This window comes from Pectobacterium parmentieri (assembly GCF_001742145.1).
Lineage (GTDB): Bacteria > Pseudomonadota > Gammaproteobacteria > Enterobacterales > Enterobacteriaceae > Pectobacterium > Pectobacterium parmentieri.
This window is the reverse complement of record NZ_CP015749.1, coordinates 3,860,959-3,918,629: the sequence shown is the minus strand read 5'-3', so window position 1 is coordinate 3,918,629 and position 57,671 is coordinate 3,860,959. Positions and strand designations below refer to the sequence as shown.

General features: G+C 50.0%; 53 protein-coding genes and 7 pseudogenes (2 of these 60 only partly in view). 35 read left to right on the top strand and 25 right to left on the bottom strand.

Features of this window, described 5'->3' with window-relative positions:
- From A8F97_RS17780 to A8F97_RS17770, 3 genes are all read left to right on the top strand, one after another.
- On the top strand, window positions 1-993 hold the 3' portion of the coding sequence (locus A8F97_RS17780) for a sn-glycerol-3-phosphate import ATP-binding protein UgpC (RefSeq protein ID WP_033072354.1). 81 nt of this gene lie to the left of the window's left edge; 993 of the gene's 1,074 nt are visible here — the last part of the coding sequence; its start codon lies beyond the left edge, outside the window; it ends in the stop codon at window positions 991-993.
- Window positions 993-1,742, top strand: a complete 750-nt coding sequence (gene ugpQ / locus A8F97_RS17775; RefSeq protein ID WP_033072353.1) for a glycerophosphodiester phosphodiesterase — start codon at window positions 993-995, stop codon at window positions 1,740-1,742. The genes A8F97_RS17780 and ugpQ overlap by 1 nt, the downstream gene beginning before the upstream one ends.
- 193 nt (window positions 1,743-1,935) lie before the next feature.
- Window positions 1,936-2,892 (top strand): AEC family transporter, encoded by a 957-nt coding sequence (locus A8F97_RS17770; RefSeq protein WP_012821968.1) that lies wholly within the window; start codon window positions 1,936-1,938, stop codon window positions 2,890-2,892.
- Between the two features lie 13 nt (window positions 2,893-2,905).
- On the opposite strand, the gene A8F97_RS17765 is transcribed toward A8F97_RS17770, so the two are convergent.
- The gene (locus tag A8F97_RS17765) at window positions 2,906-3,202 is read right to left on the bottom strand and encodes a hypothetical protein (protein WP_025919976.1); all 297 of its coding nucleotides are present in this window, start codon (window positions 3,200-3,202) and stop codon (window positions 2,906-2,908) included.
- A 319-nt stretch (window positions 3,203-3,521) separates the two neighbouring features.
- Here A8F97_RS17765 and A8F97_RS17760 point away from each other — a divergent pair, with 319 nt between their 5' ends.
- A complete protein-coding gene (locus A8F97_RS17760) occupies window positions 3,522-3,986 on the top strand; it encodes a tRNA (cytidine(34)-2'-O)-methyltransferase (protein WP_012821970.1) in 465 nt (154 codons plus the stop codon).
- Between the two features lie 31 nt (window positions 3,987-4,017).
- Here the strand turns inward: A8F97_RS17760 and A8F97_RS17755 are convergent, their stop codons facing one another.
- The 4 genes from A8F97_RS17755 to cpxR form a co-directional block, all read right to left on the bottom strand.
- On the bottom strand, window positions 4,018-4,827 hold the full coding sequence (locus tag A8F97_RS17755) for a DUF3142 domain-containing protein (protein WP_012821971.1): 810 nt from the start codon (window positions 4,825-4,827) through the stop codon (window positions 4,018-4,020).
- Window positions 4,797-6,971, bottom strand: a complete 2,175-nt coding sequence (locus A8F97_RS17750) for a PA5441 family protein (RefSeq protein ID WP_012821972.1) — start codon at window positions 6,969-6,971, stop codon at window positions 4,797-4,799. The genes A8F97_RS17755 and A8F97_RS17750 overlap by 31 nt, the downstream gene beginning before the upstream one ends.
- A gap of 164 nt (window positions 6,972-7,135) precedes the next feature.
- Window positions 7,136-8,506 carry an envelope stress sensor histidine kinase CpxA gene (gene cpxA / locus A8F97_RS17745; RefSeq protein ID WP_012821973.1) on the bottom strand — a complete coding sequence of 457 codons (1,371 nt, stop codon included), beginning with the start codon at window positions 8,504-8,506 and terminating at the stop codon, window positions 7,136-7,138.
- On the bottom strand, window positions 8,503-9,201 hold the full coding sequence (cpxR, locus tag A8F97_RS17740; RefSeq protein ID WP_005976473.1) for an envelope stress response regulator transcription factor CpxR: 699 nt from the start codon (window positions 9,199-9,201) through the stop codon (window positions 8,503-8,505). Before cpxR ends, cpxA begins: the two co-directional genes overlap by 4 nt.
- A gap of 153 nt (window positions 9,202-9,354) precedes the next feature.
- On the opposite strand from cpxR, the gene cpxP reads away from it, so the two are divergent.
- From cpxP to A8F97_RS17660, 18 genes and pseudogenes are all read left to right on the top strand, one after another.
- On the top strand, window positions 9,355-9,879 hold the full coding sequence (gene cpxP / locus A8F97_RS17735; protein WP_033072352.1) for a cell-envelope stress modulator CpxP: 525 nt from the start codon (window positions 9,355-9,357) through the stop codon (window positions 9,877-9,879).
- A 662-nt stretch (window positions 9,880-10,541) separates the two neighbouring features.
- The gene (locus tag A8F97_RS17730; protein ID WP_033072351.1) at window positions 10,542-14,291 is read left to right on the top strand and encodes a DUF4132 domain-containing protein; all 3,750 of its coding nucleotides are present in this window, start codon (window positions 10,542-10,544) and stop codon (window positions 14,289-14,291) included.
- Between the two features lie 69 nt (window positions 14,292-14,360).
- Complete coding sequence (locus A8F97_RS17725; protein ID WP_033072350.1) at window positions 14,361-15,470, top strand: ATP-binding protein; 1,110 nt, start codon at window positions 14,361-14,363, stop codon at window positions 15,468-15,470.
- Between the two features lie 181 nt (window positions 15,471-15,651).
- A complete protein-coding gene (locus tag A8F97_RS17720; RefSeq protein ID WP_033072349.1) occupies window positions 15,652-18,213 on the top strand; it encodes a DUF5682 family protein in 2,562 nt (853 codons plus the stop codon).
- Entirely contained in the window at window positions 18,213-19,352 is a 1,140-nt protein-coding gene (locus A8F97_RS17715; protein WP_033072348.1) for a VWA domain-containing protein, read from the top strand. The genes A8F97_RS17720 and A8F97_RS17715 overlap by 1 nt, the downstream gene beginning before the upstream one ends.
- Window positions 19,349-21,421, top strand: a complete 2,073-nt coding sequence (locus tag A8F97_RS17710) for an SWIM zinc finger family protein (RefSeq protein WP_033072510.1) — start codon at window positions 19,349-19,351, stop codon at window positions 21,419-21,421. Before A8F97_RS17715 ends, A8F97_RS17710 begins: the two co-directional genes overlap by 4 nt.
- A 293-nt stretch (window positions 21,422-21,714) precedes the next feature.
- Complete coding sequence (locus tag A8F97_RS17705) at window positions 21,715-22,902, top strand: sugar transporter (RefSeq protein ID WP_012821980.1); 1,188 nt, start codon at window positions 21,715-21,717, stop codon at window positions 22,900-22,902.
- 43 nt (window positions 22,903-22,945) lie between these two features.
- Window positions 22,946-23,848 carry a CDF family cation-efflux transporter FieF gene (fieF, locus tag A8F97_RS17700; RefSeq protein WP_012821981.1) on the top strand — a complete coding sequence of 301 codons (903 nt, stop codon included), beginning with the start codon at window positions 22,946-22,948 and terminating at the stop codon, window positions 23,846-23,848.
- A gap of 207 nt (window positions 23,849-24,055) precedes the next feature.
- Window positions 24,056-25,018 carry a 6-phosphofructokinase gene (pfkA, locus tag A8F97_RS17695; RefSeq protein ID WP_012821982.1) on the top strand — a complete coding sequence of 321 codons (963 nt, stop codon included), beginning with the start codon at window positions 24,056-24,058 and terminating at the stop codon, window positions 25,016-25,018.
- 450 nt (window positions 25,019-25,468) lie between these two features.
- A complete protein-coding gene (locus A8F97_RS17690; RefSeq protein ID WP_069704190.1) occupies window positions 25,469-27,301 on the top strand; it encodes a type VI secretion system Vgr family protein in 1,833 nt (610 codons plus the stop codon).
- A gap of 23 nt (window positions 27,302-27,324) precedes the next feature.
- Window positions 27,325-27,609 (top strand): annotated as a pseudogene (locus A8F97_RS24805) (type VI secretion system PAAR protein); the annotation flags it as partial.
- A 241-nt stretch (window positions 27,610-27,850) separates the two neighbouring features.
- Window positions 27,851-28,741, top strand: coding sequence for a DUF6402 family protein (locus A8F97_RS17680; protein WP_033072345.1), 891 nt, complete (start codon window positions 27,851-27,853; stop codon window positions 28,739-28,741).
- Complete coding sequence (locus tag A8F97_RS17675; protein WP_014701463.1) at window positions 28,738-29,163, top strand: DUF6201 family protein; 426 nt, start codon at window positions 28,738-28,740, stop codon at window positions 29,161-29,163. The genes A8F97_RS17680 and A8F97_RS17675 overlap by 4 nt, the downstream gene beginning before the upstream one ends.
- A gap of 17 nt (window positions 29,164-29,180) precedes the next feature.
- Window positions 29,181-31,573 (top strand): annotated as a pseudogene (locus tag A8F97_RS17670) (RHS repeat-associated core domain-containing protein); the annotation flags it as partial.
- Window positions 31,574-31,907: 334 nt separating this feature from the next.
- Window positions 31,908-32,576, top strand: a complete 669-nt coding sequence (locus A8F97_RS17665) for a hypothetical protein (RefSeq protein WP_033072344.1) — start codon at window positions 31,908-31,910, stop codon at window positions 32,574-32,576.
- A gap of 104 nt (window positions 32,577-32,680) precedes the next feature.
- A pseudogene (locus tag A8F97_RS25260) lies at window positions 32,681-33,101 on the top strand (RHS repeat-associated core domain-containing protein); the annotation flags it as partial.
- Window positions 33,095-33,493 (top strand): DNA/RNA non-specific endonuclease, encoded by a 399-nt coding sequence (locus A8F97_RS25255; RefSeq protein WP_198338686.1) that lies wholly within the window; start codon window positions 33,095-33,097, stop codon window positions 33,491-33,493. The pseudogene A8F97_RS25260 and the gene A8F97_RS25255, both read left to right, overlap by 7 nt.
- Before the next feature lie 3 nt (window positions 33,494-33,496).
- The gene (locus A8F97_RS17660) at window positions 33,497-34,027 is read left to right on the top strand and encodes an SMI1/KNR4 family protein (protein ID WP_012821988.1); all 531 of its coding nucleotides are present in this window, start codon (window positions 33,497-33,499) and stop codon (window positions 34,025-34,027) included.
- Window positions 34,028-34,082: 55 nt separating this feature from the next.
- Here the strand turns inward: A8F97_RS17660 and A8F97_RS25250 are convergent.
- Window positions 34,083-34,217, bottom strand: a pseudogene (locus tag A8F97_RS25250) (SymE family type I addiction module toxin); the annotation flags it as partial.
- 764 nt (window positions 34,218-34,981) lie between these two features.
- Here A8F97_RS25250 and A8F97_RS17650 point away from each other — a divergent pair.
- Window positions 34,982-35,413: a hypothetical protein gene (locus tag A8F97_RS17650; RefSeq protein WP_069704189.1), complete on the top strand. Its 432-nt coding sequence runs from the start codon at window positions 34,982-34,984 to the stop codon at window positions 35,411-35,413.
- A 67-nt stretch (window positions 35,414-35,480) separates the two neighbouring features.
- Here the strand turns inward: A8F97_RS17650 and A8F97_RS25245 are convergent, their stop codons facing one another.
- Complete coding sequence (locus A8F97_RS25245) at window positions 35,481-35,570, bottom strand: SymE family type I addiction module toxin (protein WP_230856877.1); 90 nt, start codon at window positions 35,568-35,570, stop codon at window positions 35,481-35,483.
- Window positions 35,571-35,938: 368 nt separating this feature from the next.
- Between A8F97_RS25245 and A8F97_RS23540 the strand changes: the two genes are divergently transcribed.
- Complete coding sequence (locus tag A8F97_RS23540; RefSeq protein ID WP_198339826.1) at window positions 35,939-36,286, top strand: ParB/RepB/Spo0J family partition protein; 348 nt, start codon at window positions 35,939-35,941, stop codon at window positions 36,284-36,286.
- An 11-nt stretch (window positions 36,287-36,297) separates the two neighbouring features.
- Entirely contained in the window at window positions 36,298-36,741 is a 444-nt protein-coding gene (locus A8F97_RS17645) for a hypothetical protein (protein ID WP_012821991.1), read from the top strand.
- A 140-nt stretch (window positions 36,742-36,881) separates the two neighbouring features.
- Here A8F97_RS17645 and A8F97_RS24785 read toward each other — a convergent pair.
- A pseudogene (locus tag A8F97_RS24785) lies at window positions 36,882-37,116 on the bottom strand (SymE family type I addiction module toxin); the annotation flags it as partial.
- On the opposite strand from A8F97_RS24785, the gene A8F97_RS24780 reads away from it, so the two are divergent.
- Window positions 37,067-37,345 carry a hypothetical protein gene (locus tag A8F97_RS24780; protein WP_154665136.1) on the top strand — a complete coding sequence of 93 codons (279 nt, stop codon included), beginning with the start codon at window positions 37,067-37,069 and terminating at the stop codon, window positions 37,343-37,345. The pseudogene A8F97_RS24785 and the gene A8F97_RS24780 sit on opposite strands and share 50 nt — an antisense overlap.
- Window positions 37,346-37,353: 8 nt before the next feature.
- Entirely contained in the window at window positions 37,354-37,797 is a 444-nt protein-coding gene (locus A8F97_RS17640) for a DUF6386 family protein (RefSeq protein ID WP_025920371.1), read from the top strand.
- A gap of 65 nt (window positions 37,798-37,862) precedes the next feature.
- Here the strand turns inward: A8F97_RS17640 and A8F97_RS25240 are convergent.
- A pseudogene (locus A8F97_RS25240) lies at window positions 37,863-38,106 on the bottom strand (SymE family type I addiction module toxin).
- Between the two features lie 144 nt (window positions 38,107-38,250).
- Here A8F97_RS25240 and A8F97_RS17635 point away from each other — a divergent pair.
- The 4 genes and pseudogenes from A8F97_RS17635 to A8F97_RS17620 all read left to right on the top strand — a co-directional run bounded on the left by A8F97_RS17635 (window position 38,251) and on the right by A8F97_RS17620 (window position 39,935).
- Entirely contained in the window at window positions 38,251-38,568 is a 318-nt protein-coding gene (locus tag A8F97_RS17635) for a DUF6402 family protein (RefSeq protein ID WP_050512693.1), read from the top strand.
- 7 nt (window positions 38,569-38,575) lie between these two features.
- Entirely contained in the window at window positions 38,576-39,001 is a 426-nt protein-coding gene (locus A8F97_RS17630) for a DUF6201 family protein (protein WP_033072343.1), read from the top strand.
- 97 nt (window positions 39,002-39,098) lie between these two features.
- Window positions 39,099-39,287 (top strand): annotated as a pseudogene (locus A8F97_RS25235) (RHS repeat-associated core domain-containing protein); the annotation flags it as partial.
- Window positions 39,288-39,572: 285 nt separating this feature from the next.
- On the top strand, window positions 39,573-39,935 hold the full coding sequence (locus tag A8F97_RS17620; RefSeq protein WP_012821995.1) for an SMI1/KNR4 family protein: 363 nt from the start codon (window positions 39,573-39,575) through the stop codon (window positions 39,933-39,935).
- Between the two features lie 56 nt (window positions 39,936-39,991).
- On the opposite strand, the gene A8F97_RS17615 is transcribed toward A8F97_RS17620, so the two are convergent.
- The 4 genes from A8F97_RS17615 to A8F97_RS17600 all read right to left on the bottom strand — a co-directional run bounded on the left by A8F97_RS17615 (window position 39,992) and on the right by A8F97_RS17600 (window position 42,049).
- Complete coding sequence (locus A8F97_RS17615) at window positions 39,992-40,345, bottom strand: DUF7716 domain-containing protein (protein ID WP_033072342.1); 354 nt, start codon at window positions 40,343-40,345, stop codon at window positions 39,992-39,994.
- 493 nt (window positions 40,346-40,838) lie between these two features.
- Window positions 40,839-41,408: a hypothetical protein gene (locus A8F97_RS17610; RefSeq protein ID WP_025920375.1), complete on the bottom strand. Its 570-nt coding sequence runs from the start codon at window positions 41,406-41,408 to the stop codon at window positions 40,839-40,841.
- A gap of 99 nt (window positions 41,409-41,507) precedes the next feature.
- The gene (locus A8F97_RS17605) at window positions 41,508-41,765 is read right to left on the bottom strand and encodes a hypothetical protein (protein ID WP_033072341.1); all 258 of its coding nucleotides are present in this window, start codon (window positions 41,763-41,765) and stop codon (window positions 41,508-41,510) included.
- A 104-nt stretch (window positions 41,766-41,869) separates the two neighbouring features.
- Window positions 41,870-42,049 (bottom strand): hypothetical protein, encoded by a 180-nt coding sequence (locus tag A8F97_RS17600; RefSeq protein ID WP_033072340.1) that lies wholly within the window; start codon window positions 42,047-42,049, stop codon window positions 41,870-41,872.
- A 299-nt stretch (window positions 42,050-42,348) separates the two neighbouring features.
- On the opposite strand from A8F97_RS17600, the gene aguB reads away from it, so the two are divergent.
- Both aguB and aguA read left to right on the top strand, forming a co-directional pair.
- Window positions 42,349-43,233, top strand: a complete 885-nt coding sequence (gene aguB, locus A8F97_RS17595) for an N-carbamoylputrescine amidase (protein ID WP_012821999.1) — start codon at window positions 42,349-42,351, stop codon at window positions 43,231-43,233.
- Window positions 43,234-43,236: 3 nt separating this feature from the next.
- Complete coding sequence (gene aguA / locus A8F97_RS17590; protein ID WP_033072339.1) at window positions 43,237-44,340, top strand: agmatine deiminase; 1,104 nt, start codon at window positions 43,237-43,239, stop codon at window positions 44,338-44,340.
- A gap of 138 nt (window positions 44,341-44,478) precedes the next feature.
- Here aguA and tpiA read toward each other — a convergent pair whose 3' ends face one another.
- Together tpiA and A8F97_RS17580 are read right to left on the bottom strand one after the other, a co-directional pair.
- On the bottom strand, window positions 44,479-45,246 hold the full coding sequence (tpiA, locus tag A8F97_RS17585) for a triose-phosphate isomerase (RefSeq protein WP_033072338.1): 768 nt from the start codon (window positions 45,244-45,246) through the stop codon (window positions 44,479-44,481).
- A 138-nt stretch (window positions 45,247-45,384) separates the two neighbouring features.
- Window positions 45,385-45,984, bottom strand: coding sequence for a YiiQ family protein (locus A8F97_RS17580; protein ID WP_025920377.1), 600 nt, complete (start codon window positions 45,982-45,984; stop codon window positions 45,385-45,387).
- 256 nt (window positions 45,985-46,240) lie between these two features.
- Between A8F97_RS17580 and A8F97_RS17575 the strand changes: the two genes are divergently transcribed.
- The gene (locus tag A8F97_RS17575; RefSeq protein ID WP_012822003.1) at window positions 46,241-46,663 is read left to right on the top strand and encodes a DUF805 domain-containing protein; all 423 of its coding nucleotides are present in this window, start codon (window positions 46,241-46,243) and stop codon (window positions 46,661-46,663) included.
- A gap of 19 nt (window positions 46,664-46,682) precedes the next feature.
- On the opposite strand, the gene fpr is transcribed toward A8F97_RS17575, so the two are convergent.
- The 4 genes from fpr to A8F97_RS17555 form a co-directional block, all read right to left on the bottom strand.
- Window positions 46,683-47,429 carry a ferredoxin--NADP(+) reductase gene (gene fpr, locus A8F97_RS17570; protein WP_033072337.1) on the bottom strand — a complete coding sequence of 249 codons (747 nt, stop codon included), beginning with the start codon at window positions 47,427-47,429 and terminating at the stop codon, window positions 46,683-46,685.
- A gap of 305 nt (window positions 47,430-47,734) precedes the next feature.
- Window positions 47,735-48,745 (bottom strand): class II fructose-bisphosphatase, encoded by a 1,011-nt coding sequence (gene glpX / locus A8F97_RS17565; protein WP_033072336.1) that lies wholly within the window; start codon window positions 48,743-48,745, stop codon window positions 47,735-47,737.
- Window positions 48,746-48,869: 124 nt separating this feature from the next.
- Window positions 48,870-50,381 carry a glycerol kinase GlpK gene (gene glpK / locus A8F97_RS17560; RefSeq protein WP_012822006.1) on the bottom strand — a complete coding sequence of 504 codons (1,512 nt, stop codon included), beginning with the start codon at window positions 50,379-50,381 and terminating at the stop codon, window positions 48,870-48,872.
- Window positions 50,382-50,434: 53 nt separating this feature from the next.
- Window positions 50,435-51,274, bottom strand: coding sequence for an MIP/aquaporin family protein (locus tag A8F97_RS17555; RefSeq protein ID WP_014698472.1), 840 nt, complete (start codon window positions 51,272-51,274; stop codon window positions 50,435-50,437).
- 549 nt (window positions 51,275-51,823) lie between these two features.
- Here A8F97_RS17555 and zapB point away from each other — a divergent pair.
- Window positions 51,824-52,063: a septal ring assembly protein ZapB gene (gene zapB / locus A8F97_RS17550; RefSeq protein WP_005973326.1), complete on the top strand. Its 240-nt coding sequence runs from the start codon at window positions 51,824-51,826 to the stop codon at window positions 52,061-52,063.
- Between the two features lie 107 nt (window positions 52,064-52,170).
- Here zapB and rraA read toward each other — a convergent pair whose 3' ends face one another.
- From rraA to cytR, 6 genes are all read right to left on the bottom strand, one after another.
- Window positions 52,171-52,656: a ribonuclease E activity regulator RraA gene (gene rraA / locus A8F97_RS17545; protein ID WP_005973328.1), complete on the bottom strand. Its 486-nt coding sequence runs from the start codon at window positions 52,654-52,656 to the stop codon at window positions 52,171-52,173.
- A 119-nt stretch (window positions 52,657-52,775) separates the two neighbouring features.
- A complete protein-coding gene (locus A8F97_RS17540) occupies window positions 52,776-53,693 on the bottom strand; it encodes a 1,4-dihydroxy-2-naphthoate polyprenyltransferase (RefSeq protein WP_012822008.1) in 918 nt (305 codons plus the stop codon).
- A gap of 145 nt (window positions 53,694-53,838) precedes the next feature.
- The gene (gene hslU / locus A8F97_RS17535; protein ID WP_005973332.1) at window positions 53,839-55,170 is read right to left on the bottom strand and encodes an HslU--HslV peptidase ATPase subunit; all 1,332 of its coding nucleotides are present in this window, start codon (window positions 55,168-55,170) and stop codon (window positions 53,839-53,841) included.
- A 9-nt stretch (window positions 55,171-55,179) separates the two neighbouring features.
- A complete protein-coding gene (gene hslV / locus A8F97_RS17530; protein ID WP_005973334.1) occupies window positions 55,180-55,710 on the bottom strand; it encodes an ATP-dependent protease subunit HslV in 531 nt (176 codons plus the stop codon).
- 83 nt (window positions 55,711-55,793) lie between these two features.
- Entirely contained in the window at window positions 55,794-56,669 is an 876-nt protein-coding gene (gene ftsN / locus A8F97_RS17525) for a cell division protein FtsN (protein WP_025920379.1), read from the bottom strand.
- A gap of 88 nt (window positions 56,670-56,757) precedes the next feature.
- A protein-coding gene (gene cytR / locus A8F97_RS17520; protein ID WP_012822011.1) for a DNA-binding transcriptional regulator CytR crosses the window boundary here: on the bottom strand, window positions 56,758-57,671 show its 3' portion. 130 nt of this gene lie beyond the right edge of the window; only the last 914 of its 1,044 coding nucleotides appear in the window; its start codon lies off the right edge, out of view; it ends in the stop codon at window positions 56,758-56,760.

Below are 57,671 nucleotides of genomic sequence, written 5' to 3'. Positions count from 1 at the left end.
GCGGACGGCGAATTCGTGGTGATGGTGGGGCCGTCGGGCTGTGGTAAATCGACGCTGCTGCGCATGGTAGCAGGCCTCGAACGCACCACCAGCGGCGATATCTACATTGATAACCAGCGGGTCACCGATCTGGAACCAAAAGATCGCGGTATTGCGATGGTGTTCCAGAACTATGCGCTTTATCCGCACATGAATGTGTTCGACAACATGGCTTACGGCCTGAAAATTCGTGGCTTCGGCAAGACGCAGATCCGCGAGCGCGTAGAAGATGCGGCACGCATTCTGGAACTGATGCCGCTGTTGCAACGCAAGCCGCGTGAGTTATCCGGTGGCCAGCGTCAGCGCGTGGCAATGGGGCGGGCGATTGTGCGTGAACCCGCGGTGTTCCTGTTTGACGAGCCGTTGTCGAATCTGGATGCCAAACTGCGCGTACAGATGCGGCTGGAATTGCAACAACTGCATCAGCGCCTGAAAACCACCAGCCTGTATGTCACGCACGATCAGGTTGAGGCGATGACGTTGGCGCAGCGCGTCATTGTGATGAATAAAGGTATCGCTGAACAAATCGGCGCACCGGCTGATATTTATCGTCGTCCCGCATCGCTGTTTGTGGCCAGCTTTATTGGCTCACCGGCCATGAACCTGTGGTCGGGCCGCATTAGTGATGATGGCTGCCGCTTTGAAATCGGCGAAGACATCGCGCTGGCGCTGCCTGAACCGAAGCCGCAATGGCGCGGTAAGGCATTGACGCTGGGGGTACGACCAGAGCATATTCAACTGGCGACACGTGAAACCGGTGGTATCCCGTTACAGATTTCAACACTCGAACTGCTGGGTGCGGACAATTTAGCGCACGGTAAGTGGGGCGGGCAAAACGTGATTGCACGACTCTCTTATGAACACTGTCCCGCCATCGGCTCGACGCTCTGGCTGCATTTGCCGACGTCATCATGGCACCTGTTTGATTCGCAAAGCGGATTACGGATGGAATAATGGAAACAATCTGGCCTTACCCGACAATTGTCGCCCATCGCGGCGGCGGTTCACTGGCACCGGAAAACACGCTGGCGGCGATTGATGTCGGCGCTAGCCTCGGTCACAAGATGATCGAGTTTGACGCCAAGCTGTCGCAGGACGGCCAGATTTTCCTTTTACACGATGACACGCTTGAGCGCACCAGTAACGGCTGGGGTATTGCTGGAGAACTGCCGTGGGACAAACTGGTCGGGCTGGATGTCGGCGGCTGGTACGGTCATAAATTTGTCGGCGAGCGTCTGCCGCTGTTATCAGAAGTGGCAAAACGCTGCGTGCAGTACGGCATGGCGGCCAATATCGAGATTAAACCCACCACCGGATATGAAACCGAAACCGGGCGGGTGATTGCGCTGGCGGCTCGTCAGCTATGGGCCGATCATCCCGCCGCGCCGCTGCTGTCATCATTCTCTATCGACGCCCTGGAAGCAGCACAGCAGGCTGCACCAGAACTGCCGCGTGGATTGTTGCTGGATGAGTGGGAAGAAGAGTGGTTGGCGTTAACACTGCGTCTGGGGTGTGTGTCCATCCACCTGAATCACACACTGCTGACGGCGGAACGTGTCGCGGATCTGAAAGCGGCGGGCTTGCGCATTCTGGTTTATACCGTTAACCAAACCGATCGCGCGCAAACTTTGCTGGATTGGGGCGTTGACTGTATCTGTACTGACCGGATAGATTTAATTGGGGCTAACTTCGCGACCGGCTGAGGTCTGCCTTATACCCGTCATACTTCAAGCTGCTTGTGCGTTGGCTGCCTTTGCTCACCCCAGTCACTTACCTGAGTAAGCTCCTGGGGATTCTCGCAGTTGCCGCCTTCACGCAACTCGAATTATTTAGGGTATATCTCCGTAATAACGGATCCCCTTTCTGACTTGGTGCCGGTAATAAGGAAGTGGCGTCATGCCCGCATTTATTGTTTCGCTTTGGCACCAGATTTTTCTGTCGTTACCCCTCTTTGTTCTGATCGCGCTCGGTTATAGCCTGATTCGCTACGGTAAATGGCCGACCACCGTGACCGACGGCATGACGCGCTTTGTCTTCTCCGTCGCCATGCCCGCGATGCTGTTCCGTCTGATGTCGGATTTCTCCAAACGTCCGGTGGTGGATGCTCGACTGCTGATCGCTTTTTTCGGCGGCTGTCTGCTGGTGTTTGTCCTTGGTCGCATAGTGGCGCGCAAAGTTTTTCATCTCGATGGCGTCTCCGGCTCGCTGTTTGCGCTGAGCGGCATCTTCTCCAACAACGTGATGCTGGGGTTGCCGATTGCCACGCTGATGCTGGGCGAAGAAGCAATCCCGTCCGTGGCGCTGGTGGTGGTGTTTAACGGGCTTATTTTGTGGACGTTGGTGACGGTGTCGGTGGAATGGGCGCGTAACGGCGCGTTGTCGCTACAGGGCTTTACCAAAACCGCGCTGGGCGTGCTGAAGAACCCGCTGATTATCGGCATCCTGTCCGGGACGGTATTCAGCCTGACGGGTTTGCCGCTGCCGTCGTATGTCGATCAGCCGCTTGCCATGCTGGGGCAGATTGCCGCGCCGCTGTCGCTGGTGGCGCTGGGGATGGGGCTGGCGGAATACCGCGTGCGTGACGGTTGGCAGATTAGTACCGCGATTTGTACCATCAAGCTGCTGGTCCAGCCGCTGGTGATCTGGGGGATTGCTGTCGCGCTGGGCCTGCCGGAGATGGAGACGCGGGCGGTCGTGTTGCTGGGGTCGATGGCGGTGGGCGTCAATGTCTATCTGATGTCACGTCAGTTTGATGTACTGGGCGGCCCGGTGGCATCAAGCCTGCTGCTATCAACGGCGATGGCGGCCTTAACCACGCCGTTGATTCTGACGCTGATGGGCGTGCGGTTATAAGGCTACCGTCGCATCAGGGGGTCTGCCGAATGGGCGGTGGCGGTGTGGTTCTCTGTGACCGCTGTAAATCTTTCTGTAGCTGCTGCTGGCGCTGTTGCTGCAATTGCTGGTTACGCTGCTGGAGTTGCTGATTCAGCCGTTGCTGCTGCAATTGTTGGCTCTGCTGCATGCTTTGCTGTAGCTGTTTCTGGCTGCTGATGCCATTTTCAAACTGCTGCTGAGGCGTGGGCGCTTGCGTTGCGTTGGCGCTCGCCAGAAGCGGCAGGCAGAACAGGGCAGCACAGACCAATGCCGTCTTAGGGTGTTTCATTAAACCTCCACACAAGCCTTCGGCCTGTAGATAAGCCATTTGCGGAACGAAAAGGACCACTTTTGTCCGTGAGTTCAAGTGTAATCGCTGCGGATGGAAACGTCGTGTAAAGTAAGATGATGCTGATGACTTAAGCTCATTTTTAGGAGAAATACGAGGATGCGGTTCCCGTAGGGATACCACGCTTCGTGCATCTCGGTTCTTAAGCGATCGACATGGGTGCAGTATCATCCGCATTCCTGTGCGCACAGGTTTTGGGTCACCCCGTTGGAATGCGTTATACTGCGGCGGAATTTTTCTTCGTGGCTGACGTTATCTCATGTTCCATATCGCGCTCTATGAACCGCAAATTGCACCAAACACCGGCAATATCATCCGATTAGCGGCCAACAACGGCTGTACGCTTCATTTGATTGAACCGCTGGGGTTTGATTTTGAAGAGAAGAAACTGCGCCGTGCAGGGCTGGATTACCACGATCTGGCGAAGGTCAGCCGCCATAAGAACTATCAGGATTTTCTGGCTGCGATTCCCGGCCAGCGCATTTTCGCCTGTACTACCAAAGGTAGCCGTCCCTATGACCAGCCGACGTATCAGCCGGGCGATGTACTGCTGTTTGGATCGGAAACATCAGGGTTGCCCGATGCGATTCGCAACGGCTTCGAGTCGGATTTCCGTATCCGCATTCCCATGCAGTCCGATAGCCGCAGCCTGAATCTGTCCAATGCCGTGGCAATCATTAGCTATGAAGCCTGGCGGCAGAATGGTTTCGGCGGGTGCCTGTAGTTATATGTAGCCACAATGTAGCTACATATAGTCACTCAGTCTTACTGCTGCGCGGTGGTGATTTCTTCGCTAGTGGGTTCACCAGAAAGACCACTTCCCCGCGATAATACGGTGAAGTGGCAAGGCGCTGCTGCCACTGTTTTTCCCACTTGCCGTTTTGTACCAGCCCTAGCCGGAACGGCAGGGTCAGCTTCATCAGCGCGGGCAGGTACTCGGCGTAGTTGGTAATGGTGTTGCGTCCCTGATAGGTTTGCACTACCACTTCATCCAGCTTGCCCTGTAAGCGATTCAGTGCGGAGACATCCCCCGTTTTCGACCAGTCGAGCAGCCCCGTGATACTGAGCTGACAATCTTCGGGTAAACGCTCGCGTAATTGTGTTAAGAACGCGACATAGCCCGCAAGTTGATAGCTTTTCGCGTCAAAATCTATCTGAATTCCGACAACCTGATTATCGTGGCGTTGCCACTTTTCCCGTAATGTTAGCATCCGGTTCAGGTGGCGATCGGACAACTCCAGCGTGGTCATACGGAAAGCCAGCCAGACGCGGTTAACGCGCAGTTGGCTGGGCGGAATTCCCTGACGCAGGAAAACGACGTTGCCCTGACGGCGGGCGACCTCTCCCTGATGCAGATACAGCGTCTGTGCCTGATGCAGAATTGGTTGTGGCCGCACGGCGGCCCATAGCCAAAAATCCTGATAACGCGTCGCGTCGACGGTGGCGTTCGCCGCGTTGACGGTTGAAGGTGCAGCGTTAATGGGGGCGGCCTGCGTACAAAACGAGAGTAGGCAGGCCAGCACGATTGACGGCGTTACCAGTAATAATCGAGCTTGTCTGCCCACACGCTGCCTTTGTATTTGGTTTTCAGTTGAGTAAACCAGGCTTTGCGGGTTGCCTTGCTGATTTCCTGTGGGCCACAGTCGTTATAGCCACTCGGCGCATAGCAGTAGACCGCGCGATACAGGGCGTAGGTTTTGTCTTCCGGTGGCGCTTTCGGATCGGCGATCACCTTCATATAACCATCCAGACGGTTATATTCGGCACCGACGAATTGCGTTGGCGCGTTGGTGAGTCCGCTCAACATACTGCCTTCACCCCAATCGAAGCCCACACTGTTATTAGTACGCAGGAAGAATTCGCCGAGGCAGTTAGTCGCACGGGCGTCATTGGGGCGCTGGTTCAGCGTTGCGACTACGCTATCCAGTGCCGAGCATTGATAGTCTTCCTCGGTGTCGCTGCCGTCCCAATCAAAGGCCGTTAAATCTTCCTGATTCCAGCTTTGATTTTCGCTGCTGACCAGCGGTGCGATGTCTTTTCGCAACTGAACATCTTTGAGATAGCTGGCGTAATCACCGTGGGTTAGTGATTTGGTTAACAGCGTATGCAGCGCGATAGCCCGCTCTTCATGGCTCTGCTGTGGGCCTGTTTGCTGACGGAGCAAATCGGCGTTGGCGCTAATCTTCAGCACGGCGGAACGGAAACGCAGGTTTTTCACCGGGCTATCGGCAGCAAAGACGCGCTCCGGGTGGCCCGCTTTAACCAGCGTTTCTGCCAGCGCTAATTGCAGGAACTGATTTTGGGTATACCCCATTTTTTGCGTTAACAGTTGACGCCAGTGTGCTTCCGCCTGATCCCAGCGTTCCAGACGCACCAGCGCTCGGCCGCGTAATACTTGCAGGCTGAAACGCACAGTATCAGTGAGATCGTTCGCTTGTGTCATGGGAACGCTGTTAACTACGGCTGCGTAATCTTTTTGAGTATAAAACAACTGGGCGGCCTGAAGGTAGCTGAACGCTTCCTGCATATTACCTTGCTCAAACAGCGGTTTCTGCGTAGCCAACTCGTCGGCGGATAAGGTGGGTAATGCCAGCCAGCCTTCGTCTGAACGCAAGCGTTTGAGATCTTGCACCATCGTCAACGGCGCGCTGCCTGGTGCGCTGGTGAACTGCCTATTTTCCAGCAGCTTGTTGTCGATCTCATCGCTCAATTCAAGAAGGGTTTCGATATCGGCGGTGTTGTCCAGCTCATGTTGGTACGTTTTCGCTAAGGCATCCATATCGTTCATGATCCAGTAAGCGCGGCGATATAGCCCGTTAGCGGAATCGATGTATTGCCCCTCTGGATACTGTTTCAGATAATCATCAATACGCTTAACGGCCAGTTGCGCCGTGTCTTTATCGGCTTTACTGGCGTCGAACATGTTGTACTCATCTAACGCGTTTTCCATGGCTTTATTAATTGCCACGCGAATCAACATGTAGCGCGAGGTTTCCGCTACCCACGGCTGTGACGAAGACGTTAACGCCTGAAAGCCGTTTTCTGCCTCATCAAAGTGGCCCTGATAAAACGCCAGTGCCGCAAACAGATATTGCATGAGCGCGCCAGCATGTCCTTCGTCCGGCAGGCTGACAAGACCCTCGTTCAGCGCCTCTTTGGTATACAGTGGGTTGAGGATATTCACTCGCTGATGTGCCAGCAGCGTGCGCTGTTCCCCGGTGAGCTGTTTGTCTGCCAGCAGGACGTCAAAAAACGCTTCCAATGTGGAGAGCGCATTGGAAATATGCCGTCCTTCATTGTCGTCAGGTGAAAACGTGGAGACGGTGCCCTGAACGGACAAAGGAAGATTCAGTTGCTTCGCTTTGTTGAGCGTCGAGAGGTAAGGGGCATCAGCCGTGACGTCTTCTCCTGCCTCTGATGTCTGAGGCGTTTCCGTCGCCGCAATCCCCATGACTCGATAGGCCGTGAAAGGGTCGATACGTGAACGCGTTTGATCGGGCAAAGGATGAGGTAACGGAAGCGACATGTTGTGGAGGCGGCTTTGCAGCAACATCAGGTTAGCGCGTGTGTCATTGCCCGGCTGCAGATAAGGCAGAGCAGGCATGCCACACTCTGAGTCGGAAAATCCGCAGGCTCCATCGCTGGAACTGAATGCCTGACTGCTCATTAACGCGGTCAGTACGCCAGCCAGCAGCGTTACTCCTTTCATGGTTGGTATCCTTCATTCAACACGGGTCTTACCTGTTTTCGGCATGAGTGGGATCACTCTACGCAATCGTGTAAAAAACTCAATGCTGGGGAGATAAACAGAACGTGGCAGGTGCCCGTGCGGGCACCTGAGAGGATGTAGCGGTAGGAAAGAGGTTGTCTGATTTACCGTTGATGCAACGGCAGCCAGATGATTAAGCGCAATCCACCCAGCGGGCTGTCTTCCGCTTTTACCCACCCTTTGTGTTGTGTAATCGCCGTTTCGACGATGGCGAGTCCCAAACCGCTTCCGCCAGATTCGCGGTCACGCGCTTCATCTGTTCGATAGAAAGGACGGAAAATCTGTTCACGATCTTCCGGGCTAACGCCGGGGCCATCGTCATCCACTTTAATGGTGATGCCCTGATTATCCACCGAGAAGGCGACTTCAATGTGGCTGTGAGAATAACGCAGCGCGTTGCGCACGATATTCTCCAGTGCGCTGTCGAGTGAGGCGGGGTTGCCGAAGAGCATCCACGGCCCTGGAGGGTAAGGGACTTCCAGCGTTTTACCCACCTGCTCGGCTTCAAAGGCGGCATCGTCCAGCACATTGCCCCATAGTTCATCGGCATGCAAGAACTCGCGGGTCAGTTCGTTCTTGTGCTGATTGCGTGACAGCACCAGCAGGTCGTTAATCATGCTGTCGAGCCGCTGGGTTTCCGTCTCGATACGATTTAGCTCATTGCCTTCTCCCTGACGCCGACGCAGCAGCGCCGTTGCCAGTTGCAAGCGCGTCAGCGGTGTGCGCAGCTCGTGAGAGATATCTGACAGCAGACGTTGCTGTGCGGTCACCATCCGTTCCAGCGCACTGACCATCTGGTTAAAGCTGACGCCCGTCGCCTGAAATTCCTGCGGGCCAGATTCCAATTCAGGATGCTGGCGTAAATTACCTTTGGCGACTTCATCGGCGGCGTGCTTGAGTTTACGCGCGGGTTTCGCCAGGCTCCAGGCGAGCCAGAGCAATAGCGGTGAACTGATCAACATAGTGAAAATCAGCAGCAGCAAAGGGCGGTCAAACAGCAGGCTAATGAAATCTGACTGCGGGCTATTGGCAGGACGAATCAGGTAAAGTTGATAGTTGTCATCACCATCCCGGACGGCAAAGGGACCGAGAAGCTCAATGCGGCCGTAATTTTTCTTTTGCGGGTGATCGGCGTTATCCGACAATCCAATAAAATTACGCACGATTGGCGTTTCATGTTTCTCTGCGCCAAAGATCCGTCCTTCGCTGGTGACCAGAAACAGGCGCTGTCCTGGTGGAGCCCACTTCTCCAGCACCCAGAATAGCCGTAGCCACCAGCGCAGATCGTTGGCAGGGGTGTTGGCGAGGTCTGCTTCAATGTGCTGTTCCAGCATGATGCCCTGCCGCTGCTCATTTTCCAGCAAGGCGGTAAGCTGGCGCGAGTCCAGCTTGGGCACCATCAGAACCAGCATGAGTACCAGCGCCAGCGTTAACCAAAAAATGGCAAAGATACGGGCGGTCAAACTATTGATCATGCAGCCGATACCATCAAGTAGCCTCGTCCACGCAGCGTTTTAAACCAGGGTAAACTGTCCTTACGTTCTGGCAATTTACGCCGCAGGTTCGAGATATGCATGTCGATCGCGCGGTCAAACGGCGTCAGCCGTTTCCCCAGAACTTCCTGACTTAAATGCTCGCGCGAAACCACCTGTCCCAGCCGCTGTGCCAGCAGGTAGAGCAGCGTGAATTCGGTGCCCGTTAGATCCAGTACAACATCGTCAAAGCTGGCTTCCTGCCGTCCGGGGTTCAGACGCAGGCCGTCGACTTCCAGCGTCGGTGCGCTGTTATCACCCGCCTGCTGTTGATCGGTCCAGTTGGAGCGTCGGAGGATCGCGCGAATGCGTGCCACCAGCTCCCTGTCGTTAAAGGGCTTCGGTAGATAATCGTCGGCACCCAGCTCCAGGCCAAGAACGCGATCTAATTCACTGCCGCGAGCGGTCAACATGATGACCGGCGTTTGATGCTGTTGCCGTAGTTCTTTTAATGTATCGATACCGTTTTTCTTCGGCATCATCACATCCAGTAATAACAGGTCAATGGTGTTATCGACTATCTGTAACGCCTGCTCGCCGTCGTAGGCGACAACGACGTTAAAACCTTCCATTTCGAGCAACTCTTTCAATAAAGCGGTCAGCTCTTTATCGTCATCAACCAACAGAATTTTATTCATGTTTTCTCTACCTCCAAGGGCAAAATACGACATAGATTAGCGCTATTCCATGACTTTACGTAGTTTTACATCCTCTGACGGATGTTTGCAGCAAGATGCGTAGACTCATGCTCATTGATTCACAAAATGACGTACCGCTCTGGAGAGTTATTGATGCAACAGTTCGCAACCTTATCTCTTGCTTCACTGCTTATGTTAGGCACTTTTACCGCCTCTGCAGCAGAGAATGGGGATGCTCTGGTGAGCGGCTGGCATAGTGATGATTCCGCCGCTAAAGGCGCATCCAGCCAGCAAGGTATGTTCGATGGCGTGAGGCTGACGGAGCAACAGCGCCAGCAAATGCGTGATTTGATGCACCAGAGCCGTCAGGACAAACCGGCGTTTAATACCGACGATGTTAAAGCCATGCATCAGTTGGTGACGGCGGAAACGTTTGATGAAGCGGCAGTGCGAGCGCAGATAACCCGAATGATGAGTGTGCAGATTGAGCGTCAGATTCAGATGACCCGAGTGCGCAACCAAATGTATAACCTGCTGACGCCAGCGCAGAAAGACATTTTAGAGCTGAAGCATAAGCAACGTATGAAAGAGATGCAGCAGCAGATATCCATGTTTAATCAGATGGCCGCGCCACCACCAGGTACGACAAACCATACTGAGACAGATAGTCCCGAGTAGTAGTGTAGTAAGTAGTCTGTAAGCGTAGTGCAGTCCGAGTAGTAAATGTGTAGTAGGTACACACCCTGTTTTTCCTTGCCATAGACACCATCCCTGTCTTTTTGCCCTCCATGATGGAGGGTTTTTTTTTGGGATTTTTTAATGTTGAAAGAAGTCATTTGACTTCAAGTAAACCCTATTTATAACGACTTCAAGAAATGACATCATGGAATTGGCAATACGGGGGAAAATATCCAGTCTACGGAAGAAGCAACGGGAAACGCTGAGCCACATGTTTAAAACGCCAGTACTTTCGGGTATTAAATGATCTGATATTGAATCACTCATCACTGCGTTACTGAATCATTTGGGGAACGACTGACCATCGCAGCCGCTGAGCGAACGTATGAAACAGGCTTAACACTACCCCGATTCGGTGGTTTTTTTATCAGAAAAAGGGTCGAAAAAAGCATACGTTTTCATTTTCATTAATATTGAGATGTTTCCAATTTATTCTATTTTTACCTGAATTTTTGGATAAGAATTAGATTGGCTGGTTTTATTTGCTATAAAAACAAAAATAAGCAAAACTAAATTTTGTAAAAAAACATTAGTTTTCAAATTGAGAATGGGCTAAATTCATGCTAAAAGTATTATTTGTCTATAAATAATTAGGTGCCGTCATGATAAGGAAGTTATTCGATCTTTTCCCCTTTTTTGGCAATAAGGACATCACGCCAACGGAAAAATTGCTGCAAGAATCTCTATTACCGCTTGCAGAGTTTGATAAAACGTTGCCAGAAAAATTGTTCGATTATGTCATGTCAGGCACTGAACCTGAGGTCGTTTATACCTTAAACCAACTGGATGCCGATAAAGCAACGGTACTTTTGGATAAGCCAGGCACGGTTGATTGGTGGTATGTTCAAAATAATAGCTTCAACTCCAATGAATATAATAAAATAATAAGGCAAGCAATAAATTCACGCTATAAGCTTTATTCTGAAGTCGGTAAAGAACTAACCAATGAGCAAATTATACGTTTTGCAAAGGTATTAGCCGCAGTATGCCAAAATAAAAATATAAAAGTTACCACAGGCGAAGTGCCAAACTGGATGATTTATTTGCTGTGTGATGCGCTGTTTACGACGTTAAAAAGCACCTCCAATGAGAGTCTGAAATTAATGCATCGAACGGGTTGGCGTATTCAACTTCTTGCAGACCTGATTGCCAGTGAGCAGGGCCATGATAAGGGCGAATCTATTTTATTTGCTATCTTTGATAGGGCGGAAATATCTGAACATTATATTTCGCAGTTAAATATTTTCTTTGAACTCCCTGATTTGTATGCCTACATCGAAGATCATGCGCAATTTGTTCGCACCACGCTGGTGGAGAAGCTTTCTGCACCCGGGTTGATTCAATTCCTGAAATATTTATCCGAGCGTGAAACGTTGCGTATTTCATTCTCGGATGTCATTGTTAAATTAGCGCTGGAACAACGAAAAACGGTACGCAATGAAGCGGAACCGCTGCTGAATATTCTCCCTGCTAGCGATGTTAAAATGCATCTGAGTGATATCCTGTTTAATGGTACGCCAAAACAGCGATCTCAGGCCGCCGATCTCTTTGCCCGTCAGGGTGAAAATAAAGATATTTTAGAGCATGCGTTGCAGTTGGAAAAAAGTAAGGCAGTGATAAAAAGTATCGAAAGTGCCATTACGCGTTTTGGCGTTGTTGATACGGCAAAAAATATTGAACTTCCTGATTTACCTGAGCTAACGCTGCTTGCCGATACGCCATTGCCTGAAAGTGCAAAAGACATTCTTATCGAAAACTTGGTCGAGATGGTGGAAAAAGCAAAAATAAATGCAGAAAAAGAAATAGAAGAAAATAAATCGAGCAAGCATAAATATAAATGGGCGCAGAATTATTATAATGAAATAAAAGGAATTAGCGCTGATCGCTGCCGTTATTTAGTCGATAGACTTAATTTGGGGAATAATGCGACACCTCTATCTAGTGAAGAGGCTAATGTTATTAAATATAAAAAACGCATTAGCAATCTTCCTGAATTTACCCTTTATCATGCGATGAGAGTTATTTTCGGCAACGAGCATGGTAACGTTAATTTAAGCACCACCCGAATAGAAAATGAAGCGCCAGCTCATGTTCTTGCTGGATTGGAATTACGGCAGATTGAAAGTGTTTTGCAGAAACTGGCATGCCGTGATCCTGCTCGGGAAGTCGCCAAGCTATGTTTAGAATCCTATAACGATGGGTTGAAACTCTTCCCTAAGCCGGAACAGCTTTGGCCTTTTTTCTCTCAATACCCAGAATATATTGCCGAAGCGCTGGGGCTGTTGCCGAATAAGAGCGAAAACAAATATAGACAATTTGAATTAGGCCATGCTTTCGAGTTGCTTGGTAAGTTCCCTACCATCCCCGCACAATTTATTCCCCGAATTATGGAATTGGCATTAGGTGAAAATAAAACGTTCCGCGTGAGTGCGCAGCAATTGCTTGAAAAATTGCCAAATGTGCATGTGAATGCACAGGAAAGTTTGCACTCCGCGAAACAAGAAATCCGTATTACCACGATCGAGTGGCTGGCGCGTATAAAAAATAAAGACAGCATCGCTCCGCTTTATGCATTGTTAAAGAAAGAAAAAAGAGAAACGGTACGTGCCGCTTTGTTGGCGGCATTGGAGCAGTTTGGTGAAGACATTTCGCCTTATTTATCAGAAAAAATACTGCGCGAAGAAGCCTTGAAGGGGTTGAAGGCGAACCCTCCTGCGAGCATGAGCTGGTTTGACTATAGCGTGATACCGCCATTGAAATGGGAAAACGGCAAGGCCGTCGATGCTGACATCATTAAATGGTGGATAATCCTGGCAGTAAAATTAAAAGCGCCTACAGGTAACGCGTTATTACAGCGTTATGTCGGTTCATTAGCTAAAGAGAGCCAGCATAAACTGGGGCATTTTATTTTACACACGTTTATCGCGCAGGATGTAAAAAACCCATCGCTGGAAGATGCGATGTTGGAAGCGCATAAAGAGGCACCAGGACGTTTAAAGAACTATCAATATTATCTTGAACGTTATCCTGAATATTACCAAAAGTATGAGAATTACACGCTGGAGCAGGTGACCGAAGAAATAAAGCATGAAGTCTTGCGGCGCTATTTAGGCTCCGCAATCAGTGAGAAAGGCATGCTGGCGTTGACGAGCCATATTGAAGGCCATGTTGCCGTCTCTGCATTACGAAATTATATGCGCGACCATTATCCGCGTCGTTCACAGATTGAGGCGATGATTTGCGCGGTGGCAGTTAGCGACGATCCGATCATTATCCAACTGTTACTCTCACTGTCACGTCGCTACCGTACTGCAGCGATTCAGGAAAAGGCGCGCGAATTAGTCAAAGAGATTGCCGATCGCAATGGCTGGAGTGCCGATGAGTTGGCTGACCGCACGATCCCCACTGCCGGGATGGATGAAACGGGAACGTTGGTGCTGGAGTACGGCGAGAGGACTTTTACCGCTCGTATGGACAGTAAGCAACGGTTGGTGCTCCTGAACCCAGAAGGGAAAGAAATTAAAGCACTGCCTGCGGCTCGTAAAACGGATAATGAAGAGCAGATAAAAGACGCGAAAAAGCTGTTCTCGTCGAGCAAAAAAGAGTTGAAGCAGATAATTGATCTCCAAACTGCACGTTTGTATGAATCGATGTGTGCCCAGCGCCAATGGTCAAGTGAAGACTGGCAGACTTACATCATGATTCACCCGGTGATGCGCCCGCTGATTGAGCGTTTAGTGTGGCAAGAAATAAAGGATGGGCAGGTGCTCAATACCTTCAGGCCAACGGATGACGGTTGCTTAATTAATCTTGAAGATGATGAGGTTGAATTATCAAGCGGTACGGTGATTCAGCTTGCTCATGCTGCGGTGGTGGATAACGACACGCGTGAAGCCTGGATTGCGCATTTTAACGACTATAAAGTGACATTTTTATTCTCGCAGATGGTGAACACCGTGCCAGAACTCGATCTTAAACAGGTTGAAATTGAGGATAGAAAAGGGTGGCTGACTGATACGTTCACGCTGCGCGGCGTCTTAACCAAGATGGGATATCAGCGTGCGCCAGCGGAAGATGGTGGGTCGTTTGGTCATTATTACAAGCATTTCAGTAGCCTGGATTTGTACGTGAATATTGGATTTAGCGGCAGCTACGTGCCAGAAGAAAACATTCCAGCGGTGTTGTTTGATTTGAGCTTTGAGAAAAATCAGCAAAATTACTGGGATCGCAATAACCTGGCATTGCAGGACGTTCCCCCTATCTTACTGGCAGAAAGCTATGCCGATTATCTGAAAGTCGCACTGGCCTGCTCAGGATACGATGCCGACTGGGAAAGCAAAACGCCTTGGTAATCCGCTTATGGAGCCGGTACGCACTGTGCCGGCTTCGTTCATTATTTTGTGGCGAACAGAGACACGAACATGGAAAAACACCCATCGACGGCCAGCAATGTGCTGCGTCAGCATGCCGAAATTCGCTTTGCGGATGAATTAGCGCGCCTGGCTAAAGCGGACGAAAATAACCCTAAGCCGCAGGGGTGGCTGCGCTCGCCTCGTGCTGTGCGCCAGTTTATTTTAGGTGACGAGACCTTAGGGATCTCTGCGAAGTTTTTTGGCGATAATGCGCTGGTCGATCGCGCAATCGTGACGCTGCTGGGGAAACAGGGATTGATGCTGGTTGGTGAACCCGGAACGGCAAAATCTATGCTGTCTGAGCTGTTTGCAGCGGCTATCTCGGGTGATTCTGGCCTGACGATTCAAGGCACTGCGGGAACAACCGAAGACCATATCAAGTATTCATGGAACTATGCGCTGTTGCTTGCTGAAGGTCCCACCGAGCGGGCGCTGATCGGTTCACCGCTCTATCAGGGGATGATGCAGGGCAGGATTGTTCGTTTTGAGGAAATCACCCGCTGTCCGCCGGAAATACAGGATATTCTGGTTTCGCTGATGTCTGAAAAACAGTTGATGATCCCTGAAATGGGTGATCAAGGGCGGATCAGCGCCAAACCCGGTTTTAACCTGATTGGCACGGCGAACTTGCGCGATCGCGGCGTACACGAAATGTCAGCGGCATTAAAACGGCGCTTTAACTTTGAAACCGTGAGGCCGATTCAAGATCCTGAATTCGAGATCGAGTTGATTCAAACACAGCTTACGCGTGAACTGGGCGAACTGGCTGCGCTTGTCACTGTGCCACCGAGCGTCATTGAACTGCTGGTGACCACATTCCAGGAACTTCGCTCCGGCAATACGCGCGACGGTGGCAGCATCAAAACGCCGGATGCGGTGATGTCGAGTGCGGAAGCCGTCAATATTGCCTATGCCTCCGCGCTTGAGGCGCATTATTTGGGCGATAGCACGCTGAATGCGGGCGCCATCGCACGCCAGATTATCGGCGTGGTGTTAAAAGATAACCCTGATGATGCGAAACGTATGCGCTACTACGTGGATAACGTCGCGCGGGAACGGGCAAAAAGCAGCGACGACTGGAAAGCGTTTTATGATGCCTCACGACTGTTTTGGAAGTAAGGCCGTGGCCTAATGCTGGTCACTTAAGCCTCATAGTAGGAGAAACACAGGGATGAGGTTCCCGCAGGGACACCTCTCCCTGTGGTCGCTCCGTGTATCTCGGCTTTTGAACGATCGGCATTAGGCTGTAGCCCATTGTTACCGATTACTTCACGGACTCTTTTCATGAGGAAACGCGCCAGTGAGTCTCTCGAACATCGTACTGCCCGCACGGATGAAACAGGCGCTGGCAACATGGGATTTTTTGCAGTCGCAGCAGATCTATTTCGCGCCGGTGCGCCACCATAGCCCTGCTTGTGCCTATGGTCTGCTGTCATTGATTGAAGATATCCATCCCGATCACATCCTGATTGAGGCACCGGTCAGTTTTAATCACTTATTGCCTGATTTGCTTCACCCTGACGCGAAGCCTCCCATCGCGGTGATGGGACAGGCCGACGTTCAATCCCGTGAGCCGCAAGACGGTGAAACGCCGCAAACGGCTACGCGTAGCGCTTTTTTCCCTTTCTGTGACTACTCGCCCGAATGGGTGGCTCTGCACGCCGGGCATCAACACCGCGCGGCATTGCGTTTTATTGATTTGCCGTGGGTTGAACAAATCACGATTGAGGAACGTCAGGATGATGTCAGCCAAAGCCTGCAAGCAGAACGCTATCTCGCCCACAGCCAGTTTATTTCAGCACTCGCTAAGAAATGCTATTGCCGCGATCACGATGATTTATGGGAACATTTATTTGAATTACGCTCGATTGAGGCACTGAGCGACTGGCAGCAGCTTTTCCGCGATACGCTGGTTTGGTGTGCGCTGGCACGACTGGATTATGAGCCTCAGGTTTTGGAGGCTGAAGGTTCCGCGCAGCGTGAGGCACATATGCTTGCCGCTATCATGCAGGTCCGTGCTGAAAACCCGACGGGGAAAATTCTGGTCGTCACGGGTGGTTTTCATTCTCTGGCGCTGCTCGAAGGGTTGTCTCATGACGGTAAGTCATTCAATGTTTTCACGGATGCCGCGCAAAAGCAGTACCAAAAACAGCTTAAGCAGGCAGAAAAAGATCACGCGTGGCTGATTCGCTATAGCTTTGACAGATTAGATGCGCTCAATGGATATGCATCCGGCATGCCTGCGCCCGCTTACTACCAGCGAAGCTGGAAAATGCTCATGGCGCAACGGAGCGATCGGCGGGCGGAAAAGGCGTTGCCGCCGCTAACGACTCAGGAATATCGTAATAACATGGGGATGCGTTTTTTGTCTGAGGTTGCCAGCATGCTCCGTGCTAAAGCTTTTGACGATCCTCCCAGCTATATCACGGTAAAAAATGCAGTAGAGCAGTATGTTCAGCTTGCAGCATTGCGCGGGCATGACGGCCCTGGCCGTTACGATCTGCTGGATGGACTACAGAGTAGTTTTATCAAAGGCAGTATTGATGATGCGCAGAGTGAACTGTGGCTTGAGATCCAAAAAACATTTTCCGGCTATGCGCTAGGACAGATTCCGGCCGGCAGTGCGACGCCCCCGCTGGTCGATGAAACCTATCGGTTAGCGAAATATCACCGCTTTAAACTTGATGACACGCTCGTCAAACAGAGCCGCTTGGATATCTATCGCAACCCGCAGCATCGTGCTCGCAGCCGCTTTCTTCATCTGCTGAGCTTCCTTGAAGTCGGATTTGCGACGCGCAGTAACGGCCCTGATTTTTTGGGCGGTCACAATCTCGATCTGCTATTTGAAGAGTGGCACTATGCGTGGACGCCGTCGATCGAAGGGCGATTGATTGCGCTCTCGGAGAAGGGTAGCCAGCTCGAAGCGATTGCCATCGATAAAGTCGTCTATCTGGAAAAACAGTTAGAGGAGCAAGGGCAGAATCGGTCGAGTAAAAATGCGGTACATGTGCTGATTCAGGCGGCGCTATTGGGTTTACAGTCGCGTTTAGCCGGGCTATTTCGTTTATTGCATGACGATATACACAACGATTTTCGCTTAGATTCACTCGTTGAATGCGGGCACAGCCTGATTCATCTATGGCGCGGGCGTGATTTTCTTGGCTTACGCAATCAGCCTGAATTAACGCAACTCTTGTTTACGTTGGTTCCGCAGGCATTGTTTTGTTTACCGACCATCACGGCCGGCGATGAATCACAGCAGGAAACGCATTTTACGGCACTGCTTGCCCTGCGTGAGCTGATTGAATTTATGCCTACGCTCGACCCTTCCAGCACCGCCAGTCGCGATTTTTACCACCAATTGCAGCAGATCTCCCCAGAGCTAAAGGACGTGCCGTTATTAAAAGGGGCGGTTGATGCGCTGCGCTATCTCGGTGACGACATTGATGAGCGCGCCCTTGATGACAACCTATCGAGTGTCTTTAGTCAGGGGAGCGATCCTGAGCCGGCGGTGCGCTATTTCGTGGGATTAATGCGCGCGGTTCCTGAGCTAATCATCAAGACACCGCATTTAGTCGATAAGCTAAATATGTTGATTTCGCAGTGGGATGACGATCGTTTTCTGCATGTGTTGCCTGACCTGCGTTTTGCTTTCAGCCAACTCACACCGAAGCAGAATGCGACGTTAGCGAGCTATGTTGCGGAGCAATGCGGCTTCTCTGAGCCGGAAATGCATCTTTGGCAAACGGACTTCACGGAGCAGGAGATGCTACAGACGATGCAGTTAAACCAGCGGCTGCAACAACAGCTAGCGGAAAACGATTTACTGTCATGGTACGAGAAAGAGAAGGGCCCAGCTTGATGAGCGCTCATGACGATAAAGAAAAAAATGGCAAACGCTGGCGCTTGATTCTGGGCCACTATGCCGATGAGGCATTAGGCAAGGCGGCATTTGATGCGCAGGACCTGAAAGTAGAACGCACACTGGATTATCTCTACCGCCGTGAATATCAGCGCCGTGGTCTGAAGCAGGAAGGAGGGCGGCACGGTTCTTTGGATCAGTCTCAACTGACGGCGGTGAATTGGCTCAATCAGGCGCGTAAATTATTCCCCAGCAGCACGTTTGAACGGATGCAGTCACAAGCGATTGAACGCTATGAAATCACGCATTTATTCAACGATCCGCAAGCTCTGCAAGCCATGGAACCTACGCCAGCGCTGGCTAAGGTGCTACTGAGTTTGCGTGGCCGGATGAATGAACAAACGCGTGAAGCGGTACGTGACATTATTCGTAAGGTGGTTGATGAGATATTACGCACGCTGAGGCCGACCTTTACGAACGCGCTTACCGGTCGCCGTAATCGATTCCGACGCTCGCCGATCGCCAGCAGTCAAAATTTCGACTGGCGTGCCACGATTGCGGCCAATCTTAAGCATTTTGATCGCGAGAAGCAGCGCCTGGTGATTGAAACACCGCATTTTAATTCGCGCATGCAGCGGCATATGCCGTGGGATGTCATTCTGTGCGTCGACCAGAGCGCTTCGATGTCCAGTTCGGTGATGTACGCGGCGGTTTGCGCCAGCATTCTGGCGACGTTGCCTGCGGTGCGGGTTTCTTTAATCGTGTTTGATACGCAGGTCGTGGACTTGTCGCATCTTGCCCACGATCCGGTCGAGGTGCTGATGACGGTGCAACTCGGGGGCGGGACGAATATTGCGAAGGCCATGCAGTATTGCGAACAGCACGTACAAAATCCGAAACGTACTATCGTGGCGTTAATCAGTGATTTTGAAGAAGGTGGTGCACTGAATCACCTGCTCAGTTGTGTGCAGCGTATGCATAGCCAGCAAATCACGCTGTTAGGATTGGCGGCACTGGATGAGGCGGCACACCCGGTCTACGACGCGGCAATCGGGCAAAAATTGGCCGATCGCGGCATGCATGTTGCCGCGTTAACGCCGGAGCATTTTGCGCAATGGTTGGCGGAGGTGATGCGATGAGCTGGCAACGCCTCTACCTGAATTATGATGAAGACGCGCTGAGCGTTTTTGCCAATGTGGGTTTACTACGCCGAGCCAAAAAAGATCTGGCGGGCGACAAGGTGATGTTGGTGACTGACGCGGGGCAAGAAGGACATTTTGCCAGCGATGGTCAGCAGGTGGTGCTTGGTGCGCAGGGGATACAAACTGCACGGTGCGATTGCCCGGCTACCGGCTGCTGTAAGCACATTTTGGCGGCGGTGCTGTGGTTACAAACCCATGCTGAACGGGGGACGGAGCAAGCGGCTGTCCTCTCTGCGGAAACGGTAGCACCACAGATAGACGTGCTTGCTGAGATCTTACGGCTTGATCCTGATGTCTTAATGAAGCAGGTCGGTAAAGTGCAAACGCGGCAGGCGGCGCGATTTGTACAAATGTGGGCGGAAGAATCGGTGAGGACGGAGTCGCTGCCAAACCAGCTTAAAATTTATCTGCCAACGCTGGAAAGCCCCGTGATCTATCTGGCCGGAACGGGGATGACCGGCATGCTGTCGGATTTCTTACGTGAGAAGCAGCCTGCCTTGCATCTTGCAACCATTGCCCGACTCTTTGCCGAAAATCAGCGCGTCTGGCCGTGGCCAGAGGATTGCTTCGCTCAGGAATCGAGTGAGAGGGCGTTAAATGCCGATGAGCAGGCACTGATTACCATGCTGAATGCGTTTATCCATGACGTTATGAATCAGGGTCTGTCGCACATCAGTAAAAGCAGCGCGCGACAGCTTCATTTGCTGAATATGTCCGCTCGTGCGGAAGGATTACCGCGATTGGCGGGCTACCTGCGCACGCTGAGCGGGCAGGTCAGCCTATTAGCGGATAGGCATTACAGTTTGGAAGAGCGTGATGTCCTGCTGTTTATTGCCCGTCTGTCGGCGTATTTATTCCAGCTTGAGCAGGCGAGCCCCGAACGCTTGCTGCTACTGCGTGGGCAGGTGCGGCGGCAGTATCAACAACAACCTGAAGCACTATCGCTTGTGCCGTTAGGGGCGCAGTGGTGGGTGACAGAGGGGGGGGCACGAGGAGCGACCTTTTCGTTTTGGGAGAGTGAAAATCAGCAATTACTGCATTGCACGCAAGCGCGTGCCGATCGCCATGATGTAACGTTCAGCCGGCAGGGTGTGTGGCAGGGTCAGGCTATGTGGAAACAGTTGGGCGAGTACATCATGCGAGCCCCGTTTACGCTGCACCACCCGCGTTTTTCTGACGACGGGAAATTGGCCGCTGGCGGTGAAAGCTACGCGAACCTTGATGGTACACCGTGGCCTGCTGCTGCGTATGCGCAGTGCAAATCGACGGCGGGTATTGCCGACTGGTCGCAGTTGTCTCGCTATTTTGAGCAAGAGAATCAGGATTACCCACAGCCTCTGTTGCTACATATGCATCGCTATGAACCCGTGATCTGGCATGAGGTAGAGCAGCGTATCATCTGGCCAGTATTTGACGACGCGAATAATGCGCTGCACCTGAGCCTCAACTGGAAAAAGGCGCAGCACCAGCGTATAGACAGGCTCAAACAGGCTACTCAACAAAAATGGGAGATTGTGGCGGTGCTGGTTCAGCCTCGTCGTCGTGGGAATGATATCGATCTCCAACCCTATTCTCTGTTGGTAAGGGAGAGCGGGATAGTGAAGGCGTTCTGTCTGGATTTTCAGACCATCAAAAGTGAGAAGAAAGCGCTGGGTTTTATCAGTTATATCCAAACCATGCTGGCTGAGAAGAAGCAGAAAAAAACGGTGCTGCGTCCACCGATGACGCTGGCACAGCGGATTTGTCAGCCGATCCTGGATGTGTTGGATACACAGGCCTGCACCGGGCGTCGGCATTTAACCGCAACGCAAAGAGAGCAGTTGCAACACGCCATGAAAACCGCCAATGAGCTGGGCCTAACGCTTGTTGAGCGCGCGTTGTCGCACTATTTAGCACAGCCCCAACCGCAGGTTGATAGCCTGCTGAGGGTTGTCTTTCTTTGCGACAGGCTCCAGCGTTTTCAAAATGGTTTACCGATTGTGTTGCGCCAACCTTCATCGGCGTAACGCCGCTTTCTCGACCAAAGCTGGATAAAAGTAGAGCAAGAAAGGCACGAAAAAAGACAGCGTAAGGGCGTGGTAACGCGTAGAATATGAGCACCAAAAATGATGCTCATGAATGTTCCCTTACCTGTCTTCAGGCTTTTGGCTGACATCCTCATAAAAGCACGCTGAAACACCGTTGACAGTTCGCCGATTACATGGCGGTGTCATACTTTCCCTGTACTATTGCTTCACCGCGCTAGCCTCTGCCATGACAGAGGGCGCATTCTTTTATTTTAACTTTTGATATCAATACCATGACCCGTTCTCCTCGTTCGACCGCCTGGTTACGCGTCGTCAGTCTTTCTCTGGCGGCATTCATTTTTAACACCGCTGAGTTTGCTCCTGTTGCACTGTTGTCAGACATCGCTGCCAGCTTTTCCATGAGCGCCGCGCAGGTTGGGCTGATCATTACGATTTATGCCTGGGTGGTTGGGCTGATGTCGCTGCCCTGCATGCTGTTGTCCAGCGATATGGAACGACGCCGCCTGCTGATCAACATCTTTATCCTGTTCGCTATCAGTAATGTGCTGTCCGGTCTGGCCTGGAATTATTGGGTACTGGTCATGGCCCGTGTCGGCGTGGCGCTGTCTCATGCGGTATTTTGGTCGATTACGGCATCGCTGGTGGTACGTCTGGCCCCTGCGGATAAAAAAGCGCAGGCACTGAGCCTGCTGGCGACCGGGACGGCGCTGGCGCTGGTGCTGGGCTTACCACTAGGGCGTGTGGTTGGGCAGTCTCTGGGCTGGCGCGTAACGTTTGTTATTATTGGCTTGCTCGCCGCGGTGATTATGCTGGGCCTGATGAAGCTCCTGCCCGTGTTGCCGAGCAGCAATTCTGGCTCGCTAAAGAGCTTGCCTCTCCTGCTGAAGCGCCCTGCGCTGCTGTGCGTGTACGGCCTGACGGTCATGATCGTAACGGCGCATTTTACCGCTTACAGTTACATTGAGCCGTTTATCCAGAAAGTGGCGTTGTTGAGTGAAAACTTTACGACCATCCTGCTGTTGATTTTTGGCGGTGCCGGAATCATCGGCAGCATGTTATTTAGCCGCTACAGCAGCAAATATCCGGCGGGTTTCCTGATTGTCTCATTCGCGTTTCTGGCGGTGTGTTTACTGCTCTTGTTACCTTTGTCATTCAGCGGTTGGAGCCTGTCGACGCTGTGTATCATCTGGGGGATCGCCATTATGGCGTTGAGTCTGGGTATGCAGGTCAAGGTGTTGACGCTGGCATCGGATGCAACCGATGTGGCGATGGCGCTCTATTCGGGGATTTATAATATTGGGATCGGCGGTGGGGCGCTGCTCGGTAATCAGGTCATTACCCATCTTGGCTTGCCCGACGTCGGCTATATGGGGGCGGCGATGGCGGTGCTGGCGACGATGTGCTGTATTTTTACGTTTGTTCGTTATTCCCGTGTGTTAAAAACGTCATTAACGAGCTGAAGCCGGGCAACGACCCGGACGATCTGTTTTTTGTGAGGACATGATGAATCCACACTATGCGCGTTTGGTGACACTGGCGGCGGTGAGCGCAACGGCCGTGGCGCTGGTGCTGTTTGTGATGAAAGTGTTCGCCTGGTGGCATACCGGTTCGGTGAGCCTGCTGGCGTCGCTGGTCGATTCGCTAATGGATATCGCCGCATCGCTGGTTAACCTGCTGGTAGTGCGCTATTCGTTGCAACCAGCGGATACTGAGCATGCGTTCGGCCACGGTAAGGCAGAATCACTGGCTGCGCTGGCTCAGAGTATGTTTGTTTCTGGCTCGGCGCTGTTCCTGATCCTGACGGGGCTGCAACATTCTCTGGAGCCCCAGACGCTACACGCGCCGGAAGTGGGCATGTGGGTGACGCTTATTGCACTGCTGGCTACGCTGCTGCTGGTCTCGTTCCAGCGCTGGGTAGTTAAACGCACGCACAGTCAGGCGGTACGGGCGGACATGCTGCATTATCAGTCCGATCTGTTGATGAACGGTGCGATTCTGCTGGCGTTGGTACTTAGTTGGAAAGGCATTACGCGTGCTGATTCCCTGTTTGCGTTGGGGATCGGCGGCTATATTTTATATAGCGCGTTACGTATGGGGTATGACGCGGTGCAGTCGCTGTTGGATCGCGCGCTGCCGGAAGATGAGCATCGCGCTATTGCCGAGGTGATTGTGAACTGGCCGGGTATTCGCGGTGCACACGCATTACGCACCCGGCGCTCCGGGCCAACGCGCTTTATCCAGCTACATCTGGAAATGGATGACGCCCTGCCGCTGGTTCAGGCACATCAGATTGCCGACGATCTGGAGCAGGCATTACGTAAACAGTTTCCGGGGGCTGACATTATGATCCATCAGGACCCGGTTTCTGCCGTGCCGGAAAACCAGCGTGGCAGGTTGGCGACGTAGGCGACGGTATTTTCAGCATTTAGTGCTAAAAACGTGATAGGCCATGAAAATTTATGCACAATGTAGCCTGACCTGAATCAATTCAGCTTCGGGTGTTTGTTATAATATGCTAATAAAAGAACAAGGCGTTGCTGCCTGCGTAACAGCGGCGGTGAATTTACGATAGAAGAATCCTGCAAAATTACATCTACAAGTCCAGAGGTTGTCATGATTAGAAGAATCGGAGTGTTGACGAGCGGTGGCGATGCACCAGGTATGAATGCGGCAATTCGGGGTGTGGTTCGTGCTGCACTGTCTGAAGGGCTGGAGATCTACGGCATTTATGATGGTTATCAGGGCTTGTACGAAGATCGCATGGAGCAGTTAGATCGCTACAGCGTATCGGATGTGATTAACCGTGGCGGTACGTTCCTCGGTTCAGCGCGTTTCCCACAGTTCCGTGACGAAGCCGTGCGTCAGGTGTGTGTGGAAAACATGAAGAGACGCGGCCTGGATGCACTGGTCGTTATCGGCGGTGACGGTTCCTATATGGGTGCCAAACGTCTGACGGAAATGGGTTTTCCCTGTATCGGCCTGCCCGGCACGATCGATAACGACGTAGCGGGAACGGACTACACCATCGGTTACTTTACCGCGCTGGAAACCGTGCTGGAAGCGATTGACCGCCTGCGAGATACCTCCTCTTCTCACCAACGTATTTCTATTGTTGAAGTTATGGGACGCCACTGCGGCGACCTGACGCTGGCGGCAGCGATTGCCGGTGGCTGTGAATTCATCGTCCTGCCGGAAGTGCCGTTCAGCCCGGAAGATCTGGTCTGCGAAATCAAAGCGGGCATCGAGAAAGGTAAAAAGCACGCGATTGTCGCGATTACCGAGCTGGTGTGCGACGTCGATGAACTGGCGAAATATATTGAAAAAGAAACGGGGCGCGAAACCCGTGCAACTGTACTCGGCCACATTCAGCGCGGCGGGTCGCCGGTCGCGTATGACCGCATTCTGGCCTCTCGCATGGGCGCATACTCGATTGAATTGCTACAGCAGGGCTACGGTGGCCGCTGTGTCGGTATCCAGAATGAGAAAATGGTGCATCATGACATCGTCGATGCCATCGAGAACATGAAACGTCCGTTCAAAGGCGACTGGTTGGATACGGCGAAAAAACTGTTCTGATTGCCCTGATTTGGATCGTATAGAAGTCGATGCCCTCGTTAGATGACGGGGGCTAACGATATCGTCGATATGACGTTGGAGAGACTTGCCGACTAAACGGAAAATTGCCGGCAGGTAGGATGGACGTCCTACCCTCACGTTATTAATTTGAATGAAATTGTTTTGATTTTAATTAATTTTTTCGTCTGATTTTATCCCCGTCCTTGTGTAATTAGAACTCAACGCATCTTGCTATCCTTTCTGTGTTTGTCTTTCAAAAAGGGAATTTTGGCAAAGATGTCACATAGAGCGCCTTCATTATTTTTCATACCGTCCCTATTCCGCTACTCGCTTGCCCCCTGCAGCGTGCACACGCTGCTGTCGAAAGGTAATCCTATTTAACGGGAATTTTCTGCACTGAGTCATGGCTCATGCCATGCCTGAGTGTGGATGACAGAATCAGGAGGACGTGTGGCCAACAGTACAGGATTGCAGTTCACCGTGAAGGTCGGCGCATTACCGGCCTCGACGTTTGCGGTGGTGGATTTTCAGCTCAGCGAGGCGCTTAACCAGTCGTTTTCCCTGTCCCTCAATCTGGCCAGCGCCCTGCCGGATGTGGATTTTGGCGCGGTGCTGGACCAGCCCTGTGAGCTGCTGATTTGGTTCGAAGGCGAGTTGAAGCGACGGGTCAGCGGGATAATCAGCGGCTTTGCCCAGGGTGACACCGGCTTTCGCCGCACCCGCTATCAGGCGGAAGTGCGTCCGGCGCTGTGGCGACTCGGCTTACGCACCAACGCCCGCATTTTTCAGGCGCAGAAGCCAGAGGCGATTATCGGCACCCTGCTGGAAGAAGCCGGGATTACCGACTACGCCTTCTCGTTACGTCATGACCATGCCCCGCGTGAATACTGCGTGCAGTACCGGGAAAGTGATTTGGCGTTTGTCACCCGACTGGCCGCCGAGGAAGGCTTGTACTTCTTCCACGAGTTTGAGGAAGGCAAACACCGCGTCGTCTTTGCCGACGATGCCGGGGCGCTGGCCAAAGGCCCTGAACTGTTCTTCAACCTCGCCACGCAGGGGCTGAGTGAAGGCGAATATGTCCACCGTTTCCGCTACGCCGAGCGGGTCAGCATCGCCGAGGTGGCGCTCAAGGACTACAGCTTCAAAACCCCGGCCTATGGCCTGCTGCACAAGAAGATGAGCAGCGAACTGGCACACCAGCGTGAAAACTATCAGCACTTTGACTACCCCGGACGCTTTAAAAAAGACCCGAGCGGCAAGGCGTTCAGCCGCTACCGGCTGGATGCACTGCGTGCCGAGGCCATGACCGGCGCGGGGGACTCCAACGCCGCGATGCTGATGCCGGGCAACAGTTTCATGCTCACCGAGCACCCCAACCTGCCCCTCAACACTGGCTGGCAAGTGGTTGCCATCACCCACAGCGGGCAGCAACCGCAGGCGCTGGAAGAAGAAAGCGGCGGCGAACCGACCACCTACAGCAACAGCTTTGAGGTCATCAGCGCCAAAACCACCTGGCGTGCGGACCTGCCGTACAAGCCTATGGTCGATGGCCCGCAGATTGCCACGGTGGTGGGGCCGGCCGGTGAAGAAATCTACTGTGACGAATACGGCCGCATCAAGCTGCAATTTCCGTGGGACCGCTACGGGGCGAGCGACGACCAAAGCTCCTGCTGGGTACGGGTGAGTCAGGGCTGGGCGGGCGGCCAGTACGGGCTGATAGCCATCCCGCGCATCGGCCATGAGGTGATTGTCAGCTTCCTCGAAGGCGACCCGGACCAGCCGATAGTGACCGGCAGAACCTTTCATGCCACTAACCGCCCTCCTTATGAGTTGCCCACCCACAAGACGCGTACCGTTCTTCGTTCAAGAACGCATAAAGGAAAAGGCTCTAACGAACTGCGCTTTGAAGATCAGTCTGGACAGGAAGAAGTATTTATCCACGCCCAGAAGGACATGAACACCGTGGTGCTCAATAACCGCAGCACAAAGGTGAACATCGACCACAGTGAAAATGTGGGTCGTCATCAGACAATCATGGTTGGCGAAAATCAGGGAACAGAAATCAGAGGCACCCAGAGGATTACGGTGGAAAAGGGCCGCAAGACCGAAATCACCACGACTGAAGAGCTGACCGTAACCGGAGATATTACCGTGCTGTCAGCCAGCGGCACGATCAAATTATCTACCGCTGGTGGATATATCTCTATTGATAATGCTGGCGATATCAACATTGTCGGCAACCACCTGATGCTAAATGGCGTACGCATCGATTTGAACCAGTAGCGCGAACATTTAAGGATAAATAGGTGGCAAGAAACGCAGCTAAAGTGGGTGATATCGGTACCGATCATGACGGATTTCCGTCAACACCAATTATTGCCGGCTCATCAAATGTGTTTATTGATGGAAAATCAGCGGCAAGGGTAACCGATCCGTTGGAAGAGCACAGTAAACAAGGTAGTCCTCCCCATCCCCGTCACATTGCCAGTGGCTCCAGCACGGTATTTGTCAACGGTCTCCCACTGGCCATCACTGGGGGCACGGTTGACTGCGGCGGCGAAGTGGTTGGTTCTGGAACCGTATTTGTGGGGGATAACGCACCAGATCAGTCCGAACTAATTTCACTGTCAGGGTTGTTCAACGAGCACTTTTGTCTGACAGATAACTGGAACAATCAGCCATTCGAATATTTTGCTTATGGCATAATAACTGCGCATAACCAGTTCGAGGGGATGACTGATGAAGCTGGGAGAACTAAATATCTACGTGGATTGCATGAAGAAGACATCTCACTAGATTATATTTTCCAGATAAAAGTAGGGATACGCTAAAATGGTAGTTGCAACGTCTAAAACTTCACCGACTTCAAATGCTGAAGGGAAAAAAATCGATGTTGACGTTTTTCACATCGACCAGATACCCGATGCCATGGACAAAATGGGTTGGAAAATAGCACCTCAGCTAATGAGGCATTGGTTTAGCCTCAGTCCAGCGGACAAATGGACAACTGATCGAAAAAATTCACTTCTTAATACAGATGCCAGAACATTAAAAACCAGTGAATATAATGATAGTATTGTTAAAATGGATTGGGCGTTAAGATACTCACAGGTATATGAAAAATATGAATATTTAATAAAAAACTGGAATACCCCAAAAGGCATAGAACTTCTTAAGTATAGATTAAAGTCATTGGGATATGTTCCTGGGGAATCTATAAAGCTAGGATATAATGATAGTGCAATAGTATTGGATGCATCGGCACAAGTTAATATAATCCAGGTTGGCAGCACTATGGATACAATAAATGATTGGTATGGTGCCATAGGGAAAGCCAATCTTAAAGTTGCAGTTCGTGGTTATACATCCGTTTACGAAAGAAAACCTATATTTGTACTTGAGGCCATAGGCACATACATTAAGGATACTTATGATTTTGTTGATGAAAAAATAATGGACTCTATCGATATAGAAAAACCAGAGCCGCTAGGGGTCTGGGGTAAAGATTATATTCTTACAAAAGCAGAAACGGCAATATATTTATCATCATATAGCGCAGGGTTGTTTGGGTTTCTGGCAAGAGAATATTTTGGCTTTGTTCCTGTATGGAATTCAGATTTTAGAAAATGGCAGGATAAGCATAACTCAGGATCGGATTTTATAGTTTTTTCTGATGTTTTCTGGACCCTTCCATCTGAAAATAAAAGGATGATTTTTTTATGAAAAAAAAACGACTGGCAATTTATCTTCTTTTATTTTCTTACATTGTCATACTCTCTCCAGTTTCTTTTAATTTAACCTATAATAAAGTCGACGAATTTTACTCAAAGGATAAACATTATAAAGCTGTTATTTACAATCCATTTCCTTTTAGCCCGCTGTGTCTTTATCATATTTTTTCTATTGATGGACCTGCAGTTTATATCGTCCTATATGATAGGGACGGAAAATATATAGGCCAATCATCACCATTTTATTTTATTAATCGCTACGATCTGAACCCAATTCTTTTTGTTTTTCCTGATGATGAATCTGAAGGAGAAAAAGATAACTTTAACTTACTCATTGACGGCTATGGAAATGCCTTCAAAATTAATATTTATCAAAAAACTTGGTGGAGCAAATGGTTTAGTTTGTTTTATTAACCTTACATTAAATACAGCGCATGGATGGCGACCATCAGGGACGCTGTATCTACACCACCTGTGCCGATGGCTACCTGACGGCGAATTTCGAGTACCTGACTGACCGCGTGGTGATGACTGACGGGCTGGGGCAGCGCCATGAATACGGTTTCAACGACCTGTACCTGATGGCGTGGGAAAAATCCCCGCTCGGCCATCTCACCCGCTATGAGTATGACGATGTGGGCAACCTGCTGCGGGAAATTTCCCCGGCGGGTCGGGCAGTGGAATTTGCCTATCTCGGCGACAGCGGGCTGGTCAGCACCTTTACCGACGGCAGCGGCCACGCGTGGCACTATGCCTATGGCGACCACGAGCGACTTATCGGTATTACCGACCCGCTGGGGCGCCGTTGGGTCTGGCAGTACGACAATAACGGCAACCCGCTGAGTCTGACCGGGCCGGATGCGAGCGAAGTCCGCTTTGCGTGGAACCGCTACGGCCTGCTGACCGAAGTGAGCGACCAGAATGGACACGTGCAGGCCAGCCTGTTTTACGACCACCGTCAGCGCCTGCTGAGCGCCACCGATGCGGAAGCCCGCACTCAGCAACTGCGCTACGACCAGCAGGACAGACTCACGAGCTGGACACGCCCGGATGGGGCAACGTATCGGCTGGGTTATCGCCGGGCAAGCTGGCGACTGCCGGAGCAACTGATACGCCCGGACGAGAAAGAGGAAAAACGCCAGTACGACAAGCATAACAACCTGCTGAACTACACCGACGGCAACGGTGCGGTCTGGCAGCAAACCTACGGCCCGTTCGACCTGCTGACTTCACGCACCGACGCCGAAGGCCGCATCTGGCAGTACGACTACGATAAAGACAGTCAGCAACTGATTGGTGTCACCGCACCGGATGGCAACCGCTGGCAGTGGTGGCTGGATGCCGATGCGCGGGTTATCCGTGAGCGGGACATGGCCGGTACGGAAACCCACTACGGCTATGACGAAGACGGGCACTGCATCAGCGTGCGCAATGGCGAAGGGGAAATCCGCCACTTTCTGTACGACGGGCGCGGCCTGCTTATCAAAGAAACCGCGCCGGACGATACGCTGTATTACCGCTATGATGCGGCCGGTCGACTGACCGACGTGACATCGACCACCAGTCATGTCCAGTTGGCGTATGACGAGCGTGACCGGGTGGTACAGGAGCATAACAGCGGCACGGCAATCCGACGCCACTATCAGGACGCATCGCACACCGTTACCCGCAGCCTGCACTGGGAAGGCGAAGAGGACAGCGCGGCACTCACCAGCACCTTCCGCTACCGCGCCACGGGCGAACTGCATCAGGTGCAGTTGCCGGATGGCGCCGAGCTGACACTGACTCACGATGCGGCTGGGCGGGAAGCCACCCGCCACAGCCCGGGCGGTTTTATACAGCGGCGTGAATACGACACGATGGGCTGGCTGACGCGCGAGATGAGCGGGCAGACGGTAGACGGTCGCCTGCAGCCGGTACAGACGCGGGAATACCTCTACGACGGCGCGGGTAACCTGACGGGCACCCGACGCAACCGCGAAGCGGCAGGTTACCGACTGGATGCCAGCGGACGGGTGCTGTCGGTACTGAGCGGTGGTGGAGGGCGCACCGTCAACACCGAAGAGCAATACCGCTACACCCGCAGTGGGCTGCCGCAGGATGCGACAAGGCTGACCGACTGGCAGGCCGGACGCCTGACCCAGCAGGACAACACTCACTATCAGTACGACAAGGCCGGGCGGCTCATTCGCAGGCAGGTGGTGCAACCGGGCTATCGGCCACAGGTGTGGCACTACCGCTGGGACAGCCGCAACCAGTTGCGGGTAGTGGACACGCCAAACGGTGAACGCTGGTTCTACCGCTACGACCCGTTCGGACGGCGCATCGGCAAACGCTGCGACCAGACAGCCGAAGCTATCCGCTATCTGTGGGACGGCGACCAGATAGCCGAAGTACGGCACTATCGCGACAATCAGCTTGTCAGCCGCCGCCACTGGGTGCACAACGGCTGGGAGCTGCTGGTGCAGCAGCGTCAGAACGCCGACGAAAGTTGGGAAACGGACTTTGTCACCAGCGGCCATAACGGTGAACCGCAGGCTATTTTCAACCAGACCGGTGAACTGCGCTGGCAGGCCCCGCGCGCTAACTTATGGGGCCAGCGCTATACGGGCAAGGCTGAAAAACACGATCCAGGTCTGGCCTTTGCCGGGCAATACCGTGACGACGAAAGCGGCTTATGCTATAACCGTTTTAGGTATTATGACCCGAGCGGTGGTTGTTATATCTCACCTGACCCGATAGGGGGGTTGGGGGTGAGAGTAATTACGGGTATGTCCATAATCCGCTCGATTGGGTTGATCCGTTTGGGCTTGCTGGTTGCAGTGCGAGATTATCGAAAAAGGCTCAACAGCAGTTATTTGATGCATACAAAAGAAGACGAGGAGGGACAGAAACCCTCAGCTACATAAAAATGCAGTCAGGCGCGACACTGCGTATTAGTACTGAGTATCATCATGTTTTTATAACTCAGCGATTGCAAAGAAGATTTAATCTTCCTGACTGGCTGGTTAACAATTGGGTTAATGTGTGGAAAGTTAATACTATTCAGCATTCTTTGATTGATAAATATAGGTTTAAATTCCTAAAAAAAGAAATCAAACCCGATGTGGGTTGGTTTAGTAAATATAACTGGTTTACTCGGTTTTAAGGAGTTGGTTATGTTTGATATATTTAGAGTTAACAATGATAGGTCTATAGTCGAGCAGTTATTCTCCCTAGTGCTCAACAAAATGCCTAGTGAATATGAGCATTATTTGAAGCAAATAAAAGAGGGTGTAATTCGCCGCCTTCTTTCAGGAGGGGGAGGGATGCCTAATTACATTGCAGTCACTTACAATACAAAAATATCATCTTTGTATGAAAGAAAGCATGAAAAAGGTTTTTCTATTTCTGGGGTGACTGTTTTTGATAAAAAATCAAGGAGGAATGTTGTACTAGAGTTTTATTTTCACTCTGGTCTCGTGGCTGGAGTTAATGCTGATATAAACATAAAAAAATGTAGTTTTGATGTGGATACTCTAAATATTGATTCGAGTAGAGTAAAATACGAAAAATCGAGTAAGGAAGTAAAAAACTCTTTAACAGAGTTGGGTATTTTAAAATTTAATGAAAGTGAGGTCCATGAGGTTTTAGTAGGTAAAGATCTTATGATCTACTTGCGCGATTTGGAAGATGGAGATTTCTTGGCTATTAATCAGCATGGGTTTTATATAGTGAGTATTGGTTCCAGAGAAGCGTTTAAGGTGTCCTCAGTCTATTTTGATGAAATAAAGAAGGAATATCTCCATTTGTCATCTGAACGAATATATTCATACCTTCCTGATTAAGCTAGCTGGAGGCAACTGAAGGCCTAATCCGTCGAATGGGTCGTAAGTCTGTCTATAAATGATGGATTGCGCTTCGCTAACTGTCCTATATTGCTATTCCGGCTTATCGTCAAGGCTACCTTAACCAACGATGGATAGCTGATGTGTCGAACGGAGAACGCTGGTTCTACCGTTACGATCCATTCGGGCGACGTATTGGCAAACGCTGCGACCAGACGCAGGATAATATTGACTACCTGTGGGACGGCGACCAGATAGCCGAAGTACTCCATCATCGCAACGGTGAGCTCGTCTCACGACTGCACTGGGTTCACAATAGTGCAGCAGCAACAGAGCTCTGCCGAAGACAATACCGACCCCAGCCTTGGCTTTGCCGGACAGTATCGTGACAGCGAAAGCGGGCTATGTTATAACCGTTTTCGGTACTATGACCCGAACGGTGGATGCTACGTTTCGCCTGACCCGATAGGGGTATTGGGTGGGGAAAGTAATTACGGGTATGTGCCGAATCCGCTGAGTTGGATCACCTAGGACGCCCAACAGGTGTTAGAGCTCGGCTAGACTCTAGTTACATAAATACGGGCACGCATGCTAATCCTTCGATTCAACCTCCCGGATTTATTACAGGAGCTGGTTCTAATCGTGCTCGTGGACATTTGTTAGGGCGGCAGTTAGGCTGTTCCGGCGATGATGTTCGTAACTTGGTTACCATTCAACATCGGCCAGTGAATACTCCGGATATGAGCAGTATCGAAGGGCGTATAAGGAAAGCGTTAGAACGAGGAGAAATAGTTGATGTGTCGGTCACACCTATATATAAAGGTCCTTCTAGGATACCGGCAGGTATAACAATGAATGCTCAAGGCAGTGGCGGCTTTTTTGAAAGTGTCACTCTTCTTAATCCTCCTGGAATGTAAACCATGGCCATACCTAAATTAAATAGAATTTTAGTTCCACCTGATATCCCCAATGAGTCTGGGAGCGGTAATGCTTGGCCTTATATAGGTGAAAGCACTACGTTTCCTAATGATTATATTGAGTTTATCAGTAACTATGGCTCGGGGATAATCGCTAATTTCATTGCAATATTCAATCCATTTACTCAAAATAATGATCTTAACTTTTTTGAGAAAAATAAATTAATTATTGATGATTTTAAATATCTTAATAATGAAGATCCAGACTATTTTAAGTATAACCTTTACCCAGAAAAGAATGGGCTTTTACCAATAGGTGTAACAGATAATGGTGATTATATATTCTGGGTCGTTTCCGATCTAAATAATAGCGATGCATGGGGAACTGCAATAGTTGCATCTAGATCACCAGATATAGAATATTTTGATAAAAGTATAACTTCGTTATTATCCGGTATTTTATCGAGAAAAATAAAAGCAAACTCATTTCCTAATAATTTCCCTCCTGATAATATCATTTTTGAGAAATTCTAGAGAATAAAGCCGGAAACGATCGCAACGATCCTTCCGGCTTTTTATTATCCTCCATCTACAGATTAATCTCCGCCTCAATTACCAGTCCGCCCCGCTCCACGGTAATAGTGATAGGCATCCCCGTCATAAATCCCGACTCTTCGAGCCAGCGGCCCTTGAGGTTGATGGCGGACGGCGGGTTGGGCTTGCCGTTTTACTCGTCTCCTTTTGAGACTCGCCCTGCGGGCGAGCTAACGCTGTTCAAACCTGTTTACAACAGGTTTGTGCGGTGCGTATACCACGGTGTAGTAACATTCTGTTTTGGTTGCTTTGTTAACGGTGACACCTGACTTAGAATGTGCCTTAGCCATGATTAACTCTCTCGTGGATAGGCGGTAGCATGGATGATTTACGACATTATGACGACTGGATAAAAGCCACTTATGGCTAAAACAGGTAGTACTACTCGCCAGAAGGCTGGATTGTTGCACTTGACCCGATAGGGATAGCGGGAGGTGATAATAACTATGGGTATGTGCATAACCCTGTCAGTCGGGTTGATCCGTTTGGGTTGGTTGGTTGTGATTTACTTTTCGGCCAAAAAAGAATCAGTGATACATTTAGGAATGTTGATTCTGATGCGCCTGACTATATTCGGGGGTGAAGTATCTATGATGTTGCTGGTGATTTCAAAAGTGGTGTGTTGCATACAGACCAATTACCTGTTAGCTATTTTATCCATCCTCAAACAGGCCAAAGGATAGCTGAGAGTAATAGGACACTAGCAGCAATATCTGCCGCTGGAATGAAGCCAACGGTATTAAAAGAAGTTCCAGTAACAGAAACATTGCTTAATCGATTAAAGGAAATTCCTCTAAGACAACGAGGTGAGGTTTTCTCCATGCCTGGATCGTCTATCCCTATTACACCAGGACCAAACAATAACACTATTCTTGATATTATTAGGTTGGCTAAATGAGGTTTTTACTAAGAAATATTAAGTTCCCGTGGGTTATGGAAAGTGTATCTGAACCATTTTTCTCTTATTCTGGAGTCTGTCTGAATGTACGTTTTTTGGTTTTTTTAGGTATGGATGGTCTAAAAAAAGATATTGATAGCTACCTTAAACTCAATAAGTTAAATGACGAATCAGATATGCCTGATGAAGTGTATAATAATGCTGGGTATAGAATGGCTAATTTTGAATTTAAATTTTTCGATTTATTTTTTTGTACTGACAAAGCATCAGGTTTATCTAATTATACTAATGGTTCTGATCTTCATACCGGTGTTTATGAAGAGATTGATGAAAATAATGAATCATTAGGATATGTTTTCATTGGAAATGATTTATTTTTGTCAGTAAAAGCGAAAACATACGTGGCATCTATTGATAATAATTTATAAAATAAATAAAATCCGGAAGTGATCCCAACGATCCTTCCGGCTTTTTATTTTATATCTTGGCCAAACGCTACAGATTAATCTCCGTCTCAATAATCAGCCTGCCCCGCTCCACCGTCACGGTTATCGGCATCCCCGTCATAAACCCCGACTCTTCCAGCCAGCGGCTTTTAAGGTTGATGGCGGACGGCGGGTTGGGCCTGCCGTTTTACTCGTCTCATTTTGAGACTCGCCCTGCGGGCCAGCTAACGCTGTTCAAACCTGTTTATAACAGGTTTGTGCAGGGCGTATCCCACGGTGTAGTAACATTCTGTTTTGGTTGCTTTGTTAACGGTGACACCTGACTTAGAATGTGCCTTAGCCATGATTAACTCTCTCGTGGATAGGCGGTAGCATGGATGATTTACGACATTATGACGACTGGATAAAAGCCACTTATGGCTAAAACAGTAGTACTACTCGCCAGAAGGCTGGATTGTTGCACTTGATCCGATAGGGATAGCGGGAGGTGATAATAACTATGGGTATGTGCATAACCCTGTCAGTTGGGTTGATCCGTTTGGGTTGGCTGGTTGTGAAACAGCAAATGTCAGTGATCTAATACCAACACATTCGCCTAATAAATCTAAAAATGAAATGAGGAAGTTATTAGATGCAATCAAGTCTGATGGTAAAATCAATGAATCTATAAAATATGTAACGCACGATGGAAAAATGTACATAGTTGATGGGCATCATCGATATTTTTCAGCCAAAAATCTTGGAATAGAAAGTGTTCCTGTTGAGAAAGTTGAATTACCATTCCGTGGCTATAATACATCCGCTGATTTATTTGATGAAGTTATACGAATACCTGGATATTGGCGATACTTGTAGGTGTAAAAATTATGGCATTTTGGCAATATTCATTTTGGGCTGTCCCTAAACATGCTTTAGTTAGTAGGTATGGGAATGTACCAAAAAAAATCACTGAAGATGATTTTAATGAAATAAAGTGGTTTTATGAATTCGGTCAAGAAGATATTTTAATTAGAGGAGTAAATTACTTAGAAAAAAACAAACATTGGGATAAAGAGACGGTTTTTTTCGGTGATTATGATAAAGATTGTATTGCAATAATGTTCGACGATAAGGAGTTAATCGAAATCAAGCTAAGAGTTGATCTTAGAAATAGCGACCTTCCTATTTTACATAGCATGATTAGGTCGCTATGTGACCGTGATTTAATCATTATTGATGAAGACATGAATGTTATTGATCCTAGATCAGATATTCTTATTCAAAAAATTAACATAGACATATCTAAAAAGAATAGTTTTTTTAAACGTTGATAACGTTTAAATAGATAAAACCCGGAAGAGATATAAATGATTTTTCCAGCTTTATTTTTTCGTTATTTATTACGTATAGTGTGAGCCGTCTCAATCAGCAGTCTCACTCCGATAATCGGCATCTCAGTCATAAATCACGATGCCTCCAGCCAGCGGCCTTTAAGGTTGATGGCGGATGGCGGATGGCGGATGGCGGATGGCGGGTTGGGCTTGCCGTTTTACTCGTCTCATTTTGAGACCCGCCCTGCGGGCCAGCTAAAGCTGTTCAAACCTGTTTATAACAGATGTGTGCGGGGCGTATCCCACCGTGTAGTAACGTTCTGTTTTGGTCGCTTTATTTACTGTGTTGCATGATGTGGAATCATGTGCAGCCATAGCAACAACTCCTTTTGGTTACTTATGGTGGGCGAAGATATCGTTTACTGGTGATGTTCATCACCTGTTCCATCATTGCCTTCTTAACGAAAGTGTCCAGAACGGCGAGCAGCGCTTGCAAATGTTGAATGAAACCATTAACAAAAGTGTTGGTAGTGATCTTAAAAATGCAGGAAGAAAAGCAGGACTTCAACCTGGTGATAAAATAAGTGCGATAATATTTAACTGAGGCATGAAATGAATATCAACTTCAATATTTTTACGGATACAGCAACGATAGTTATATTTGATCTGCAATCACTTAAGCATCGCATTACGGATACGGCTGATTGGTGGAGTATCGAGGAGGATGAAATAGATGAAATCAATAATGGTAACGCTGTTTTTTTAAATTTAGGCAGCGATGGCGAGTATTTGATAAATATTGTTGAATCTTTAAATGATTATGATGATGTTGCATATATTAATGTTCCGTCAGGAAATATATTCATTGGCGCAGGTGAGGATACTACAGGTGGCGATCTAGAACCTGATGATATAAGTAGTGTATCTGGTTATTTTATCAAGTTGCCACCAGAAAATTATGCAGTAAGGTTTAAGAGAGTTGATAGCAATATATACATATCGTTTGCTCTATCAAAAGAAAGTAAAAATAATATAAAAAAATCTTTTAGGTTATAATAAACCGGAAGCGATCTTAACGATCCTTCAGGCTTTATTTTATCCGCTGTTTATCGTGTGCGGCGTCAGAGGTTAATCTCCGCCTCAATCACCAGTCTCCCGCGCTCAACGGTAATAGTGATGGGCATCCCGGTCATAAACCCCGACTCTTCCAGCCAGCGGCCTTTAAGGTTAATCGCCGACGGCGGGCTGGGCCTGCCGTTTTACTCGTCTCATTTTGAGACTCGCCCGCACAAACCTGTTTATAACAGGTTTGTGCGGGGCGTATCCCACGGTATAGTAACGTAACGGTAAAGCCTGACTTAGAATATACCTTAACTCCCTCGTGGATAGGCGGTAGCATGGGTGATTTCCTACATTATGACGACTGGATGAAATCCACTTATGGTTGAAACAGATAGTACGATTCGCCAGAAGGCTAGATTGTTGTACTTGGCCCAATAGGGGGGTTGGGTGGGGAAGGCTATCGGCAAATACATTAAGGATACTTATGGCTTTGTTGATGAAAAAATAATAAACGCTATCGATATGGAGAAACCAGAACCGCTAGGGGTTTGGGGTAAAGGTTATATTCTTACAAAAGCAGAAACGCCAATATATTTATCATCATATAGCGTAGGGGTGTTTGGGTTTCTGGCAAGAGAATATTTTGATTTTGTTCCTGTATGGAATTCAGATTTTAGAAAATGGCAGGGTAAGCATAACTCAGGAGCGGATTTTATAGTTTTTCTGATGTTTTCTGGACCCTTCCATCTGAAAAGAAAAGGATGATTTTTTTATGAAAAAAAAACGACTGGCAATTTATCTCATTTTGTTTTCTTACGTTTTCATACTCTCTCCAGTTTCTTTTAATTTAACCTATAACAAAGTCGACGAGTTTTACTCAAAAGACAAATATTATAAAGCTGTTACTTACAATCCATTTCCTTTTAGTCCGCTGTATTTTTATCATATTTTTTCTATTGATGGGTCTGTAGTTTATATAGTTCTATATGATAGGGATGAAAAGTACATAGGCCAATCATCACCATTTTATTTTATTAATCGCTACGATCTGAATCCAATTCTTTTTGTTTTTCCTGGTGATGAATATGAAGGAAAAAAAGATAACTTTAATTTACTCATTGACGGCTATGGAGATGCCTTCAAAATTAATATTTATCAAAAAACTTGGTGGAGCAAATGGTTTAGTCTGTTTTATTAGTCTCACACTAAATACAGTGCATTTATGGTGGCCAGACCTAGGCACGCTATGAGTATGACGATATGAGCAACCAGACCGGTGAGCTTTGCTGGCAGGCCCGCGCGCTAACTTATGGGGCCAGTGCTATACGGAGAAAGCTGAAAAACACGATCCGGGACTGGTTTTTGCCGGGCAATGTCGTGACGAAGAAAGTGGCTTACGTTATAACCGTTTTAGGTATTATGATCCGGACGGTGGTTGTTATATCTCGCCTGACTTGATAGAACCGTTGGACGAAGAAAATAATTAGAGGGGATCAGAAAAACTCAGTTCTCGTTACATTATTAAAATCTGCATCAGGTAGTCTTCATGCTAAATTTAGTGTGACCCAACGAGCGAGAAGAGTTATGCTGGGGAATGGAGTATTGCTTTGAAAAAATAGTTAAATATTATCTATAGAGGGATGTTTGACGTTGAAATTATTTCTGGACAGGCTAAGAAAGCCATTAGTGATGGATATGAATACTTTTATGGGTTGAGGGAAAGTAATATCGTAAATCAGTTTTTTTATATTTAATAAATTCGAGGTTTTTTGAAAAAGAATGAAGTGATGGAAAAATTAGCTGATATAGAAAAAATTTTAGATAAAAAACTGCCTGAAAAATATAAATGTTTTTTATCTGAAGAAGTTGTCGAAAATGAATGTTATGAAATAAAAAACTCTCAGGGAGGTCTCATTTATATTTTCAACTACCACGATGTGCTTGAAAGAAACGAAACCTATACAATACGGGATGTTGAGCCTGATTATTTTTTAATTGGCCAAGATGGTGATATAGGATATTTTATTTATCTGAGTGATAATGATGATAAAGTTTATAGTTTAGATCTTGGTGCTCTTGGTAGTTTAGATATGGATGAAGAATCTCAAGATATTTATAACTTACGTACCTAGTCTTGAAATATAGTCGAAAGCAATCGTAAAGATCTTTTCGGTTATTAAATTTAAAATCACTTATCAAAATCCAAAAAATCATCATTTTCCATATAATAATTAAGTGCCTCAATTATGATATAAATATCAGGTTCATCTTCTTGCATTAATACATTGTTTATAACATCAGTGAACTGCTCACCATAATAGAGTAACTCCAAATCATTATTCACAACAAAATCAGAGAAAACATCATTCCCATTATCATCTCCGGTAGGATATTCATCAACATAACACCACGTATCTTGAGATAGTGGTTCATCAGAGTTTTCACAATATAAGCAAAAATCTTCCTTAACTATTTTAATGTTATTTTTAACAAAGACGATAAAGTCGGATAATTTTATTTTCTCTTTTTTTACTATTTGCATGTGTTTTTTTCTGTTGGATGATAAAGATCGTGATTTGCAGAATGAGTCTGATGATCAACTATATTCTAAATAATTCGATTTTCAGGACAAAGGCAGTAAGACGCTTTTGAACTGTGTTTACGCTGACCCCGAAGGGCTGAGGCCATAAGGCCGAATAACGTGGTAAGCAAAGGACAAACTCGTCGGGAACGAGCTTGGCCACACAACGACCGGCCTTCGATAAGAGACAGGATATCTCTCATTGAGTCTCGATGAGTTTGCTCAGATAAGTATTAGGACGAGTGGGCAAATCTGCCAGAGATAGGTTTGAACGCTGCTTGCAGCGACCTCAGCAGGACCAGGCCCATGTGAGTCGAGTAGCGCAACTAACACACATGCAACTTAAGGTATCGCGAGTATAAAACGAGTCTATTTACACCCTCGTGATTATGCCACGTTATTCCTGAAGGACTTATAGATATATTTTCCGCTATCCGAATCATATTATTGAATATTATTCATAGAAAAACAGCATGTAATTAGCAACAAATTCAGAAGAAAGCACTTTCTTCAACTCATTTTCCACAGCCAATAAATATTCCGGTTTGAAATTAAAATCATCATCAGTAACATCACAATAAAAATCTTCAATCTCTATTTTTAAAACTTTTGTATAAATTTCAATGAATTCACTTAGTGAATTTGAAATCTGAAAGTTCCTTTTCTGGATACTTCCATATACCGGCGACGTAATATCTGATAAATCGCAATAAAGAACATCACCATTACGTTCAGCAAATATTATAAAATCATCATTCCAAGCATCATTTTCCTCAGATGAACGCCATCCTAACAGAATATTAGATAGTTCATCAATTTCAATAAGTTGTAAGTAAGCACCTCCATGAAAAGTTGGTTTATCCTCAAGTAACGTATGTGTATAGAAATGAAGGATTTCTCCATTTAAAGGTATTTCGCACCGCAAGTTTGGAATCCCCTCAACTTGATAATCCATCCTACCCATATTACTTTCGTTAAGTTTGAAAAAACTAACTAACTTACATATGCTTTTATCTATATTCATTTTTTTATTTCGCATTCCCAGCGTCGCTTCCCGGCGATCAATCGATCACCAGTAGCAGGGCAAGCCCAACCTGTCCTCAGAGATTAACCTTAAGATGCGTTAAGACCGCTTTCGGCTATTATTTGTTTTATCAATAATAATTTCATTAATCTGATCATATATATATTGGCATGCTTCATTCTCTGTTGGGAAATTTATCATTCCAGTTTTTATTCCTCTTTCTGAATAATAAACAACCCAATAGCCATTCTCGCGGTCGAGACATAGTTTTTCATCCGGCAAACCCCCATCTAAAGAATATAAAGATCTCGATATTTTTTCTTTTATAAGTCTATCTCTTAGCTCGTCTTTATTCATAAATATCACAATCTCTTTAATGATTCATTATTTTATATTCGAGAAGTTAGAGGATCCTCCGACTTGCCTCAATATTATCGAGCACTCTCTGCCACTGATATTCGTTAAGCTGGCCGTTCGCTGGCCATCATGACAGGTAAAACGGCGGTGCACGCTACCGCCTGCCTGGTGACGGTAGCCACCTGACTTTGCGTATTGTAGGTATAGTGCACCAGACTGGTCGATTCATCCAGCCAGACGCTGTCCAGTCGCGCGTGACGATCCGGCAACGCGCCGACCTTCACGGTGAACTGTAATCCTGCACTGTTGGTTATCGGTCCTCTTCTTCATCCTGCGAACCTGTCAGGCGAGATCATTCTTCGACGTAGTGACGTGCCGTCATTAACTGGCATAATGCGCATGTCATTCTCGGTCAATATCTTAACAGGATACGCCTATTGGGCATGCGCTGGCGTGATGTCCTACACTCGTTAAGGCCGCGCTGGAAAGCGCCAATGAATAATTGTGACCGAGAGAAACACTTATTGCCGATACTTGCCGGTGAGAAAGGGCGGGTATATATCGTTATTATTGAGGTTTTCGCATGAAAAAAGTTACCGTTGCCGCAACACAAATGGCGTGTTCCTGGGATCTGCCCAAGAATATCGAAAACGCTGAAAAACTGGTGCGACAAGCGCATACAAAAGGCGCACAGGTTATCCTGATTCAGGAACTGTTTGCCGCCCCGTATTTTTGTATCGATCAGAGCCCGGAGCACTATGCGCTGGCGCAGGAGCTGGAAACCAGCCCGTTGATTAAGCACTTCTCCGCACTGGCGGCGGAGCTGAATGTGGTGCTGCCGCTGAGCTTCTTTGAGCGTGCCAATAACGCCTATTACAACTCGCTGGTGATGATTGATGCGGATGGTTCCGTGTTGGACGTTTACCGCAAAACCCACATTCCTAACGGCCCGGCGTATCAGGAGAAGCAATTCTTCATTCCGGGCGACACTGGCTTTAAAGTCTGGCAGACGCGCTACGCGAAAATCGGCGTGGGTATTTGCTGGGATCAGTGGTTCCCGGAAACCGCACGCAGCCTGGCGTTGCAGGGCGCAGAGCTGATTTTCTATCCGACCGCCATTGGTTCTGAGCCAGCTTACCCAGATATCGACAGCCAGCCGCACTGGACCCGCGTTCAGCAAGGGCACGCCGCCGCGAATCTGGTGCCGGTGATCGCATCCAACCGCATCGGTACGGAAGCCAGCAAATACATCGACGGTCTGGAAATGACGTTCTACGGTTCGTCCTTCATCGCCGATCAAACCGGTGCGCTGTTGGCACAGGCCAATAAGACGGACGAAGCCATTCTAGTGCATGAATTTGATTTAGAAGCGATTGCTGCGCAGCGTGCGTCGTGGGGCCTGTTCCGCGACCGCCGCCCGGAAATGTACGGCACTATTGCCAGCTCTGATGGCAAGACCCGGAGATAATTGATGTCACAGTTAGCAACTCCTTATCTCACCACGCCACATCAGGATGGTTTTGCGATGCCCGCCGAATGGGCACCGCATGATGCCGTGTGGATGATCTGGCCGTATCGCACCGACAACTGGCGCGAACAGGGCGCTCCGGCGCAGAAAACGTTCGCGCGCGTGGCGGAAGCCATCGCCCAGAATACGCCCGTTATCATGGGCGTGCCCGCAAGCTACATGGCGGATGCGCAAAAAGTGATGCCGGTGAATGTTACGTTGGTAGAAATGGAAAGCGATGATGCCTGGATGCGCGACACTGGCCCAACCATCGTGCTGAATCAGGCTGGTGAGCGTCGGGGTATCGACTGGCAGTTCAACGCCTGGGGCGGCGAGCTGGGCGGTTTGTATGAAGACTGGCGTCAGGATGAAAACGTCGCGGCGCAGGTGCTGGATTATCATCAGGCTGCACGCTATACCGCCCCGCTGATTCTGGAAGGCGGCTCGATCCATGTCGATGGTGAAGGCACGTTGCTGACCACGGCGGAATGCTTGCTTAATCCGAATCGCAACCCGCACCTGAGCAAGGCGGAAATCGAACAACTGATGCGTGACTACCTTAGCATCTCGACGATTATCTGGCTGGAAGAGGGCGTATACAACGACGAAACTGATGGGCATATCGATAACATGTGCTGTTTCGTGCGTCCCGGTGAAGTGGCGTTGCACTGGACGGATGATGAAAACGATCCGCAGTATGCACGCTCCGTCGCAGCCTATGAGGTTCTGTCGGCAGCGCGAGATGCACAAGGGCGTGAGCTGAAAATCTGGAAACTGCCTGCTCCCGGCCCGCTCCATGCGACTATCGAGGAAGCGCAGGGTGTGGACAGCGGCGATGCGATTGAGCGTCTTGCCGGTTCTCGTCTGGCGGGGTCTTATGTGAATTTCCTGATCAGCAATCAGCAGATCGTTTTCCCACTGCTGGATGAAAAGACGGATGACATTGCACGCGATCTGCTGCAACAGATGTTCCCCGGCTACTTGATTAGCGGTGTGCCTGCGCGAGAAATCTTGCTGGGCGGGGGAAATATTCACTGCATTACGCAGCAAATCCCTGCGGTGAAGTAACCATTGAGCCGTTAACGGGCAGCAACGACCCAAAAAGGGTGACGGACAGGGATATCCACCATAAAAAAAGCCGGCTAGCGCGACAGCGTGACCGGCTTTTTATCAGGCGAACCGTTGGCCGCCCGTTTTCGATAAAGCTTAGCTGCGTTTAGCGTCGGCTGCCGCTTTCACGATGACAGCAAAGGCGTCAGCTTTCAGTGATGCACCGCCAACCAGCGCGCCGTCGATGTCCGGCTGGGTAAACAGCTCTGCCGCATTCGCCGCATTAACTGAACCGCCGTACTGGATGATCACTTGTTCAGCAACAGCAGCATCTTGCTTGGCGATGTGGTCACGGATGAATTTGTGAACAGCCTGAGCCTGTGCCGGAGTTGCAGATTTGCCGGTACCGATAGCCCATACTGGCTCGTAGGCCACCACGGTGTTTTCAAACGCTTTTGCGCCCAGCGTATTCAACACGGCATCCAGTTGACGTGCGCACACGGCTTCGGTCTGGCCTGCTTCGTTTTCTGCTTCCGTTTCGCCAATGCACAGTACTGGGATCAGGCCCGCATCTTTCAGCACGCCAAATTTCTTCGCAATGAATTCATCACTTTCTTTGTGGTAGGTACGGCGCTCAGAGTGGCCGATGATGATGTATTTCGCACCGATATCTTTCAGCATTTCAGCAGAGGTTTCACCTGTGAAAGCACCAGAAAGATTCACGTCAACGTTCTGCGCGCCCAGTGCAATACGGCTTCCCGCCAGTTGGTGATTAGCTTGATCGAGGTAGATAGCAGGTGGTGCAATGGCTACGCCACAGCCGTCAACGGTGCTGAGTTCTTTACGCAGACCCGCGATCAGTTCATTGACCATGTGAGTGCTACCGTTCAGCTTCCAGTTACCCATAACTAATGGATGTCGCATCTTTTTTCCTCCAGCCGGAATCGCGAATAAATAAACGCATGAATGAATTGTACTGCCTGTCAGGCAGTGTGATCTGCCCACAGTATAGAGTCGAAATGTGACCGTGGCTCGGTTTTTCGTCATGAATTATCGTGTTGATCACGGTTCAGATAGCGTTAGCTTAATCGGTTCAACAGCAAAAGTTAGCCCTTTTTCGCCGTCATCTGCAACCACATAACGCAAAGCCCCTTCTGTTTGCTGATAAAAGCGCTTCCCTTTGCCCTTTTCCAGTAGTTCGGTGACTTTTTTCACACTCTGTTCCTCCGTCAGTGAAGGTGCGAATGTGCGTGACAGCGCGGCCATATAGTCGATGGCCTGTTTACGACGCGCGGCGGTTTCTTGTTCGTTCTGCGGCTGCGGTAGCCAGGTGATCTGCAGCGTTTTGATTTTCCCTGTGCCTTTCTCCAGTGCGGTTGAGGCATAGAGGTGGTCGTTGATCCGACTGGCAGCCCGCGTCAACATGCTGGTAATGTTGCCAGTATCGACAACCCGAAATTCACCGATCGCCAGCGTTGGGTTGCTCAGGTTGTAGCGAGAACGGAATTGTGTGATGGTTTGATCGAAGGTTGGAGCACCGGCTAGCAGGTACGGCGCATTGGCTGATGCCTTGGGCGGAAACGTCGGATCGGCTCCCGCGTGAGTCTGGTACAGCGCCAGCGATGATAAAACCAACAGTGAAGCGATGCGTTTTCGTGTCATAGGGATTCAGGTCAGCCATTTCAGAAGATGTGCAGGCCGATAACGGCGGAATATGTTCGATTAAAGCGGCATTTGTACGTCATTGTCAAAAATAGTCGGTGGTCGCCTGAAATTACATCGGCTTGCCAAAAATAGTACGAGGTTGTCAAAAATCGCGTAAAGATTGCAGGTAAACACCTTGGTTGAGGTAAAATCACCCACAATAAATCAAGATTGATTCGGCCAGACAGGCTAACAATTCAGGGCGTTATCGTTAATGACATTACAGCAATGGTGCTTCTCGTTTAAAGGCCGTATTGGTCGTCGTGATTTCTGGCTCTGGATGGGGATTTGGGTGGCGCTGATGGCGGTATTGTTTACGCTTTCTGGTCAACGCTGGCTGGATACGCAATTGACGGCGTTTGCTTTGGTGGCCTTGCTGTGGCCAACGGCGGCGATGATGGTTAAGCGGTTGCATGACCGTAACAAAAGTGGCGGGTGGGCGCTGCTGTTGGTGGTGGCGTGGGTATTGGCCTCAGGGAATTGGTACATGTTCTCCGCCATCTGGCAGTGGGGCATTGGCCGTTTCTTACCGATCCTGATTGTCGTGATGACGTTGCTCGACTGCGGTGTTTTTCTGGGAACAAAAGGGGAAAACCGGTTTGGATCAGAGGCGGAGCCATTTCGCTTCCGCCGCTGATTAGAAATAAGGTGCTTGTTTACCAATAGTTCTCGGCGGTCATATGGCCGGGCCTGCGACGCAGGTGTTTGGTCATTTGCCGCTCTTCCTTCAGCAACAGTTGAGTATCACGCACCATTTGTGGGTTACCGCACAGCATGACATGGCTGGTGGCGGTATCCATCGGCAAGCCTACGGCGGCTTCCAACGTGCCGTTGCTGATCAACGTAGGAATACGGCCTGTCAGCGAACCTGCTTCCTCTTCCCGGCTAACCACCGTTTGAATATGCAACTTACCGTGGTAGCGCTGCTGTAATTGCTGCATCAGCGGCAGATAGCTCAGATCGCGTGAGAATCGGGCGGCGTGAACCAGCACGATGTTCTTAAAGCGTTCCAAACCCTTGCCTTCCTGAAGGATGGACAAATAGGGGCCGATCCCCGTACCGGTTGCCAGCATCCACAGCGTTTCGCAATCAGGAATCTCTTCCAGCACGAAAAAGCCAGCGGCCTCTTTGACGATCATGACTTCCGATCCGGGCTGCATGGCATGCAGATACGGGCTGAGCTTACCTTCTGGCACCGTCACCAGATAGAACTCAAGCGTAGGATCGCTGGGCGCATTCACGTAGGAATACGCACGCTGCACTTTCTCACCCTCAATCTCCAGCGCCAGTTTGCCATACTGCCCGGCAGTGAATGCATCGGTGGGCGCGTGAACCCGAATGCTAAACAGACTTTCTGTCCAGTTTTCCACCTGAATCACTTTGCCTGTCACCCATTCAGCCATATTTTTCTGCTCCTGTTGTACCCGTCATACTTCAAGCTGCATGTGCGTTGGCAATACTCGGCTCATCTCTGAGCCTCGCCTTGGGGGGCCGCCGCAAGCGGCGTTCAAATTGGCTAAGCCAATTTGTTCTTACTCACCCCAGTCACTTACTTGAGTAAGCTCCTGGGGACTCGCGCGATTGCCGCCTGCCTGCAACTCGAATTATCTAGGGTATCGACGCCACTATTCGTGCATGTAAGTTGTGTGTCTACGATACGCCATTTATTAACAACTGTGAAACAATCAGTCAGCCGGATAGTGGCCTGCTACAGCAGGAATTCGTGCAGCTTGCGATCTTTACGATCCAGATAGTGCGTCGATTTAATCCGGCGGATCGTGCGGGATTTGCCGCGGATCAGCAGCGTTTCTGTGGTTGCCATGTTGCCTTTACGTGCGATCCCTTCCAGCAAGTCACCTTTGGTGATGCCCGTTGCGGAGAAAATCACGTTGTCGTTGCGTGCCATGTCGTCGAGTTTGAGAACACCACCCGCTTCGATGCCCATTTGCCGACAGCGTGCCAGTTCGTCTTCACCGATGCGACGGTTTTCAGCGCTATCGCCTTTGACTTCATGACGTGCCAGCAAACGTCCTTGCATGTCGCCGTCGAGCGCACGGATAACCGCTGCTGAAATCACGCCTTCTGGCGCACCGCCAATGCCGTACAGTACGTCAACTTCGCTGTCCGGCATGCAGGTGAGAATGGATGCGGCGACGTCGCCGTCTGGAATGGCGAACACTTTGACGCCCAACAACTGCATTTCTGCGATGCAGGCATCATGGCGCGGTTTAGCCAATGTAGTTACGGTTAACTGGCTGAGCGGTTTACCCAGCTTCAGCGCGATATTGCGCAAGTTGTCCGCCAGCGGCAGGTTGAGGTCAATCGACCCTTTGGCTTCGGGCCCGACGATCAGCTTTTCCATGTACATGTCTGGCGCGTGCAGAAACGCGCCTTTTTCGCCGACGGCCAATACGGCCAGTGCATTCGCCTGACCCATTGCCGTCATTCGTGTGCCTTCAATCGGATCGACAGCGATATCAACGGCATCGCCCTGACCAGTACCAACCTGTTCGCCGATGAACAGCATAGGCGCTTCGTCGATTTCCCCTTCGCCGATGACAATCTGACCGTTGATATTGACCTGATTCAGCATGATGCGCATCGCCTGTACGGCGGCATTGTCGGCGGCATTCTTGTCGCCACGACCTAACCACTTATAGCCTGCCAGCGCGGCTGCTTCGGTGACGCGCGAGAACTCGATGGCTAATTCACGTTTCATAAATACCTGTCTGTTGTCGATCGGGAAAGGAAGAGATGTGGATGGGGATTTTATCACAACGGGGAAGAGGGAGGCTGAATGATAGGGGAAAAAACGGGCGCGGCAGGCGCGCCCGATATGGGGATTAAGCGTCGTGATCTTCCCAGTTACGAGCGCGGGCAACGGCTTTCTGCCAGCCGCTGTAGCGCACGTTACGCTCCACCGTTTCGATGCTAGGGCGGAATTCTCGCTCAATAGTCGCTTTGCTCTTCACTTCATCCAGATCGTTCCAGAACCCCGTGGCAAGGCCAGCCAGGAAAGCGGCACCCAGCGCGGTGGATTCACGTACTTCAGGACGTTCCACGAGCGTGCCGAGGATATCGGATTGGAACTGCATCAGGAAGTTGTTGGCGACGGCACCACCGTCAACACGCAGTGATTTCAGACGCGTACCTGCATCTGCCTGCATCGCATCCAGCACGTCACGCGTTTGGAAGGCGATGGATTCCAGCGTTGCGCGGATGATGTGGTTAGCGTTCACGCCACGAGTCAGGCCGAAGATCGCGCCACGGGCATACGGGTCCCAGTAGGGAGCGCCCAAACCGGTGAAAGCGGGTACGACATAGACGCCGTTGGTGTCCTTCACTTTCGTTGCGAAGTACTCGGAATCCATGGAGTCGCCGATCAGTTTCAGCTCGTCACGCAGCCACTGGATAGAAGCTCCGCCAACGAACACGGAGCCTTCCAGCGCGTAGTTCACTTCGCCGCGTGGGCCGCAGGCGATGGTGGTCAGCAAACCGTGTTTGGACTGCACGGCTTCTTTACCCGTATTCATCAGCAAGAAACAGCCTGTGCCGTAGGTATTTTTCGCCTGCCCAGGGTTGACGCAAAGCTGGCCGTATAGCGCCGCCTGCTGGTCACCTGCGATACCGGCGATAGGAATACGTGTGCCGCCTTTACCGCCGATGTTAGTCTGACCGTAGACTTCTGAAGAAGCACGCACTTCTGGCAGCATTTCACGCGGAATATCCAGCGCTTCCAGCATGCGGGTATCCCATTCCAGCGTATGAATGTTAAACAGCATGGTGCGGGAGGCGTTAGTGTAATCCGTCACGTGAACACGCCCTTGCGTCATTTTCCAAATCAGCCAGGTATCAATCGTACCAAACAGCAGTTCGCCGCGTTTAGCGCGTTCACGGGAGCCTTCAACGTGATCCAGAATCCATTTCACCTTGGTGCCAGAGAAGTAGGGATCGACCACCAGTCCGGTGGTGGTGCGTACATACTCTTCCATACCGTCTTTTTTCAGCTTCTCGCAAATTTCAGCGGTACGGCGACATTGCCAGACGATAGCGTTATAAATCGGTTTTCCGCTCTCTTTTTCCCATACCACCGTGGTTTCACGCTGGTTGGTGATACCAATACCCGCGACTTCATCTGCGCTGATATCGGCCTTGGCCAACACTTCGACCAGCGTCGAGCTTTGTGTCGCCCAAATTTCCATTGGGTCGTGCTCTACCCAGCCGGCTTTTGGATAGATCTGGGTGAATTCACGCTGTGAAACGCTAATGATATTGGCGTCGTGATCCAGTACGACAGCGCGGGAGCTGGTTGTGCCCTGATCGATAGCAACAATGTATTTTTTTTCCGGGTTCATAAATCCAATCCTGTAATGATTAACCGTGAAATAGGATGGTCGTGGCGTTAAGTTTAACGGCTTTCACGACGCGTGGTAGCTTCTGCCTCGGGTTCACACACATCGCATGGCAGATTACGGCCAATCAGTGCGCGATAACCGAAGGCACCCAGACAGGCACCGATGATGGGGCCAAAGATAGGAACCAGGAAGTAAGGGATTTCGCGTGCGCCAGTAAAGGCAACGTCGCCCCAGCCCGCGAGGAACGCGAACAGTTTAGGACCAAAGTCACGCGCCGGATTGAGGGCGAAGCCGGTCAGCGGCCCCATAGAAGCACCGATGACCGCAATCAGAATACCGATCAGCAGAGGAGCGAGCGGCCCGCGTGGGATGCCGTTACCATCGTCGGTCAGCGCCAGAATCAGGCACATCAGAATCGCGGTGATGACGGTCTCAACCAGCAGCGCCTGCATCACGGAAATGTGTGGGTTCGGGTAGGTTGAGAAAATGCCTGCTAAATTCAGGCTTTCTGTGCTGCCGCGTACCATATTGTTGGCTTGTTCAAAATCTACGAACAAATTGTAATACAGACCGTAGACCAGTGCGGCGGCACAAAATGCCCCTGCAATCTGCGCCACAATGTAAGGCACAACCTTGCGTCCATCGAAGCAGGCAAACAGCCACAAGGCGATAGTGACGGCCGGGTTGAGGTGAGCGCCGGAAATGGCGGCGGTCAGGTAGATTGCCATCGCAACCCCCAGGCCCCAAATAATGCTGATCTCCCACTGTCCGAAGCTGGCTCCCGCCAGTTTTAACGCGGCGACGCAGCCGACACCGAAGAAAATCAGCAGGCCAGTGCCGAGAAATTCGGCGATACACTGGCCTTTTAGCGTTGAACGTTCTGCTTGGCTCATATTTTTTTCCTGCTGGGTAACGTACAGAGTGGTAGGTCTAAGGATACCGTTGGTGGCATCCCCTGTTTTAAATGTATTTATGATGTGAATTTATCGTTAATGCGCGAAAACGAGAAATATCGAAATTAAAATGTGTGTTGTGTGTCAAAAAAATGAGCGTATTCGCTTATAAAATGACTCGCAGTGGTTTTTCATACACGGCTCGTGTTAACGCATCGGTTAAATTTATTAACACAATAGGAGTAATGGAGAAGCGAATGGGGTAGTTTTTAGTTTGAGCCGCTCGTTTTTCAGTTTGTGCTGCCTGTTTTTCAGTTTGTACTGATAGTGTTAAGTAAGAAAAGCTGCCACACTCGCGTAGTGGGGGATGTACGCTAGACAGGGCGCCATTGGCTACATACAATTTCGCTATGGTCTGTCTTGCCAGCCGTCCCGCGGTCAGGATTATGTTTGTGGGCGGATGACGCGACACCGTGAGTGTTGGTTACAGAGTCCGAAAGCCAGCGTTAACCGATCTTTGCCTTGTTGCGATTAAAAGGGGTTTGAAGAATGTCATTTGAAGTGTTTGAAAAGCTGGAAGCGAAAGTTCAGCAGGCGATTGATACCATCACGCTGTTGCAAATGGAAATTGAAGAGCTGAAAGAACAAAACAACACACTGTCGCAGGATGTTCAGGCGGCAGCGGGTTCACGTGAAGCGCTGGTGCGCGAGAACGAACAGTTGAAAGAAGAACAAGTAGTATGGCAAGAGCGCCTGCGCGCGCTGTTAGGCAAAATGGAAGAAGTCTAATCAAGCCTGCTGGCTCAGACGATGGGATTGAGCCAAATAAAAAAGGGCGTATATCGCCCTTTTTTGTGGTGATGTTACCGCAACGAACACGCGGAAACTCAACGATATTATTCAATATCCAGCGGGTCTTCCGACAGAATAATGCCTGTATTATCGGCATACAGATGGTCGCCGGAGAAGAAGGTTACGCCGCCGAAGTTGACGCGGATATCGCTTTCGCCAATGCCTTCGCTACCTGCACCGACCGGAATGGCTGCCATCGCCTGAATACCGATATCCAGTTCTGCTAAATCGTCAACCTGACGCACTGCGCCATAAACGACAATGCCTTCCCACTCGTTTTGCGTCGCCAACCGGGCGATTTCCGCGTTGATCAACGCGCGGCGCACTGAGCCCCCACCATCGATCAGAAGCACGCGCCCAAGGCCGTTTTCTTCAAGGAGATCGAAAAGCAGGCCGTTATCCTCAAAACATTTCACCGTGGTGATTTTGCCACCAAATGAAGTACGCCCGCCAAAGTTGGAGAACAGAGGCTCAACAACATTCACCTCTTCGTGGTAGATATCGCACAGCTCAGAAGTATCGTATTTCATAGGATTAACGTCAGGTTGCCGCCGGGATCATGAGTATATCCCTTTCTGACGGCTGTTGGCAAAATCATCAAATGTTAACTTGATGCGCATCAGTAAATGCGCATCGTTTTCGTCCATGCTTAGCTCAGTATCACACCTACGGCGAACAGAATGTTGGTCAGCAGCGCGCCTTTTACCGTTTTTTCCAACATCGGACGCATGCTGAATGCGCTGGTTTCACGTAGTACATAGCGCGCCTGCTTAATCAGCAGCGGGAGTGCCAGAATAAACAGCCAGCCAGCCAGACTGTGCAGATAAAATGCCGCGAACAGGCCAAGACAAACTGGTGCCAGTAGCAGCAGCATCGTGTGGTAGAAGCGCGCTTTTTCCGCCCCGAGACGCACCGCCAGCGTATTTTTTCCGCTAATGCGATCGTTGTCGATATCGCGCAGATTGTTGATATTCAGTACCGCTGTCGCCAGCAGGCCGCAGGCCGTTGCCGGCAGCATCACGACGCTGTCGAAGTGGCCAGTTTGCAGATAATACGACCCTGCTACGCTGAGCCAGCCGAAAAAGATTAGCACTGAGATATCGCCAAGCCCGATATAGCCATAGGGTTTGTTGCCGACGGTATAGGTGATCGCGGCGAAAATCGCTAACAGCCCCAGAATCAGGAAGCCAAAGATATCCGCTGGTTTTTCACATGCCAGGATCACCAGACTCACGCCGGAAATGATCGTGAGGGCCACGGTCACGATGAGCGCATTGCGAAGTTGCGACAGTGTAATGACACCAGTCTGGATACCGCGCAACGGCCCGATGCGTTCCTCGGTATCGCTGCCTTTTATCGCATCCCCATAGTCGTTCGCCAGATTGGAGAGGATTTGCAGCAGCCCGGCGGTTATCAACGCCAGTAATGCTACGCCCGGTTTAAAGTTGCTGTGCCAACTCGCAATTGCCGAGCCGGTGACGATAGATGCAAAAGCTAATGGCAACGTTTTTGGACGCAGACTATCCAGCCAGGCTTTGGTTTTGCTGTTATGGGTCGATAAGGTCATGGTGTGCTTCAATTTTTATTGACGATCCAATTGTGTGAATCATCCGTTTATAAACAAAAAAAGTCAGTGATGGCGGCGTCAGAAACAAAAGTGGGAGGCCAACGCCTCCCACTTTATCGTTAATCGTGCGATCCGCGAAAACGGATTATAAGATAAATCGACTCAGATCTTCATCTGCTACTAATTCATCGAGATGATTACGTACATAATCTGCGTCAATGGTAACGCTTTGACCGTTCATTTCGCTGGCGTCGTAAGAAACATCTTCGATCAGACGCTCCATTACGGTATGCAGACGGCGCGCGCCAATATTTTCGGTGCTTTCGTTTACCTGCCAAGCCGCTTCGGCAATGCGGCGGATACCATCGGCGGTGAACGAAATATCCACGCCTTCCGTCGCCATCAGCGCTTTGTACTGTTCAGTCAGCGAGGCGCTCGGTTCTGTCAGAATACGCTCGAAGTCTTCCGTCGTCAGCGCCTGTAATTCTACACGAATCGGCAGACGACCCTGCAACTCTGGAATCAGATCGGACGGGCTGGCAACCTGGAATGCCCCGGATGCGATAAACAGGATATGGTCGGTTTTGACCATACCGTGCTTGGTCGATACGGTGCAGCCTTCAACCAGCGGCAGCAGGTCGCGCTGAACGCCTTCACGAGAAACATCCGGGCCGGAACTTTCGCCACGCTTACAGATTTTGTCGATTTCGTCGATGAACACGATACCGTGCTGCTCAACGGCTTCAATCGCCTGTTGTTTCAGCTCTTCTGGGTTCACCAGCTTAGCCGCTTCTTCTTCTATCAGCAGCTTGAAAGCATCTTTAATTTTGACCTTACGCGCTTTCTGCTTCTGTCCTGCCAGATTCTGGAACATGGACTGTAGCTGGTTGGTCATTTCTTCCATGCCCGGTGGGGCCATGATCTCTACGCCAACCGGGGCAGCAGCCAGATCGATTTCGATCTCTTTGTCGTCCAACTGGCCTTCACGCAGTTTCTTGCGGAATGCCTGACGCGTTGCTGAGGGCTCCTGAGTACCTTCTGCCTGCCCCCAGTTGTTTTTCGCCGGAGGGATCAGCACGTCCAGAATGCGGTCTTCTGCCAGTTCTTCCGCACGGAAACGGTTTTTTTCGATGGACTGGTGGCGCACCATTTTGATCGCGGAATCCGTCAGATCGCGGATGATGGAATCGACTTCCTTACCCACGTAGCCAACTTCGGTGAATTTGGTCGCTTCCACTTTGATGAACGGCGCATTGGCAAGCTTCGCCAGACGGCGAGCGATTTCGGTTTTACCTACGCCGGTCGGGCCAATCATCAGAATATTTTTCGGCGTCACTTCATGGCGGAGTGCTTCGTCTAACTGCATACGACGCCAGCGGTTACGCAGCGCGATGGAAACGGCGCGTTTGGCTTTATTCTGGCCGATGATATAGCTGTCGAGTTCGCTGACTATCTCGCGCGGGGTCATTTCAGACATAGTTGATCCTTACGCCTTGGAGGCTAATTCTTCTATCGTGTGGAACTGGTTGGTGTAGATACAGATGTCGCCAGCAATCCCCAGAGATTTCTCGACGATATCGCGGGCACCCAGTTCGGTATTTTCCAGTAAGGCGCGTGCTGCGGCTTGCGCATAAGGACCGCCGGAACCAATGGCGATCAGATCGTTTTCAGGCTGTACGACATCGCCATTACCGGTAATGATCAGTGAGGCATTTTCGTCTGCGACGGCCAGCAGGGCTTCCAGCTTGCGTAGCATACGGTCAGTACGCCAGTCTTTTGCCAACTCGACAGCGGCTTTCACCAGATGGCCCTGATGTAATTCCAGCTTGCGCTCAAAAAGCTCAAAAAGGGTGAAGGCATCTGCCGTGCCACCTGCGAAACCAGCGATGACGCGGTCATGATAGAGACGACGTACTTTACGCACGTTGCCTTTCATCACGGTGTTGCCCAGAGTCGCCTGTCCATCTCCGCCAATGACCACTTGGCCATTGCGGCGTACGCTTACAATTGTTGTCACGAGTCAGTCCCCGTTTGAAGGAAAAGGCCCCGAACTCATGCGGGGCAGATTGATGTTATAGATGGGGGAAGGCGTGGGGGTTTTCAACCCCCACTGGCAAGAGGAATACAGTTTGATGCGCCCGCGCCTTTAAGACGTTGGAGCATGCTGTCTGCGGCAGCCCGGTTGTTATAAGGCCCAAGCACAATACGGTTCCAGCCGCCGTTAGACGTGATGCGGCTTTCGATACCTGCAAACGCCAACTGTGCTCGCACGGATTCGGCAGGATCCATCGTTTTGAAGGAGCCGCACTGAATAGCCCAGCGTTGGGTTTTTTCGACTTTTGGCGCTTCAGGCTGTTTGACCGGCTGCTGCTTCGGCGCTTCCTGTTTTGCTGTTTCTTGTCTTGGTGCTTCTTGTCTTGGAACAACAGGTGTCGTTTGGGTGACGACAGGTGCACGCGTTGCTGGCTGGGTTGTTACAACAGGTGGTTGCTGCATCGATTGCGTCGGTGGCTTAATCGTCACCTGCGAGCGCGGAACCTGCGTCTGGTCGTTATATGGCACTTCGGAAAGCTGCGTGGGCTGACGACGCATATCAGACTGCATTTGTTCTAACAGTTGGCGCTGTTCATTCGTCAACTGCACGGGTGACTGGATCTCGCCGCCTGCAGAAGGCTCCGTTGGCGTCGTAACGCCCAACTGACGATTTTCCAGCTCTTTAATATAGCGCCAACGTTCTTCCGGTTTGGGTGGCAGCCCGTTACCTTTGCCCGCGTTCTGATGCGGCAGGACGGGGGACTCGTCTGGTTTATTATGGGCGATAAAGTACAAACCGCCCGCGAAGGTGACCAAAACGGCAACTGCGAGCGCGACCATGATTTTGGATGCACCTGAAGTGTTGCCTTTTTTTCGGCTATTTGTCGTTTTCCGACGCGTTCCTGATGAACGCCCCCGGCTCACGTAGTCTCTTTGTGCCACTGTCGTTTCGCTGTGAATTGATAGGTAAATAACATAATTAGGGGGTCATGTTACTGAACACTCAAATATTTGACCAGCACCTGAAGTCTTAAAGCCTGTTACGGGCGTAATTCGGTGCGGCGACACTATCGCGTATGACCAGTTCGCTGGACAACAGGCGAGAGCCGCTTTGTACCGTATTACCTTGCAACTGCTCTAAGAGTAGCAGCATTGCCTCGCGTCCGATCTGATAACGTGGTTGAGCGACAGAAGTGAGGGAAGGCCAGCAGTACTGCGCCTGTTCGATATCGTCGAAGCCAATAACGGAGAGATCGCGCGGGATGTCCAGCCCCATTTTTCTGGCCTGCGCCAGCACGCCCAGCGCCATGAGATCGCTATGACAGAAGATGGCGCTGGGCGGTTGCGGATGCTGCATCAGCGCAACCAGGCCGTTGATCCCCGTTTCATAGGTGAAATCACCCTGAAAGATGTATTGGTTATCGATAAGAATGCCATTACGGCGCAGAGCCTGAATGTACCCCTGCAAGCGATATTGGCTCAGATGCATGTGCTCCGGGCCGGCAATGCAGGCGATGCGCTGGTGGCCTGCCTGATGCAGATAATGTACGGCTTCAAAGGCGGCGGTCAGGTTATCGATATGCACGGTTGGCAATGCCAGGTCCGGTGAGAACTCATTCGCCATCACCATCGGTGGCAGATTACGCTGCTCTTCCTGGCCTGCGTCAAATGGCAGATTGGAGCCGAGCAACACCATGCCGTCGATCTGTTTGGTAATAATCAGATCGACGAAGGTTTTTTCCCTTTGATGTTGGTGAGCGCAATCGCCAATCAACACCAGATAACCGTGTTCGGCAGCCGTTTCCTCTATCCCACGAAATATTTCGGAGAAATAGGGATCGCAGATGTCTGGCACGATCGTCAGGATCGTGCGTGATTCATTACGCTTGAGGTTTCGGTTGAGTGCGTGAGGCGAATAGCCAACGGCGATGACAGCCTGCTCGA

Excerpts from the sequence above, each read along its gene's own strand:
- ugpQ (WP_033072353.1), top strand. The coding sequence starts at position 993 with ATGGAAACAATCTGGCCTTACCCGACAATTGTCGCCCATCGCGGCGGC.
- A8F97_RS17770 (WP_012821968.1), top strand. The coding sequence starts at position 1,936 with ATGCCCGCATTTATTGTTTCGCTTTGGCACCAGATTTTTCTGTCGTTA.
- A8F97_RS17765 (WP_025919976.1), bottom strand. The coding sequence starts at position 3,202 with ATGAAACACCCTAAGACGGCATTGGTCTGTGCTGCCCTGTTCTGCCTG.
- A8F97_RS17760 (WP_012821970.1), top strand. The coding sequence starts at position 3,522 with ATGTTCCATATCGCGCTCTATGAACCGCAAATTGCACCAAACACCGGC.
- A8F97_RS17750 (WP_012821972.1), bottom strand. The coding sequence starts at position 6,971 with ATGAAAGGAGTAACGCTGCTGGCTGGCGTACTGACCGCGTTAATGAGC.
- cpxA (WP_012821973.1), bottom strand. The coding sequence starts at position 8,506 with ATGATCAATAGTTTGACCGCCCGTATCTTTGCCATTTTTTGGTTAACG.
- cpxR (WP_005976473.1), bottom strand. The coding sequence starts at position 9,201 with ATGAATAAAATTCTGTTGGTTGATGACGATAAAGAGCTGACCGCTTTA.
- cpxP (WP_033072352.1), top strand. The coding sequence starts at position 9,355 with ATGCAACAGTTCGCAACCTTATCTCTTGCTTCACTGCTTATGTTAGGC.
- A8F97_RS17730 (WP_033072351.1), top strand. The coding sequence starts at position 10,542 with ATGATAAGGAAGTTATTCGATCTTTTCCCCTTTTTTGGCAATAAGGAC.
- A8F97_RS17725 (WP_033072350.1), top strand. The coding sequence starts at position 14,361 with ATGGAAAAACACCCATCGACGGCCAGCAATGTGCTGCGTCAGCATGCC.
- A8F97_RS17715 (WP_033072348.1), top strand. The coding sequence starts at position 18,213 with ATGAGCGCTCATGACGATAAAGAAAAAAATGGCAAACGCTGGCGCTTG.
- A8F97_RS17710 (WP_033072510.1), top strand. The coding sequence starts at position 19,349 with ATGAGCTGGCAACGCCTCTACCTGAATTATGATGAAGACGCGCTGAGC.
- A8F97_RS17705 (WP_012821980.1), top strand. The coding sequence starts at position 21,715 with ATGACCCGTTCTCCTCGTTCGACCGCCTGGTTACGCGTCGTCAGTCTT.
- fieF (WP_012821981.1), top strand. The coding sequence starts at position 22,946 with ATGAATCCACACTATGCGCGTTTGGTGACACTGGCGGCGGTGAGCGCA.
- pfkA (WP_012821982.1), top strand. The coding sequence starts at position 24,056 with ATGATTAGAAGAATCGGAGTGTTGACGAGCGGTGGCGATGCACCAGGT.
- A8F97_RS17680 (WP_033072345.1), top strand. The coding sequence starts at position 27,851 with ATGGTAGTTGCAACGTCTAAAACTTCACCGACTTCAAATGCTGAAGGG.
- A8F97_RS17675 (WP_014701463.1), top strand. The coding sequence starts at position 28,738 with ATGAAAAAAAAACGACTGGCAATTTATCTTCTTTTATTTTCTTACATT.
- A8F97_RS17665 (WP_033072344.1), top strand. The coding sequence starts at position 31,908 with ATGTTTGATATATTTAGAGTTAACAATGATAGGTCTATAGTCGAGCAG.
- A8F97_RS17660 (WP_012821988.1), top strand. The coding sequence starts at position 33,497 with ATGGCCATACCTAAATTAAATAGAATTTTAGTTCCACCTGATATCCCC.
- A8F97_RS17650 (WP_069704189.1), top strand. The coding sequence starts at position 34,982 with ATGAGGTTTTTACTAAGAAATATTAAGTTCCCGTGGGTTATGGAAAGT.
- A8F97_RS17645 (WP_012821991.1), top strand. The coding sequence starts at position 36,298 with ATGGCATTTTGGCAATATTCATTTTGGGCTGTCCCTAAACATGCTTTA.
- A8F97_RS17640 (WP_025920371.1), top strand. The coding sequence starts at position 37,354 with ATGAATATCAACTTCAATATTTTTACGGATACAGCAACGATAGTTATA.
- A8F97_RS17630 (WP_033072343.1), top strand. The coding sequence starts at position 38,576 with ATGAAAAAAAAACGACTGGCAATTTATCTCATTTTGTTTTCTTACGTT.
- A8F97_RS17615 (WP_033072342.1), bottom strand. The coding sequence starts at position 40,345 with ATGCAAATAGTAAAAAAAGAGAAAATAAAATTATCCGACTTTATCGTC.
- A8F97_RS17610 (WP_025920375.1), bottom strand. The coding sequence starts at position 41,408 with ATGAATATAGATAAAAGCATATGTAAGTTAGTTAGTTTTTTCAAACTT.
- A8F97_RS17605 (WP_033072341.1), bottom strand. The coding sequence starts at position 41,765 with ATGAATAAAGACGAGCTAAGAGATAGACTTATAAAAGAAAAAATATCG.
- aguB (WP_012821999.1), top strand. The coding sequence starts at position 42,349 with ATGAAAAAAGTTACCGTTGCCGCAACACAAATGGCGTGTTCCTGGGAT.
- aguA (WP_033072339.1), top strand. The coding sequence starts at position 43,237 with ATGTCACAGTTAGCAACTCCTTATCTCACCACGCCACATCAGGATGGT.
- tpiA (WP_033072338.1), bottom strand. The coding sequence starts at position 45,246 with ATGCGACATCCATTAGTTATGGGTAACTGGAAGCTGAACGGTAGCACT.
- A8F97_RS17580 (WP_025920377.1), bottom strand. The coding sequence starts at position 45,984 with ATGACACGAAAACGCATCGCTTCACTGTTGGTTTTATCATCGCTGGCG.
- A8F97_RS17575 (WP_012822003.1), top strand. The coding sequence starts at position 46,241 with ATGACATTACAGCAATGGTGCTTCTCGTTTAAAGGCCGTATTGGTCGT.
- fpr (WP_033072337.1), bottom strand. The coding sequence starts at position 47,429 with ATGGCTGAATGGGTGACAGGCAAAGTGATTCAGGTGGAAAACTGGACA.
- glpX (WP_033072336.1), bottom strand. The coding sequence starts at position 48,745 with ATGAAACGTGAATTAGCCATCGAGTTCTCGCGCGTCACCGAAGCAGCC.
- glpK (WP_012822006.1), bottom strand. The coding sequence starts at position 50,381 with ATGAACCCGGAAAAAAAATACATTGTTGCTATCGATCAGGGCACAACC.
- A8F97_RS17555 (WP_014698472.1), bottom strand. The coding sequence starts at position 51,274 with ATGAGCCAAGCAGAACGTTCAACGCTAAAAGGCCAGTGTATCGCCGAA.
- zapB (WP_005973326.1), top strand. The coding sequence starts at position 51,824 with ATGTCATTTGAAGTGTTTGAAAAGCTGGAAGCGAAAGTTCAGCAGGCG.
- rraA (WP_005973328.1), bottom strand. The coding sequence starts at position 52,656 with ATGAAATACGATACTTCTGAGCTGTGCGATATCTACCACGAAGAGGTG.
- A8F97_RS17540 (WP_012822008.1), bottom strand. The coding sequence starts at position 53,693 with ATGACCTTATCGACCCATAACAGCAAAACCAAAGCCTGGCTGGATAGT.
- hslU (WP_005973332.1), bottom strand. The coding sequence starts at position 55,170 with ATGTCTGAAATGACCCCGCGCGAGATAGTCAGCGAACTCGACAGCTAT.